Here is a 47,233-nt window from a genome sequence, read left to right as displayed (position 1 = left end):
CCGTCGCCGACTACCTCTTCGAGGAGCTGACGAGCGGCCCGCCCGGTTTCGTCACGGGCGCGGCGGCCCGCGCGCTGCTCGACGGCTTCCACCGCTCCCCGGGCGGCCCCGCGCTGGCCGAGGATCTGAAGCAGGCGCGGGAGGACGGCCTCGCCGCCCGCCGGCAGCTCGTGGAGACCTGGCTCACCTCGTACAGCGCCACCGCCGACGGACCCACCGACCCCGGCGACCTGACCGAGGCGGTGGCCGTCGAACTCTGCCCGGAACTCGACCGGTACGGCTCCACGGCGCGCCTCACCACCGAGGTGGACGGCCTGCTCGGCAGCCATCCGCGCGTCACCGGCCGCCGGATGACGGTACGGATCGACGAACTCCTCCTCAGGACGCGGGACTTCCGTGAGCACACGGTGCCCGGCTTCCGCGCGTACCAGCGCCGACGCACCGCCTTGGTGGCCGCCGAGCGGGCCCGGCTGCGGCTGGACGAGTTCCGGCCCCGGGTGATGTCCTCCTTCGTACGGAACCGGCTCGTCGACGAGGTCTACCTGCCGCTCGTCGGCGACAACCTCGCCAAGCAGCTCGGCACGTCCGACGACAGCAGGCGCACCGACACCAACGGCCTGCTGCTGCTCGTCTCACCGCCCGGCTACGGCAAGACGACGCTCATGGAGTACGTCGCCGACCGGCTCGGCCTCCTCCTGGTGAAGATCGACGGCCCGGCGCTCGGCCGGACCGTCACCTCGCTCGACCCGGCCGAGGCGCCGAACGCCACCGCGCGCCGGGAGGTCGAGAAGATCAACTTCGCGCTGGCGGCGGGCAGCAACACGCTGCTCTACCTGGACGACATCCAGCACACGTCACCGGAGCTGCTCCAGAAGTTCATCGCGCTGTGCGACGCGCAACGCCGGATCGAGGGCGTGTGGGAGGGCGAGGCGCGCACGTACGACCTGCGGGGCAAGCGGTTCGCGGTCTGCATGGCCGGCAATCCGTACACCGGGGCCGGCGGGCGCTTCCGGGTCCCCGACATGCTCGCGAACCGCGCGGACGTCTGGAATCTCGGCGATGTGCTGACCGGCAAGGAGGACGTGTTCGCGCTGAGCTTCGTGGAGAACGCGCTCACGTCCAACCCGGTGCTCGCTCCACTCGCCGGCCGCGACCGGCGCGATCTCGACGTGCTGGTGCGCCTCGCGGCGGGCGATCCGACCGCCGTGTCGAACACCCTGATCCATCCGTACGCCCCCGCCGAGCTGGACCGTGTCGTCGCCGTCCTGCGGCATCTGCTGACGGCCCGGCGCACGGTCCTCGCCGTGAACGAGGCGTACATCGCGTCGGCGGCACGCACGGACGAGTCGCGTACCGCACCGCCGTTCCAGCTCCAGGGTTCGTACCGCGACATGAACAAGATCGCCGCGCGGATCGACCCGGTGATGAACGACGCGGAGCTGTCGGCCGTCGTCGACGACCACTACGCGGGCGAGGCCCAGACGCTCACCACGGGCGCCGAGGCGAATCTGCTGCGGCTGGCCGAGCTGCGATCGTCACTGACACCCGAACAGGCCGACCGCTGGACGGAGATCAAGGCGACCTACATACGGAGGCAGGCACTCGGCGGCCCGGAGGGCGACCCCATGACACGGGCGGTCGCGGCGCTGGGCCTGCTGGCCGACCGCGTCGCGGCGGTGGAGTCGGCGATCACCGCCGCCGCAATAGCCGGGGTCACTACACGCTGACGGGCCGCCGCCACGCCGGATCGCGGCCGGTCACCGCCAGCAGTGCCTCGAACGGCGTCGCGTCCTCCCCTACGGGGAAGGGCTCGCCGAAGACGTGCATCTTCCGGGCCGTGGGCGCCAGCGCCGCGAACTCGTCGTTCAGCATCCGTACGACGGCGGCGTCCGGCTCGTACGGCTGCCCGGTCGCGCGCGCCAGGTCCCAGGAGTGCACGGTCAGGTCGCCCAGGGCCATCGCGCCGACGGTCCGCGCGGGCATGTTCATGGCTCCGGTGAGGCCGTCCTCCGCGCCCGGCGCGGCCCACGCCTCGATCAGCCCGGCGATCTCGACGGCGAAGCGCTCGCGCCGGTCGTCCGACAGGCGCTCGGCCGCCGCGCCGAAGTCGGACTCGCCCTTGGCGGCGAGCACCTGGAAGTTGGTGATCACCTGGAACAGGTGGTCCAGCAGGCCGTGCACGTCGTACTCGGCACAGGGCGTGGGCAGGGTGAGCTGGTCGTCGCGCACCCCGCGCAGCACCGGGAGGGCGTCGGCGGCGGCCGCTTCGATGAGGGCGCTGATCTTGTCTGTCATGGTTCCGACGCTACGAGCGGCCGCACCTCGGCGTATTGAAAAAACGCGACATAGGATCCGGCCATGACAGGTCCCCGGCGCGACACACGAGGCATCGTCGACGCCTCCGCGCTTTTCGCGCGGGTCGATTTCCGCCGCCGCCTGCCGGCTCCTGAGCTGCGCCGGTACGTGGAGTCGTACTGGCTGATCGACTGGGACCTGTCGCGGCCGTACGCCTCCCATGTCGTCCCGCACCCCTCGGTGAACGTGGTCTTCCAGCGGTTCGGCACGGCCCCGCCCTGGGGCGAGGTCGCGGGCATCGGCCTCGAACTGTTCACGCAGAAGCTGGAGGCGCGCGGGCGGGTGTGCGGGGTGAAGTTCCGCCCCGGCGGCTTCCACCCCTTCGCCCCCGCGTGGCCGGTCTCCGAGTGGTCGGGGCGGCGGGTGCCGATCGCCGAGGTGCTGCCCGCGACGGACGCGGACGTCGACGCGATCCTCGACCCTCCTGAGGAGGACGCGCGGGTCGCCGCGCTCGACGCGTACCTGCTGGGTCTGGGCGCGCGGCCGGATCCCGGGGCCGACGAGGCGATGAGGGTGGTCGGCCTGGTCGGCGCGGACCGGACGATCCGGCGGGCGGCGCGGCTGGCGACGGCGGCCGGGCTCTCGGTGCGCTCGTTGCAGCGGCTGTTCGCCACGTACGTGGGAGTCGGGCCGAAGTGGGTCATCCTCCGGCACCGCATCCACGAGGCGCTGGAGCGCGCCGAGGCGGACGAGGAGCTCGACTGGGCCGCTCTGGCGGCCGAGCTGGGCTACAGCGACCAGGCGCATCTGGTGCGGGACTTCACAGCGACGGTGGGCGTGCCGCCGACGGCGTACGCGCACTCGATTCAGTAGGCCCCCGTCACGGCGACGACGCCCCGGCCGTGAGCGGCGGCGTACCGGAGCACGCGCAGCGGCCCGGCCAGCAGTCCTGCGCCGTCGAACTCCCCCTCCGGCGCGTCGGTCATCGCGTACGCCCAGGCGTCGACGCGGGCGAGCACCTCCGTCCGCCGGGGCCCCGTCACGGCCAGCACGGACTCGGCGTCCGGCAGCACGGCCCGCACCTCGTCGGCGGTGAGGAGGAAGTCCCCGAACCAGCCCGGCAGTTGGGCGGACGCCTCGGCGCCCAGCCCGTGGTGGAGCGCGGTCGCGGGCTCCCCCTTCCGTACGGCCACGGCGAACAGCCCCTCCGGGTCGGTCCCGTCGGCCTCGGCCCGGTGCAGGAGGTCGGTCGCCGCCTCCCGCATGGCCGCCACGGCGGGCGCGGTCGGGCCGCCGCCGCGCGCGAAAGCGGCGAAGCGACGCGCGGCGGCGGTCGGGCCCGGCGTGAAGTACGGCTCGCGGTCGCCGCCGCCCAGCCACCAGCGAAGATCGTCGGCGCAGCCGTCCGGGACCGTCCAGGTCTCGTCGAGATGGGCGAACCGCCGGGGCAGGGCGACGACCTCGGCGTCCGGTACGGCGCCGACGGACCAGACGCCGGTGTAGCTCATGTGACCGCACCTCCCGCTCGGCGGTTCCGTTGTCAGTGCCTCGCTCTACAGTCGGTCCCATGGAGATGAAAGCACCCCGGGTGCGGCTGGAGCCATGGTCGGAGGGGGATCTCGGGCTGCTGCGCGCCGGGAACGCGCCGGAGCTGATGACGCACCTCGGCGGTCCCGAGACGGAGGACCAGCTGCTGGCCAGGCACCACAGGTACGTCACGCTGAGCGCCGACCGGACGGGCAAGGGCAGGATGTTCCGGATCGTCCTGCTGCCGGACGGGGAGCCGGTGGGGAACACCGGCTTCTGGGAGACCACCTGGCAGGGGCAGGACGTGTACGAGACGGGCTGGGGCGTGCTCGGGGAGTTCCAGGGCCGCGGGCTCGCGGTGGCGGCGACGAAGGCGGTGGTGGAGCGGGCGCGGGCGGAGCGCAAGCACCGCTGTCTGATGGCGTACCCGTCGGTGGGCAACGGCGCGTCGAACGCGGTGTGCCGCAAGGCGGGCTTCGAGCTGCTCGGGGAGAGCGACTTCGAGTATCCGGTCGGCCACATGATGCGGTGCAACGAGTGGCGGCTGGACCTTGAGGCGGGCCTCCAGGCGGACCTCGCGGCGGGCGTCGAAGCGGAGCCCGAAGCGGGCGTCGAAGCGGAATGAAGCACGGCCGGGGCCCCGGTCACGCCGGGACCCGGGGCCACGGTCCCACCCGCGCGGAAAGCCCTGGCCCACCTCGCGGCCCGATGTCATGCTGGCGAGGTGAACGGACCGGAGATCCACCTCACCTTCGCCCCTGAGCTGCACGTCTTCGTCCCGGCCGGGCGGCGCGACGGGCCCACGGCCGTGGTCACGGACGGCTCGTCCACGCTCGGCCATGTCGTCGAATCCCTCGGCGTCCCGCTCACCGAGGCCGGCCAACTCCTCGTCGGCGGACGCCCGGTGGCCACGTCGCACATCCCGTCGGCGGGCGAGTCGGTGGAGGTCCGGGCGGTGGCCCGGCCGCAGCGCGTACCGGGCGCGCCGCTGCGCTTCCTGCTCGACGTCCACCTCGGCACCCTCGCGCGCCGGATGCGGCTGCTGGGCATCGACGCGGCGTACGAGAGCGAGGACATCGGCGACGCGGCGCTGGCCACGCTCTCGGCCGAGGAGCGGCGGGTGATGCTCTCCCGCGACCGGGGTCTGCTGCGGCGCCGGGAGATCTGGGCGGGGGCGTACATCTACAGCGACCGCACGGACGACCAGCTGCGGGACGTGCTGGAACGGTTCGCGCCCGCGCTCGCCCCGTGGACGCGCTGCACGGCGTGCAACGGGCGGCTCGGGGCGGCGGACAAGGACTCGGTCGAGGACCGGCTGGAGCAGGGCACGCAGCGTACGTACGACGTGTTCGCGCAGTGCACGGCCTGCGGCCGGGTCTACTGGCGCGGTGCGCACCACGCGCGTCTGGCGGCGATCGTCGACGAGGCCGTACGCGAATTCGGCGGCGCGGCGGCGTAGTTGGCGGGCCCGGCTCGCCGAAGCCCTCAGTAGACGTACAGATCGCCGGTCGCGGGGACGAGCACATGGTGCTTGTCGTTGTCCGGGTTGCGGTCGTCGGCGCCGCCGTTCCAGACGGTGGCGATGTCCACGGATACCTCGGCGGGATCGCCGATCGTCCGCAGGTCGAGCAGGAACTCGCTGCCCCGCCCGTCCGCCCGCAACGCGCCCGCCTGGCAGTACACGATCTGGTTCCCGCCCCACACACAGGCGTCCGGCAGCTTCTGCCCGACGGCCAGCGGTACGGAGAAGCCCAGCCTGGCCGTCGCGCCGGCCAGGTCCGACGGGCCGTGGTTGCCGGTCGAGAGCCGTACGGCGAGGCGTCCGCCCCACAGGGAGACGTGCCCGTGGTGCGCCACGTCGGCCTCCACCGGGCCCCGTTCGGTCTCCACGCCCACCTCCACGCGCACGCCGGATCCCGCGCCCGATCCCGGGCCCACGCCGGAACCCGTACCCGAGCCGATACCCGAGCCCGTACCCGAGCCCGCGCCCGATCCGGCGCTCAGGACCACGGCCGTGGCCGCGGTGGACACCACCAACATCACTCTACGCATTCCGCCCATAATATGAAGATACCCCTAAAGCCCCTCATACTTGACCACCCGTCAGCGTGGCGAGTCGCCCCTTCCACCCTCATGGCAGGCTGACCTCATGCTTGTGGCCCGTTCCATCACCCTCTTCGCCGTCGCCGCCCTCTTCGAGATCGGCGGTGCCTGGCTCGTCTGGCAGGGCGTACGCGAACACAAGGGCTGGATCTGGATCGGCGCCGGGGTGATCGCGCTCGGCCTGTACGGCTTCGTCGCCACGCTCCAGCCGGACGGCGAGTTCGGCCGCATCCTCGCGGCGTACGGCGGCGTCTTCGTCGCCGGATCGATCGCCTGGGGCGTGGTCGCCGACGGCTACCGCCCCGACCGCTACGACATCATCGGCGCGCTGATCTGCCTCGTCGGCATGGCCGTACTGATGTACGCCCCGCGCGACCACTGAGCCGCACCGGGTGCCTATCCTGGCCGGAAGTCGATCAGCCGCCCCACCCGGATCAGCCGCCCACACGCGCGAGGAGTACGCCATGACCGCCGCCGGTACACCCACCGCCGTCGTCACCGGAGCGAGCAGCGGCATCGGAGCCGCCACCGCTCGCCAACTCGCGGCCGCGGGCCTGCACGTCGTCGTGACCGCCCGCCGCAAGGACCGTATCGAGGCGCTGGCCGCCGAGATCAACGCGGCCGGGCACTCCGCCACGGCGTACGTCCTCGACGTCACCGACCGCGCGGCCGTCGACGCCTTCGCCGCCGAACTCGGGCGCCTCCCGTCCGTCGACGTGCTGGTCGCCAACGCGGGCGGCGCGCTCGGCGCGGACCCGGTCGCCAGCGGCGACCCGGACGACTGGCGCCGGATGTTCGAGACGAACGTCATCGGCACCCTCCACACCACCCAGGCCCTGCTCCCCGCCCTCACCGCGAGCGGCAACGGCACGGTGGTGATCCTCACCTCGACCGCCGGCTTCGCCACGTACGAGGGCGGCGGCGGCTACGTAGCGGCCAAGCACGGCGAGCACGTCCTCGCCGAGACGCTGCGGCTGGAGATCGTGGGCACGCCGGTCCGCGTCATCGAGGTGGCGCCCGGCATGGTCAAGACCGAGGAGTTCGCGTCCACGCGCTTCCGCGGGGACACGGCGCGGGCGGAGAAGGTGTACGAGGGGGTCGCCGAGCCGCTCAGCGCGGAGGACGTGGCCGACACCATCACCTGGGCGGTCACCCGCCCCCACCACGTGAACATCGACCTCCTGGTGGTCCGCCCCCGGGCACAGGCGTCCAACACCAAGGTGCACAGGGAGCTCTGACGGCCACCGGCGCCGCCGTCACCAGTGCGAGGGGCACGCCAGCGCGGCCGGCGGTACGGTCGCGGCGTCGCCCCTCGCGGCGTTGAGCTGGGACTGCGTGAGGAACAGGGCGCCGGTGAGATCGGCGCCCCGCAGGTCGGCGTCCCGCAGGTCCGCTCCGATGAGATCGGCCATCCGCAGATCGGCGCCGCGCAGGTCGGCGGCGATCAGATACGCGCCCCGCAGATTCGCGCCCCGCAGGTCGGCGCCTCTGAGCTTGGCGCCCATCAGATCGGCGCCCCTGCGGTCCATCCGCTTGCGGCGGACCCCCGAGCGGACGAGCTCGCTGGTGCGCAGCAGCAGTTCGTTCACGCCCGCCCGGTGGCCGGCCACGTCCAGCTCCAGCAGGGTCTCGGCGTCGCTCGCGGCCAGCCGCCCGGTGGCGTCGAGCGCGGCCCGCAGATCGGCGTCCAGGCTGCGGGCGCCCTCCATCGTCAGGGCATCGGTCAGATACCGGAGCAGTTCGTGCAGCTGCCGCATCACGGCGAACGCGGCGTACATCGACGGCGCGCTCCCCGGGTCGTCCCGCCAGCTCGTGCCCCCGAAGGTGACCTGCGAGACCTGCTGGCCCGCGCCGAAGCAGTCGTACACCGTGCAGCCCTGGAAGCCCTCGTCCCGCAGGCGCGTATGGATGCCGCAGCGGAAGTCCGTCCGCAGGTTCGAGCACGGCTGCCCGGCCTTCTTGTCGACGGCGAAGTCCGTCGACGCCGCGAAGGGCAGCGCGACACAGCACAGCCCGAAGCAGCTTCCGCAGTCGGCGAGCAGATTGGGGCGGTCGGGCACGGCGGCGGATCTCCCGGCTCAGGTGGCAGGACTCCCGCCAGTAGACACCACACCGGGCACCGGCCGCGCGGTGCGGGCCGCCCGACAAAATCGTTTGCCGCCGGCCGCCCCCGGTGGAACGCTCGCTGTCATGACGACGCCAGTCCCCCGCGTTGACCTGCTGGTCCGCCAACTCGACATGGCCTGGGCGCTGTTCGAGTACTACCAGAAGGATCTGGACGACCGGGCCTGCCTCTGGGAACCGTCCCCCGACTGCTGGACGGTCCGCCCGGACGCCGAGGGCCACTGGGTGGCCGACTGGCAGGTCCCGGAGCCCGACCCGGTCCCCAGCACCTCGATCGGCTGGCTCACCTGGCACATCGGCTTCTGGTGGACCACCACCCTCACCCACTGTTTCGGCGAGGGAGCCCCACCCCGCGAGTCCATCCACTGGCCGGGCACCACGGAGTCCACGATCACCTGGCTGCGTTCCCTGAAGGACTCCTGGCGCACGGAACTGCTCCAACTCACGGACCCCGACCTGGACTCGAAGCACCGGACATCGGGCCTGCCCTGGGGCGAGAACGTGGAACTGGTCCATGTGGCGAGCTGGCTCAACTTCGAACTGACGAAGAACGTCGCTGAGATCGGCCTGGTCCAGCGGGCGTACGAGGCGTCCGTACGCGCCACCTGACGGCCGGCTCAGCCGGCCGCCTCGCCAAGGTGGAGTGAGGCGAGCCGCGGCAGCCGGCGCCGCATTCCCTCGGCGTCGTCGAAGTCGAAGTCCTCGCCCATGTCGTCGGGTATCTCCTCGACGCCGTGCGAGGCCCGGTACTGCTCCCACGCCTCATGGAAGGCGTCGCCGTCACCACCGGTCAGCCTCTCGAAGGCGCGGGCGGCGGCATAGAGGACCAACTCGTCGAACACCACCTGGTCGCCGTGCGATCCGACACCCCGGATCACGGCGGGATGGCCGGCCAGGCTGTCCGGCGCGAGAGCCGCCCGCTCGTACCAGTCCCGCCCGAGGCCGATCAGCCCGGCGCGGAAGTCCATGAAGCTGTCGTCCGAACAGCCACCGCCGATGAGATAGGCGGCGGCCCAGACGTCCCAGCGGTACACGGCGCCGCACAGCTCCTCGAACCGCTGCTGGAACTCCAGGATCTCGCTCTTGGAGCCCGCGGCCAGCCGGTCGACCAACGCGCCGGCGAACGGCCCGCCGTCCCCGCGCGCCGACTCGACCAGGCGCCAGAAGTCCTCCGTGTTCATGCGCGTCACTCTGCCACCGGGGTCTGACAACCGGGGATCCCGAGCGCGAGCAGGGTGGCCACGATCGGTGCGTCGGGGTCACGCGAAGGGCCCGGCCGGCCGCGGCCCGGCGATGCGCCGTGCCACGGCCGAGCGGGGGACGCGCTGGTGCGGCGTCCGCTCCCGCGGGACTTCCTCAAGCGTTCCCCCCACCCGGGCTCACCCCTTCACGCACACCAGCTGCTTGAGCTTCGCCACCACCTCGACCAGGTCCTTCTGCTGGTCGATGACCTTCTCGATCGGCTTGTACGCGCCCGGGATCTCGTCCACGACTCCGGAGTCCTTACGGCACTCCACGCCCCGCGTCTGGTCCTCCAGGTCCCGCACCGAGAACTTCTTCCGCGCGGCGTTCCGGCTCATCTTGCGGCCGGCGCCGTGCGACGCGGAGTTGAAGGACGCCTCGTTGCCGAGACCCTTCACGATGTACGACCCCGTGCCCATGGAGCCCGGGATGATCCCGTAGTCACCGCTGCCGGCGCGGATCGCGCCCTTCCGGGTGACCAGCAGGTCCATGCCGTCGTACCGCTCCTCGGAGACGTAGTTGTGGTGGCAGGAGATGACGGGCTCGAAGGTGACCCCCGCCTTCTTGAACTCCTTGTGGACGACGCTCTTGAAGAGGCCCATCATCACCGCGCGGTTGTAACTCGCGTACTCCTGCGCCCAGAACAGGTCGTTGCGGTACGCCCGCATCTCCGGGGTGTCGGAGACGAAGACCGCGAGGTCCCGGTCGATCAGGTCCTGGTTGTGCGGAAGGGCCCGCGCCACGCCGATATGGAAGTCCGCCAGTTCGTTCCCAATGTTCCGGGAACCGGAGTGCAGCATCAACCAAACAGATCCGGTCGAATCTAGGCAAAACTCGACAAAATGATTCCCGCCGCCGAGCGTTCCCATCTGCCTCACCGCCCGCTGCTGACGGAATTTGACCGCTTCCGCGATCCCGTCGAACCGCGCCCAGAAGTCGTCCCACTCGCCGCCGATCCCGTCCGGCTCGACCAGGTCGTCGTGCATCCCGCGCCCCACCGGAATGGCCTGCTCGATCCTGGAGCGCAGGCGCGACAGGTCGCCCGGGAGGTCGTTCGCCGTCAGGGACGTCTTGACCGCCGACATGCCGCAGCCGATGTCCACGCCCACCGCCGCCGGGCAGACCGCGCCCTGCATCGCGATCACCGAGCCGACCGTCGCGCCCTTGCCGAAGTGGACGTCCGGCATCACGGCGAGGCCCTTGATCCAGGGCAGCGTCGCCACGTTCCGCAGCTGCTGCATCGCGACGTCCTCGACCGACGCGGGGTCCGTCCACATGCGGATGGGGACCTTCTCGCCCGGCACTTCCACGTACGACATAGTTCCTCGATTCCCCCGAAAGTCTGATAGAGCAAAAACCGGAACCAGGACCGCCAAAACAGACAGCGAACCGGCATCCACGGCAATGCTTGAGGTACACATTGTGTCCACCGCACGCCATGCGGCGGCAAACCCTTTTCGCGTGAACTCGCCGGCTGTGCCGAACTTGGAACCAGCACGGCACCTGCGTAGTTCTCACCAGTGCGACCATTTAGAACTCATGTCCACACCGCGTAGATGAGGAGCCCAGGGACCGTGCAGCGAAAGGCGTACGTACCCGGCCTGGCGGCGCTGCTCGTGACACTCGTCGCGGGTTGTACCTCAGGCACCGGCGGCGACGGCTCCGACATCGACGCCAAGGCCGGGGTCGCCACCACGTCCACCGCGCCTCCGGGCAAGTACCAGACACTGCCCGAGCCGTGCGGATCCGTGGACCGCGCCACGCTGCGCGATCTGCTGCCGGGCGTCACCCAGCTCCCCGGGGAGCAGCGGGAGAAGGCGTTCAAGGGCACGGCGGCCGTGACGTACGACACCGATCGCCGCGTCGGGTGCTCCTGGTCGGCCGACGCCCCGAACGCCTCGCACCACCTGGTGATCGACGTCGAGCGCGTCGTGTCCTACGACCCGGCGGTGAGCGACGCCGACAAGGCGCAGGAGGTGTACGCGAAGAAGGAGGACGGCGCGGCCCTGCCGCCTCCCGTCGACGACGAAGCGGGCGACGACGGGAGCGACGACGCGGGCGACGACGCGAATCCGTCCGGATCGCCCTCAGGATCCCCCTCCGGAACGCCCTCCGACGGCAGCACCCCCAACGGCGGCACGACCACCAGCCCCTCCCCCTCCGGCAGCACGACGCCCCCGGGTCTCCAGCCCCGTCTGCTGGACAATCTCGGCGACGCGGCCTTCGTGGACGACGTCTTCGCCTCGTCCGGTTCGGCCGCCAAGCGCCGTACGGTCAGCGTGGTCTTTCGCACATCGAATGTGGTCGTGACCGTGCGGTACGCGGAGCAGCCGGCCCACCCGACGACGGTCCCCGACAGCAAGGAACTGCAGGAAAAGGCCAGGGGACTGGCCCGGAAGCTGGCCGATCAGCTCAACGAGTAGAAGGGCCGGGGCCGGGCGTCCGCCCCGGGGCGAGTCCGCGGCTCGGGCCCTGAGTCGCGCTCCGGGCGGTTACCGTGGCCGATCGGACCGTACGACTGCCGACTGAAGGAACACTGAAGGAACCATGCAGCGATCAGCCCCGCGACCCAGCCGCTCCCGCACCCGCGTTCGCATACTCGCCTTCGCAGCCGTCCCGGTGATGATGCTCGCCGCGGGCTGCTCCTCCGACTCGGACTCCGACAGCGCCAAGGACAAGCCGGCCGCCACGACCTCGAAGGCCCCGGCGCAGGTCGCCGCCGCGAAGTTCACGTCCCTGCCGGCCGACCCGTGCAAGTCGATCGCCAGGAAGACGATCGAGGGCCTGGTGCCCAAGGCGAAGGACAAGTCGGGCTCGTCGGGCAAGTCCTCGGACATCACGACGCGCGGCAGCTGCTCGTGGAACGGGCTGGACGACAACGGCGTCAAGGGCTCGCAGTACCGCTGGCTGGACGTCTCCTTCATGCGCTACGACTCGGACGCGGGCCTCGGCTCTGGCCAGGATCGCGCCGCGGAGTATTACAAGAAGGAAGTCACCAAGGCGCGTGCCACGGAAGGCGCGAAGGGCACGAAGGCCACCCCGACGCCCGGAGTCGGTACGGAGGCGACGGCGATCACATACAGCCTGACGAAGACGGACGAGTCGTTCGGCTACGCGACGGTCGTGGCGCGCTCGGAGAACGTGGTCATCACGCTCACGTACAACGGCGCGGGCTACGCGGGCGCGAAGTCCCCGGCGGCGTCGGACCTGGTGAAGGACGCGACGAAGGCGGCGAAGGAAGCGGTGGCGGCCGTTCCGGCGGCGGCGAAGTAGCTCTCCGCGAGTTCCGGTCCGGGCTCGTACACGCCCGGACGCGCCCGCCCCAGTCCGTTCCAGTCCGCTCCTGCCCGTCCGACGATTGAGGACAAACACCCCACCACGCAGCCCCCGCACCCCAACTCCCCGGCCGCGCACGGCTCCCCGGGCCACAGCACCCGTACACATGTGCCAGGCTGTGCCCCGCCAGATGTCCAGGACGGGAGGGGCCACGGGTGGCCGCGATGCAGCTCACTCGCACGCACCGAATACTTATCGGCGTCGTCGTCGCCGGCGCGGTTCTCATCGCCGCGATCGGTTTCGCGGGGTCGTACGCCGCCGTGCGCGAACTCGCCGAGCAGAAGGGCTTCGGCCAGTTCTCGATCGTCTTCCCGATCGGTATCGACGCGGGCATCTGCGTCCTGCTGGCGCTCGATCTCCTGCTGACCTGGATGCGGATCCCGTTCCCGCTCCTGCGCCAGACCGCGTGGCTGCTCACCATCGCCACCATCGCCTTCAACGGCGCCGCCGCCTGGCCCGACCCGCTCGGCGTCGGCATGCACGCGGTGATCCCGATCCTCTTCGTCGTCTCCGTCGAGGCGGCCCGCCACGCGGTGGGCCGCATCGCGGACATCACCGCCGACAAGCACATGGAGGGCGTCCGCCTCACCCGCTGGCTGCTCTCGCCCATCCCGACGTTCAAGCTCTGGCGCCGGATGAAGCTGTGGGAGATCCGCAGCTACGAGGACATCATCCAGCTCGAACAGGACCGGCTCATCTACCAGGCCCGCCTCCAGGCGCGCTACGGCCGCAACTGGCGCCGCAAGGCGCCCATCGAGGCGATGATGCCGCTGCGCCTCGCCAAGTACGGCGTCCCCCTCGCCGACACCGGCCCGGCCGGCCTCGCCGCGGCGGGCATCGAACCGGCCCTGCTCCCGCCGGCCCCGGTGACAGCGGCCGCGGCCGTACCCGAACTCCCCCAGGCGCAGCCTCAACAACAGCAGCGACAGCAGCAACTCCCGCAGCCCGAGCTCACCGAAGAGGAGTGGATCCAGCTCCAGAAGGAAGAGCAGTGGGCGCGGGAGCACGAGGAGCAGCACCAGGACACCGGCGCCTCCTCCCAGGGAAGCCCCTGGTTCGCCGCCCCGCGCGCGCCCGAGGGTCCGTACGAGGGCTCGTACGATCCGGCGTACGACCCGCAGCAGTACGAGCAACAGCAGTACGACCCGCGGCAGTACGAGCAGTACGAGCAGGCCCACCGGCAGTTCGACCGGTACGAGCGGTACGAGGACCAGCAGCCCCGAGCCCAGGAGCAGCAGGAGCCGGAGCCGGAGCGGCCTGAGCCGGAGGAACAGCAGGCGGCCCAGCAGACGCCGTCGCGCCGCCCCCTCGGCCCCCAGCAGCCCCAGGTGGACATCGAGCCGGACTTCGAGCCCGAGCCGGAGCCGGAAGATCTCCCGGCCGCGTCCCTCCCCAACGGCATGCCCCGCGAGGAGGCGTACTTCAACGCCTACCTGCGGTACGTCAGTGAGCGCCAGGACCTGCCCAACGCCCGCCAGTTCGCGATCTACTTGCAGGATCTGTACGGCGTGACCGGTCGCACGGGCGGCCCGTTGAGCGAGAGTTCCCTGCGCGCGTATCTGAAGGACTTCAAGCGCCGCTACCAGCAGCAGTTGGACGCGCAGGACGACGCCGAGCAGATCGCCTGAGAGACGAACCGGCCACCGGGGCAACCCCGGTGGCCGTTCCTGTCCCGCGCCGGCCCCAGGACGGGACAGCCCTTAGGCCCTGTCCGGCGGATCTTCGGGGGCCCAGGACACCTGACAGGACCTAGCCGCCCAGCAGCGTCCGTACCCGGTCCGCCCCCACCGCCAGCAGCAGCGTCGGCAGCCGCGGTCCGGTGTCCCTGGTCACCAGCAGCCGGTAGAGCACCGCGAAGAACGACCGCTGCGCGGCCTTCAGCTCCGGCGTCGGCTTCGCGTCGGGCGCCAGCCCCGCCAGCACCTTCGGCACGCCGTAGACGAGCGTGGTGAGCCCGTCCAGCGACCAGTGCGCGTCCAGGTCCGCCAGCAGCAGCCGCAGCGCCTCGCGCGTCTGCTCGTCCAGCGAGTCCAGCAGCTCCCGGTCGGGCTCGCCCCGGATGACCGTCCGGGCCTCGGCGGGCACCTGGCTGGTGATCCAGTTCTCTGCCCTGTCCAGCCGGGGCCGTGCCTCGTCCAGCGAAGTCAGCGGGTCGGCCGGGTCCAGCTCGCCGAGGATCCGCAGCGTCTGTTCCTCGGCGCCCGCCGTGATGTCCACGACGGAGGCCAGCGTGCGGTACGGCAGCGGTCGCGGCGTGCGCGGGAGCTCACGGGCCGCCGTACGCGTGGCCCGTGAGTACGCGGCGGCGTCGGCCGCCTGCACCGAACCGTCCGCGATCTTGCGCTCCAGGGCGTCCCACTCGTCGTACAGCCGCTGGATCTCCTGGTCGAAGGCGATCTTGAAGGACTGGTTCGGCCTGCGCCGCGCGTACAGCCAGCGCAGCAGCGGCGCCTCCATGATCCGCAGCGCGTCGGCCGGGATCGGTACGCCTCCCTTGGAGGACGACATCTTCGCCATCCCGGAGATCCCCACGAACGCGTACATCGGCCCGATCGGCTGCACGCCGTCGAAGATCTCGCGCACGATCTGCCCGCCGACGACGAACGACGATCCGGGCGAGGAGTGGTCGACACCGGACGGCTCGAAGATCACGCCCTCGTACGCCCAGCGCATCGGCCAGTCGACCTTCCAGACCAGCTTGCCGCGGTTGAACTCGCTGAGCAGGACCGTCTCGCCGAACCCGCAGGCCTGGCAGACGTAGGTCAGTTCGGTCGTCCCGTCGTCGTAGGCGGTGACGGTGGTCAGGTCCTTGCCGCAGTCCTCGTTGCCGCAGTAGGGCTTGTACGGGTAGTACCCGGCCGACCCCGCGCCGTCGTCCTCATCGGCGGCGCCCGATCCCTCGGCGGCCTCCAGCTCGGCCTCGTCGACCTTCTTCTGCTGCGGCTTCTTTCCGGCGCCCGGCCCGCCCGCCGACGCGTCCTTCGTGCGGTAGCGGCCGAGGATCGCGTCGATCTCGCCCCGGTGCCGCATCGCGTGCAGGATCTGCTCGCGGTACGTCCCCGCCAGATACTTCTCGGTCTGGCTGATCCCGTCGTACTCCACGCCCAGCTCGACCAGTGAATCGATCAGCTGCGCTTTGAAGTGCTCGGCCCAGTTCGGGTACGCGGATCCGGCCGGGGCGGGCACGGACGTCAGGGGCTTGCCGATGTGCTCTCCCCAGGAGGCGTCCACCCCGGGGACCCCGGCCGGCACCTTGCGGTAGCGGTCGTAGTCGTCCCAGGAGATGAGGTGCCTGACCTCGTGACCCCGCCTGCGGATCTCGTCGGCGACGAGGTGCGGCGTCATGACCTCGCGGAGATTGCCCAGGTGGATCGGGCCGGAGGGGGAGATTCCGGAGGCGACGACGACCGGTTTGCCAGGCGCACGTCGCTCCGACTCGGCGATGACATCGTCCGCGAAACGGGAGACCCAGTCGGTCTCGGTGCTCTGAGCCACGGTCGGTACGTCCTTCTCTCTGCTGCGCCCCGCGGAATGCGCCTGTACGCCCGCGATACCGGCGACGGCCATTGTCCCAGGCCACTACGACAATGCGAAAACGACTTGTTGCCCCATGGGAGAATGGGGTGCACGAACACACCCTCTACAGGAACGGCTCCCAGCCCATGGCTCCGGTCACTTCCCTCGCCTCGACCGTCGATCAGCGCATCGCGGACGCCCTCTCGGCAGCCCTGCCGGAGGCCGGCCCCGCGGACCCCTTGCTGCGACGTAGCGACCGGGCGGACTTCCAGGCCAACGGGATGCTGGCCCTCGCCAAGAAGCTGAAGGGCAATCCGCGCGAGCTGGCGACCAAGGTCGTGGACGCGCTGGGCACCGGCGACCTCATCAAGGAGGTCGAGGTCTCGGGCCCCGGCTTCCTCAACATCACCGTCACGGACCGGGCGATCATCGAGACGCTGGCCGCCCGCGCCGCCGACGACCGCCTCGGCGTCCCGCGCGCCGCGGACCCCGGCACGACGGTCATCGACTACGCGCAGCCCAACGTCGCCAAGGAGATGCACGTCGGCCATCTGCGCTCCGCCGTGATCGGCGCCGCGATGGTCGAGATCCTGGAGTTCACCGGCGAGAACGTGATCCGGCGCCACCACATCGGCGACTGGGGCACGCAGTTCGGGATGCTCATCCAGTATCTGATCGAGCACCCGCACGAGTTGGACCACGGGCGCGGTGAGGACGTCTCCGGCGAGGAGGCGATGTCGAATCTCAACCGGCTGTACAAGGCCGCCCGCACGGTCTTCGACTCCGACGAGGAGTTCAAGGCCCGCGCGCGTGACCGCGTCGTCGCGCTCCAGGCCGGGGAGACCGGGACGCTCGCCCAGTGGCAGCGGTTCGTGGACGAGTCGAAGATCTACTTCCACTCGGTCTTCGACAAGCTCGACATGGAGATCCGCGACGAGGACGTCGTCGGCGAGTCCGGCTACAACGACATGCTCGAAGAGACCTGCCGCATCCTTGAGGAGACGGGCGTCGCCGTCCGCTCCGACGGCGCGCTCTGCGTCTTCTTCGACGATGTGAAGGGCCCGGACGGCAATCCGACGCCGCTCATCGTCAAGAAGAGCAACGGCGGTTACGGATACGCGGCCACCGACCTCTCCGCGATCCGCGACCGGGTGGGGAATCTGAAGGCGAACACCCTGCTGTACGTGGTGGACGCCCGCCAGTCGCTGCACTTCAAGATGGTCTTCGAGACCGCCCGCCGGGCCGGCTGGCTGAACGAGGACATCGAGGCCGTCCAGCTCGCCTTCGGCACCGTCCTCGGTAAGGACGGCAAGCCGTTCAAGACCCGTGAGGGCGAGACGGTGCGGCTGGTGGACCTGCTGGACGAGGCGGTCGAGCGCGCGTCGGCGGTCGTCCGCGAGAAGAGCGTGGGCCTCGGTCTCACCGAGGACGAGATCGTCGAGCGCGCCACGGAGGTGGGCATCGGCGCGGTGAAGTACGCCGACCTGTCGACGTCCGCCGCGCGGGACTACAAGTTCGACCTGGACCAGATGGTGTCGCTGCACGGCGACACGAGCGTGTACATCCAGTACGCCTACGCCCGGACCCGGTCGATCTTCGGCAAGGCGGGCGACCGCTCGCCGGTGGCCCGCCCGGAGCTCGAACTGGCCCCGGCGGAGCGGGCGCTGGGCCTGCACCTGGACCAGTTCGGCGAGGTTCTGGCGGAGGCCGCGTCGGGCTACGAGCCGCACAAGCTCACGGCGTATCTGTACCAACTGGCGTCGCTGTTCTCGACGTTCTACACCGAGTGCCCGGTCGTGAAGCCGGCCCCGCCGCGGGAGGTCGCGGAGAACCGCCTCTTCCTCTGCGACCTCACGGCCCGCACGCTGCACCAGGGCATGGCACTGCTCGGCATCCACACACCCGAGCGGCTGTAGGACCTGCCAACCGCCACTCGAAAGTGTCCTTCCGGCGACCGTCACGCTCCGCTAGCATACGCCTACAGCAAGTTGGCGAGTGCTGAGGGAGGAGCGGATATGAGCGGTGGTCACAGCGGTAAGCCCGATCCGGCCGAGAGCGACGGACACAAGCCCAACAAGCCGATTCCTCAGCGCGACCCGAAGCGTCCGGAGACGCCGAAGAGGTGAGCGGCGAAAGCTCTCCGGCCGCCCTCGCCCAGCAGTTGACCGAAGCGGGCTACCTCACCCGGCCGTGGCGCGACGCGTTCACCCAGGTCGACCGCAAGCGGTTCGTCCCCGATCGCATCTGGATCGGTGGCGAGGGTGGCTACCACCCGATCAACCGGACCACCGATCCCGACCGTTGGAACACTCTCGTCTACGACGACCAGGCGCTGGTCACCCAGGTCGAGGACGACGACGGCGGGGCGGCGACGGCGTTCGTCCCTTCCAGCTCCGCGAGCATGCCGCGCGTTGTGGCCACCATGCTCGACACCCTCGCCGTGGCCGACGGCATGACCGCTCTGGAAGTGGGCACCGGCACCGGCTACAACGCCGCTCTCCTCGCCGCCCGGCTCGGCGACCAGCACGTCGTTTCCGTCGAGATGGATCCCGGCCTCGCCGACACGGCCCGCGCGTGCCTGAGAGATGCCGGCTACACCCCCACCGTCATCACCGGCGACGGCGCGCAAGGCTGCCCGGCCCGCGCACCGTACGACCGCGTCATCGCCACCTACGCGCTCCATACGGTGCCGTACGCCCTGGTTCAACAGACCTCGCCCAGCGGGGTGATCGTGCTCCCGTGGGGGACCGGGCTCTACAACGGCGTCCTCCTGCGCCTCACCGTAGGTGAGGACGGCACGGCGAGCGGCCCCGTCGTCGGTGACTGCGCCTTCATGTGGAACAGACAGGAGGCCCCCGAGCGAGATGTGATGGCCACCGTCCGAGTTCAGGACCAGAACCGAGCCACAGCCGCACGCACCAGCCTCGACCCACATGACGTCTTCGGGGATGAGAACGCCGCGTTCACCGCAGGCATCCTCATCCCCGACTGCCGTTACACCGTCGGCCACGGCCCCGACGGCGAGTTCACCGTCTGGCTGGCCGACCACACCACCGGCTCGTGGGCGTCTGTCGACCACGTCCCAGGCGCCACGGAGTACGACACCCACCAACACGGCCCCCGTCGGCTCTGGAGCGAGATGGAGTCCGCGTACGCCTGGTGGCAGAACGCCGGTTCACCGGAACGCACCCGGTACGGACTCACCGTCACCCCCACCGGACAACGCCTCTGGCTCGATACCCCGGGCGCCCCGGTGCCGTAGCCACGACCGGAGCGGCTACGCGGCAGGCGCCTGCGTACGCGCCCCCGGGCGTATCTCCGGGTACGTCACCTCGTCCGGCAGCTGATAGCCCAGCTCCGTCAGCCGCGTCGCGACGTCCGACGGGCTGCGGCCCGTCAGGCTCGCGCCGCGCAGCACGTGCTCCAGGTGGACGTCGTCCAGGTACGAGCGGGTGACCGTCTCCAGCAGCCGGATGTCCGTCTCGTCGGCGGTCTCGGGCACGTTCGCGTTCTCGTGCAGCCGGTGGCCGAGGGCGGTCAGTCTCTCGGTGACCTGTGCGGGGCTCCGCCCCGTGACGAGGGACGCGCGCAGGATGTGCCGCAGTTGGAGGCCGACGACGTCGTTCTTCATCAGCCAGGGCAGCCGGCCGTCGAGGTTCTCGCTGAGGAGGACGAGGTCGTCCGGCTCCGGGGTGTCGGGGATGTTCCCGCCCGGCCGCTGGCAGCCCAGTTCGCTCAGCCGGGCGAGGATGTCCGCGTGCGAGCGGCCCGTCTCGCGGGCGACGGTGAGGATGTGCCCGACGGGCGCGGTCGTCCAGCGGCCGATCCAGCCGCCGCCGGGGACGTCCGCGTACTTCAGTAGCCTCTCGTCCCCTGGTTCGGGTGTGTACGGCAGCCGGAGGCCGAGCGCGATCAGGCGATCGGCGGCGTAGTGCGGGCTGCACAACAAGTCCCGTGCCGTCTCCAGCACTTGACCGGCGGACACCTCGTCGCCCCAGTCGAACCAGCTGCCCCGGTGGTCGGTGCGGATCAGCCCGACGTCACGGAGGTCGGCGGATTCGGACAGCGGCCGGGCGCCGGTCCCGACCCGGTAGCCGAGAGCGGTCATACGCCGGGCGGCCTCGGCCGGGGCGCGGTTCGTGAGGGCCGCCGATACGACTACCTGCCGCAGGGACACGGTCTTGTCGACGTCGACCGGGGTGAGGCCGAACCGTACGTCCACGCTCGTGATCAGCGCTGCGTCGTCGGGCTCGACGACGGCGGGGAGCGGGGCTTCGGAGCGCTGGACGTCGGCGTATCCCAGTTCACCCAGCCGTACCAGGACGGCGGCGGGGCTCCACTTCAGCTGGGCCGCGACGAGCAGCACGATCCCGTACGGCACCCGCTCGGCGGGATCCCGCCACGGGTACCTGCTGTTCAGATATTTGCTGGCGATCAGGATGTCGTCCGGGTCCTCGGACTCGGGGGCATGGGGTTTGGGTCCGCGGGGCATGGTGGTGTGGCCTTTCGACGGTGCGACGGGAGGGCAGGGGCGCGGGAAGTTATTCGGAGGCCGCGATGTACCGGCCGTCCTCGTCCCAGTCGTCCGGCTCGCGCTGGTGCTTCGTGGTCAGGTCCACCCGGACTCCCGCCGGCTCCAGGGCCGTCCAGATCCGCAGCATCATCTCGTGGCCGATGAAGTGGAACGAGAGATCGAGCTCCCGCAGGTGGGTCAGGGGCTGCCCCTGGAGCAGCGCTTCCACGCCTTCGTCGGAGAGCGTGCCCATCGACAGGCTCAGCGAGGTGAGTTGGGGCACGACCGGCGCGCAGGCGAGCGCGGAGGCCAACTCGTCCTGGATGAAGCTGTTCTGGAGGCCCAGGTGGCGCAGTGCGGGCTTGCCCTCCCCCGCGAACAGCGGCGCGAGCTGCTCGACCGTGACGCCGCCGCCGTAGTTCTCGTCGCCGAGCCACAGCTCCAGGCGCTCCAGCGACGGCAGCCGGGCGGCGGCTATCTGCTCCGCCGCGTTCGGCGGCAGCCCGCCCGACTCGACACGCAGGGCCCGTAGTCCCTCGTGGCCGGAGACGGGGAACTCCAGGCCCTCACCGCCGCGTACGACCAGCTCTCTGAGCCCGGGGAAGGCCGCCAGGAGGGGAGCGAGATCGCCGAGGTAGATCGTGGAGATCATCGCCTGCTCATCCTCCAGATCGCCGAGGAAGACCGCTTCGAGCCCGGTCAGCCGGGGAGCCAGGCCGATCAGGTCGTCGAGCGGCAGCCCTCCGTCGCCGTCGTACCAGGGCTGGCCGAAGATGATCGCCCGCACCTTCTCCAGATCCACCGACCCGGTGAACCGCTTCCAGCAGTCCTCCGAGCTCTCCTCGTTGTCGAACGGCTCCCGGTGCAGCCGCCAGGCGACCTCGTCGGCGGCCGGCAGGCCGGCCGGGTCGGCGTACGGCGGGAAGCTGTAGGTGGGCAGTCCGTAGAACTGCTCGACATGGTGCACATAAGACAAGATCGGGCTCCTGAGGCTCCTGGTACGCCAGTTGGAGTTCAACATCCTTCCGTCTCCGACCCGCCTCTCGCACACATTTCCGTATCTCCCTTGCTTACTTCCCGGTGCGTATCGCACTAAATAGTCGGTACTTGTGAGCAGAAGCCCTCCCCCCGAAGATCGAAAGCAACCACTGTTCACCCCGCCCGGAGGAGCCCCCGCATGTCCCCCAACCCCGCGCCCAAGCCCGCCGTCTCCGTCATCGGCCTCGGCATGATGGGCACCGCCCTGGCCGCCGCCCTCCTCAGGGCAGGGCACCCCGTCACCGTGTGGAACAGATCCCACGCCAAGACCGGACCACTTGTCGCCCAGGGCGCGACCCCCGCCGACACGGCCGCCGGGGCGGTGGCCGCGAGCCCGCTGGTGGTCGTCTGCCTCACCACGTACGACACGGTCCGTACGGTCCTGGAGCCGCTCTCCGGACAGCTCACCGGCAAGACCGTCGCCAACCTCACCAACGGCACCCCCGAGCAGGCGCGCGACCTCGCCTCCTGGGCCGCGAAGGAGGGCGCCGGATATCTCGACGGCGGGATCATGGCCGTCCCCCAGATGATCGCGGGACCCCACGCGTACGTCTTCTACAGCGGCGAGCGGGAACTCTTCGACACCCACCGGGAGACGTTCGCGACGCTCGGCGGCACGAAGTACGTCGGCTCCGACCCCGGCCTCGCCGCGCTGTACGACCTGGCGCTGCTCACCGGCATGTACGGGATGATCATGGGCGTGATGCAGGCGTACGCCCTGATCGGTACGGAGTCCGTCCCGGCCACCGAATTCTCGGAGCTGCTGGTGCCCTGGGTGGGCGCGATGCTCGGCTCGGCGCCGGGGTGGGCGGAGGCGATCGACTCGGGTCGGCATCTGACGGACGTGTCGAGCCTGGCCGTCAACCAGGAGGCGTTCCCCAACCTGCTGGAGACGTTCGCCGCGCAGGGCGTCAGCACGGAGCTGTTCGCCCCGGTCCAGCCGCTGCTCGACCGCGCGGTGGCCGAAGGCCACGCGGCGGACGGCCTCTCCCGCCTCGCCGACCTGCTGCGCACGGGGTCACGGGGTGCGTAGTCGAGGTACTGGACCCGTTCGCACCGCTGATGCTCGCGCGGGTGCCACGCCGACGCGCCGCGGTCCGGCGTTCGCGCGGTTGTCGCGCCGACGCGCCGGCGGGTCACCCGCACGAGTGATTGTGACGCTATGCGCATCAACGGACACTCTACGTATCCAGAGAGCCCACGGGGGCTCTCCCGACGCGAGAGGAGACCGTCATGACCGCAGCCGAATCTTCCGCCACCGAGGTGCCGAGGATCGAGAGCAGCTCACCGGCCGCCGACAGGGACAGGGCCGTCGAGGCGATCGGCGGCAACGTCGGCGCCGTGTGGCGGGCGTGGTGGACGTGGACCCCGGGGAACGGAACGTTCAACCTCCAACTCCCCTGGAACGTCATCGGGGTCGACTCGACGGTCGTCGTCACGGCCTCCGAGATCGACAGCAACGGGAGGCGGCTCGTCGGGGCGGCGCCCTTCCAGGTGTCGAGCATCGCCCCCAGCAGTGGACTGGTGACGTTCAAGATCAACATCGGCTGGAGCAGCGCGCTGCCGATGCGCACCGACGTCCTGGTCTTCAACTGAGCACTCTCTCCGGCCGCCCCGGTCACCCGGGCCGTGTTCGAGAAGTCCCGCCCGCCCGCAGCGTCCGGCGGACGGCGCCGCTTCTCGAAGACGGTCAGGCCGGGGCCGCGCCGATCCGGTGACCAACAGGCACTTCCACAAGCTGAACCCCTTTGTCAGTGGCGGCCTTTAGGGTCTCCTGCATGGCGACGCTCCCCAACCCCCTGCCCGCCCTGGCCACCGACCCCTCGGGACGGTCGGTCGGGCTCCGACTGCCGCCCGGCAAGCTGGTCGACGCGACCATCGACGGGACCTGGCACGAACCTCTCCTGTGGTACGCGGACGAGCCGGCGACCCACCGGGCGTGGGCCGATCTGCTGCCCGCCCGCAGAACGGCCGGGCTGCATCCGCTGCTCGTCCACGGCGGCCACCGCGAGGAGTGGCCGGAGGACTGGGAGCTGAGCCCGGACTCCGCGTCGTATCCGGGGGACCACGACGCGGAGGACGTGCTGACGGACTTCTGGGAGGACTTGACGGAGGACGACGAGTGGCCGGGCCTCGCCCCCGCGCTCACGTCGTCGGCCGACCCCGACAAGGAGGCGGCCGAGGTCGCCTCCATCCTTACCGACGAGGGCAGTTGGCTGCACGGCGCCCGGGTGGCCCTGGTCCCCGCCCGCCGCAGCGCGGACATACCGGCGGCCCTCGGCTGGCTGGGCCCGGTGAACCACGAAGGCGACGTGGCGCGGCTGTGCGCGGTGCTGCGGTCGTGGGAGGACCGGTTCGGGATACGGGTGGTGGCGCTCACCTTCGACCAGTTGGTGGTCTCGGTGGCCGCCCCGCCGGCCACGCAGGCGGAGGCGGAGGCCGTCGCGGCGGAACACTTCGCGTTCTGCCCGGACAACCTCCACCAGGGCCGGCACACGACCGTCCCCGCGTACGCCACGCACCAGGTGCTCGGCCAGCCGGCGTGGACGTTCTGGTGGGACTGACCGGGCCCCGGGGGTCTGCCCCCGGACCGAGTCAGCTGTACACGAGCAGGTGGTCACACGTGCTCGTACCGTCGTGGAGCGAAGAGTCGCTGTTGAGGACGTAGAAAGTCCCGGCGAATCCGGCGGCGTTCATCTTCGGCACCACGACCAGTGTCTGGTTCCTCATGTCCAGCCCGTTCGGCGCCACCACGTACCGGGACAGCAGCGTGAACAGATTCTGCGAGAGGTTGGGCAGCCTGAGGGCCCTGTACGTGCGGTCGCCCCCCGAGCCCGTGACGGCCACCTGGTACTGCGGAGCGGCCCATTGCGCGGGCTGTGTGGCGACGCGGCCCATCGTTTCGAGTTCTTGCAGCCGGCGCTGTGTGCTCGGCCGGACGCCGGCCATATGAATGTGCAACTGGTTCAGGCGCCGGGCGATCTGCGAATTGATCCCCAATCCGATATTGGGGTACCGCACGGGAACACTCCCCCCGCTCCTCGCGTTCTCCCATGCGTCGTTCCAGTAGTTCGCCGCCCCCGAGGTCGAGATGAAAGGGCATTCGATGCCCTTGATCCGACAACTGGGGAGCAGCAGATAATTGTGCTGGGTCTCGGGTCTGCCGTGCAGCACGACGTAATTCGCGGTGACGTTCAAACAGTTGGGACCGGGGGTCCCTTGCGTACAGGACTGAACGTCTCTCCACAGCGGATCGTTGTCGGTGGGGCTGCCGCAGAGGGACTGAAGGGTGGCAGGGGGGCAGGGGTTCGCGCCCCCAGGAGGTGGCGGGGTGGGGCATGAGCCGGGCGAGGGGTCACCGGGCACCGGCCCGGCCGCCGCGGCCGGGCTCCCGGCCGCTCCCCCGCCGGCCAGGAGCGCCGCCGTACCGATGGCGGAGAGCGAGACGAATTGACGCCGAGGCATCTCATTCGAATTCTTGGGGCCATTCATGCGTGATCTCCAGGGGGTGACGACCGCTGCTTGGATTTACTGGCCATGAGCGAGAGTCAGGGTAGGCGGTGGCGGTCGAATTTCCATCAACCGAACGGGTGAGCGCCACCCGTTTCGCCCTTGAGGGCCGCATCCTGGAAAAACCTCCATTGCAGGAATGTCGCCCGGTCAGACCACGAACTCGCACCACACGACCTTGCCGGGGTCCCGCTCCCCCACCCCCCACTTGTCCGCGAGCGCGGCGACGAGCATGAGCCCGCGCCCCGACTCCCCGTACGGCTCACGGACACCCGGCCGCCCGTCACCGCTGTCGTGCACCTCGATACGGAACACCCCGTCCGCGAGCAGCGACAGCTGTAGTTGGTAACCACGCCCCGGCGGAACTCCGTGCACCAGGGCGTTGGTCGCCAGCTCGCTCACGCACAGCAAGACATCGTCGAGCCGGTCGCCGAGGGCCCAGTCGATCACCGCCTCCCGTACGAACTGCCGGGCGGCGGGCACGGATCGGCGTTCGCGGCGGTAGAAGCGCTCGCGTTGGGCGGGGGGTGGATTCGTCTCATTCACCAGGCAATTGTCACTGCCTGTGATTACGCTGACGCAGTACGCGCACCCGTACAGAGATTTCGTACGGGCCGTGGAGGCGTGACGTACGGATGGGAACGGGGAGTTGGGCGGGTATGCACAGCAGAAAGCGACAGCGGAAGAACGCGTCGGCGATGAAGCTCGTGGGCGCGCTGGTCGCCCTCTTCCGGGAGGCGGCGGGCCTGACCCAACGCCAACTCGCGGAGCGCGCCTGCGTACACACGGAGACGATCGCGTCGGTGGAGCAGGGGCGGCGACTGCTCAAGCCTGATCTGGCGGCGCTGCTGGATCAAGTGCTTTTGACAAAAGGGGCGTTGGCGACGGCGGTGGACAACATGCCGGAGATCGACCGGTATCCGGTGTGGGCGGCGGCGTTCATCGATCAGGAGCAGGAGGCGATCGCCATCTCCTCGTACGAGAACCAGGTGGCGCCTGGCCTGCTCCAGACCGAGGACTACGCCCGGACGGTCTTCCGCAACCGGGTGCCCGCCTTCAGCGAGGACGAGATCAACACCCGTGTCGCCGGGCGCATAGAGCGTCAGCACATCCTGCACCGCAAGGTCCCGCCGACCTGTAGCTTCCTGATCGGCGAAGCGGTACTCAGAGACCGGCTCGGGTCCCCGGCTGTCTTCACGGAGCAGCTTCACCATCTCCGGGAGGGCGCTGACCTTCCGGGCCTGACCCTCCAGATCATGCCGTTCGGCCGGACCACTCACGCGGGACTCGACGGACCGTTCGTCCTGCTGGAAACACCCGATCATCAGCACCTCGCCTATGCCGAGACCCAGCGGGGCAGCCTCTTTGTCGAGGACCCGGATGAGGTCAGCATCCTGGCTCGCAAATATGCGATGCTGCGGACGCAGGCCCTCAACCCCGAGGAAACAAAGGGCCTGTTGGACCGGCTGCTAGGAGAGTAATGAGCACCCCACGTGAGTGGTTCAAGTCCAGCTACAGCGGCGACGAAGGCGGCAACTGCATCGAAGTCGCCTACCACTGGCACAAGTCCAGCTACAGCGGAAGTGAAGGCGGCAACTGCGTCGAGGTCGCCGCGCACCCCGCCGCCGTGCACGTCCGGGACTCCAAGGTCACGGGCGGCCCGGTGCTGACCCTCACCCCCGCCGCCTGGGCGGCCTTCACCGAGGACGTCGTCCGCTGACCGTCGCGCCAACTGCGCCGGTCAAGTGAATACCTCCCTGACATATGCCGTCAGCCGTGACCTTTGCGCCGGATCTGAGGAATAGACAGACCGGAGCAAGGATGATCACAACGAGCAGACGGGCCACCACCAGATGAAAGCCACACACACCCTGACCGTCTTGGGCGCGGCGGTACTGGCCGCCGTACTCCCGGCCACCGACGCCGCCGCGGACGAGACGCACACGAATTCGCACAACGGCGGTTTCACGCTGCTCTCGGTCGGCCAGATCGACGACCCGGCCGAGGATGTGCTCGAACACGCCACGATCTTCGGCGAGACGCACATGACCGAGGGAGCGGAGGCGCCCGAAGGCCCGGAAGCCCCCGAGGCGGCCGAGGCACCTGAGGCGCCGGACACCCCCGAGGCCCCCGACACCGCCTAGGGATACTGGGTCGGGTCGTTCTCGGGTTCCGTCAACCACTCCTGGGTGCCGCCGAGCGGATAGTGGAACGACGGCCGCCCCTCCGCGCCGCTCGTACGGAACGGCTTCCCGCGGTCGTCGATGCGGAGCGTGCCCTCCCGGCCGCCGCTGGACCACTCCAGCTCCAGGTACCAACTGATGTAGCGGGCCGAGGCGTGCGCGGTGATGTGGAAGACCTCCGGGTCGGACTCGCTCACCTGGTAGGGGAAGTCCCGCTGCCCGCCCTGCGGTTCGACGCTGGGGCGGCCCGCGTCCAGGTTCACGGCGAACGCCCTGGTCGTGACACCGCCGCCGCAGCCGACACCCGTACCGAAGTCGTTCCAGGCGAGTGGCGACTCGCTCCCCACCACGCGCACGTTCAGGTCGTTGAGCACGACGGTCTCGCTCCCGGTGCCCTGGAGAGCCAGTTCGATGTACTGGCTTCCGCTGGAGACCGCGCCGAGCACGGCGACCCAGCCGGGCGCGTCCGGCTCGTTGGGGGGCGGGGGGACCTCAGTCGGGGGACGGTCCACGAGATAGCGCTGAGTGCACGGGTCCTCGAAGGCGTACGGCCTGGTGTTCACCGTCACCGGCACCGCGCCGACCGTCCCCTTCCCGTTCCCCTTCCCACCTCCGGCGGCGCCGCCGCTCTCCTTGTCCTTCGGGGTCTCCCGGGCCGAGGGACTGGCGTCGGGCGAGGCCGACTTGTCGGGGGAAGGCGATCCGGAGGGCGATGCCGACTGCGGGGCCGACTGCGGGGCACCGCCGTCCCAGATCCCGGCCGCGACGGGTGAGCGGTCGGTCGACGAATCGTTCAACGGGCCGAAGACGACGGCCGGTACGGCGACGGCCACGACGACCGCGGCGGCGGCGAGAGTGACGTACAGACGCTTCCTGCGCCGCGAGGCGGAGATCTCGCCGACGGGCCGGTCGAGGTCCGGCGCCGGGGTGTCGGCCGGCTCGGCGGCCGGGGCATCAGGAACAGCCTCGTCACTCGCCGCCGGGACCGCCGGGGCGTCCACGGCATCCGGGGCCTCAGGAGTCTCGGTGGCCGGGGCCGCGACGGGTGCGGCCGGCGACGCCGACCGTGACCGCCGCCGCGCCTCGTCCGCGAGGATCCACCGCCGGTGCAGCTCGACGAACTCCTCCCCCTTCGCCCCGCACAGCCGCCCGAAGCGCTCCGCCGCCGAGAAATCGGCCGGCACGGCGTCGCCGTTGCAGTAGCGGTGCAGTGTGGACGTACTGACATGGAGCTTCGCGGCCAGCACGCCGTAGCTCTGTCCCGAGCGGTCCTTCAGCCCGGTGAGTAGTTCAGCGAAAGCCTTGGCCTCGGTCGTCGCCACTCGCGGTTCCCCTCCACGTACGTATGCCGCAGCGCGCGGCCGTTCCAGGAACGCGTTCCAGGGAAGCATCATTCCCGCAGGTCACAGCCGTCTCAGCATTCCAGCTTCCCTCATTGTCCCCTGCCGATTGCGGCCGGTTCCAGCCGCCCCGCAAGGTGAGTGCAGCAGCCGCCGAACGAGGAGCAGCGATCCGAACTCGATTCCGCGACAGCCTCGTTGATGTCGTGGCCGTCTGCGTACTCATCGCCTGTACGAGCGTCCTGCTCGTGCTCATCAACCGCCACTGAACGCACCACCAAAACGGGAGACAGCACCTCATGCGCAACCTTCGATTCCGCTCCGCCACCGCCTCCACCGCCACGGCCGCCACCGTCACCGCTCTCGTGACCGCTCTCGCCCTGACGGCCTGCGGGCAGTCGGACGCGGTCGGCTCCAGCCCGAAGCCCGACGCCTCGGCCACGTCCGCCTCCACGGACAAGCCGGCGTCCAAGACGAACGACACGTCGCAGGACTCCACCGACCCGAGCGCGGACAACGGCAACGCCGACAAGAGCGACAGCGGCAGTGGCAAGAACAGCGGCACCGGCGACAACGGCGGCGACAGCAAGGCGGGCGCCGACAAGAGCGGCGCCAAGAGCAAGACCTCCACCGCCTGCACCGGCTCGAACACCAAGGTCACCGTCACCAAGGCCGTCCGGCCCATCAACCACCTGCTGGTGACCGCGACCAACGCGAGCGGCCGGAACTGCGACGCCTACTACGCGCCCCTCCTCGGCTTCGACGACGCCCAGTCCGTCACCCAGATCAACGAGGACAGCCAGCCGCAGGCCGTGGTCACCCTGGCGCCCGGCGAGTCCGCCTACGCCTCGATCGCCCTGGGGGGCGCCGACGGCGCCCCGACCACCGCGGCGTACAAGCTCAGCGTCCACTTCTCGGGCCGCGACAACCAGGGCTCGGTGGGCTCGGCCGCGAACATCACCCTCCCGAAGGGGACGATGATCTCCGACGCCGCGTCGGTCTCCTACTGGCAGTCGACCATGGCCGACGCCCTGACCTGGTAGCCGGTCCGGTCCGGTCACGCGCGGGCGCCTCAGAGCGCCCGCGCGACCTCCGTCGCCCAGTACGTGAGGATCATCTGCGCCCCGGCCCGCTTGATCCCGGTCAGGCTCTCCAGGATCGCCCTGTCCCGGTCGATCCAGCCCTTCTCGGCCGCCGCCTCGATCATCGCGTACTCACCACTGATCTGGTACGCGGCGACGGGCACGTCCACCTCGGCGGCCACCTTCGCCAGCACGTCCAGATACGGCCCGGCCGGTTTCACCATCACCATGTCGGCGCCCTCTTCGAGATCGAGCGCCAACTCGCGCAGGGACTCCCGGGAGTTGGCCGGGTCCTGCTGGTACGTCTTGCGGTCGCCCGTCAGCGAGGAGCCGACCGCCTCCCGGAACGGGCCGTAGAACGCGGACGAGTACTTCACCGTGTACGCCAGGACGGCCACGTCCTCCTTGCCGATCGTGTCCAACGCGTCGCGGACCACGCCGACCTGACCGTCCATCATCCCGCTGGGGCCCACCACATGAACGCCCGCGTCGGCCTGTACCTGGGCCATCTCCGCGTACCGCTCCAGCGTCGCGTCGTTGTCGACCCGCCCGGCGGCGTCGAGGACCCCGCAGTGGCCGTGGTCGGTGTACTCGTCCAGACACAGGTCGGACATGATCACCAGGTCGTCGCCGACCTCCTCGCGGACCGCCCGGATCGCCACCTGGAGGATTCCCTCCGGATCGGTCCCGGCCGTCCCGAGCGCGTCCTTCTTCGCGTCCTCCGGCACGCCGAACAGCATGATCCCGGAGACGCCCGCGCTCACAGCCTCGACGGCCGCCTTACGCAGCGTGTCCAGGCTGTGCTGGACGATCCCGGGCATGGCCGAGATGGCCACCGGCTCGCCGACCCCCTCGCGCACGAACGCGGGCAGGATCAGATCGGCCGGGTGGAGCCGCGTCTCGGCGACCATGCGCCGCATCGCGGGGCTCGTCCGCAGTCGACGGGGCCGGGCACCGGGGAAGGAACCGTACACAGTCATGGTGAGTCGCCTCATGGTCCGAAAGGGCTGTCGCTGACGTACCCGTCCACGCTACGCCGCATCCCACTCGCGCGGACGGCCCCCTTCGCACCGGCGTCCTACGTCGTACGACGCCGCCTCGACCCCGGTCGCCGTTCGCTCGGCCGGGTGACCGTCTCCCCGGCCTCCCGCGCCGCCTCCCGGCGCTCCGCGCCGAACGCCGCCAGCGCCTCGGCGAGCTTGTGCACCGAAGGCTCCGGCGACAGCACGTCCACCCGCAGCCCGTGCTCCTCCGCCGTCTTGGCGGTCGCCGGGCCGATGCACGCGATGACGGTCACGTTGTGCGGCTTGCCCGCGATGCCGACCAGATTCCGCACGGTGGACGACGAGGTGAACATCACCGCGTCGAAACCACCGCTCTTGATGGCCTCGCGCGTCTCGGCGGGCGGCGGCGACGCGCGCACGGTCCGGTAGGCCGTGACGTCGTCGACCTCCCAACCGAGCTCGATCAGCCCGGCGACCAGCGTCTCCGTGGCGATGTCGGCGCGCGGCAGGAACACCCGGTCGATCGGGTCGAAGACCGGGTCGTACGGCGGCCAGTCCTCAAGGAGACCGGCGGCGGACTGCTCACCGCTGGGCACCAGGTCCGGCTTGACGCCGAAGTCGACCAGCGCGGCGGCGGTCTGCTCGCCGACCGCGGCGACCTTGATCCCCGCGAAGGCACGGGCGTCGAGCCCGTACTCCTCGAACTTCTCCCTCACGGCCTTCACGGCGTTGACCGACGTGAAGGCGATCCACTCGTAGCGCCCGGTGACGAGACCCTTGACCGCGCGCTCCATCTGCTGGGGCGTACGCGGCGGTTCGACCGCGATGGTCGGGACCTCGTGCGGTACGGCGCCGTACGACCGAAGCTGGTCGGAGAGCGAGGCGGCCTGCTCCTTCGTACGCGGGACGAGAACCTTCCAGCCGAACAGCTGCTTCGACTCGAACCACGCGAGCTGGTCGCGTTGCGCGGGCGCGCTGCGCTCACCGACCACGGCTATGACCGGCTGGTGCCCGGCCGCCGACGGCAGGACCTTCGCCTGCTTCAGCGTCAGCGCGATCGTGCCGAGCGTCGCGGCCCAGGTGCGCTGCCGTGTCGTCGTACCGGCGACGGTGACCGTCATCGGCGTGTCGGGCTTGCGCCCCGCGGCGACGAACTCGCCGGCGGTCGCGGCGACCGTGTCGAGGGTCGCCGAGACGACCACCGTGCCGTCGCTGGCGCCGAGTTCGGTCCAGCAGCGGTCGTCGGCCGTACGGCTGTCGACGAAGCGGACGTCCGTGCCCTGCGCGTCCCGCAGCGGCACACCCGCGTAGGCGGGCACCCCCACGGCGGCGGCGATACCGGGCACGACCTCGAAGGGAATGCCCGCGGCGGCGCACGCCAGCATCTCGGCGCCGGTGTCGCCGTCGAGACCGGGGTCCCCGGTCACCGCACGGACGACCCGCTTGCCGCCGCGCGCGGCCTCCATGACAAGATTGACGGCATCCCTGATCGCGGGGATACCGGCGGCTGTTGACGCATCGTCAACAATCGTCAGCTCCGGCGTGCTCACACCCGCACGCGCATGGCCGCGTACGAGAGCGAGCACATCAGGCTCGGCGATCAGTACCTCCGCCCCCGCGAGCGCCTCGACGGCGCGGAGTGTCAGCAGACCCGGATCCCCGGGTCCGGCACCGAGGAAGGTGACGTGCCCGGAGGCGTAGAAGGCCGGATGATGGTCGGCGATGGGGCTCAAAATACTCGCTCCCCCATAAGACCGGCCGCACCCTTGGCGAGCATCTCGGACGCGAGTTCGCGACCGAGCGCGACGGCGTCGCCGAGCGACGTGGGTACGGGACCGGTGATGGACAACTGCACGAGCGTCGAGCCGTCGGTCGTGCCGACGACGCCACGCAGGCGCAGTTCGTTGACAAATCGCGCGTCCTGTCCGTCGCCCAGCAGGTCGGCCAGCGCACCCACAGGTGCGCTGCAACCGGCCTCCAGGGCGGCGAGCAGGGAACGTTCCGCGGTGACGGCGATCCGCGTGTGCGGATCGTCGAGGCCGGCGAGTGCGGCGGCGAGTTCCGGGTCGGAAGCCACGCATTCGACGGCGAGTGCCCCCTGGCCGGGGGCCGGCAGGACGGAGTCGACCGACAGGAAGTCGGTCACCTCCGCTGTCCTGCCGAGGCGGTTGATGCCCGCGGCGGCCAGCACGACCGCGTCGAGCTCACCGCTGTGCACGTAGCCGATCCGGGTGTCGATGTTCCCGCGTATCGGCACGGTCTCTATGAGCAGGCCGTGGCTCCGGGCGTGCGCGTTGAGCTGCGCCGTACGCCTCGGGGAGCCCGTACCGATCCTGGCGCCGTGCGGCAGCCGGTCGAGGGTCAGCCCGTCGCGTGCGATGAGCACGTCCCTGGGGTCCTCGCGGCGCGGTACGGCGGCCAGCGTCAGGTTCTCGGGCTGCGCCGTGGGCAGGTCCTTCAGCGAGTGGACGGCGAAGTCGACCTCGCCGCGCAGCAGCGCGTCGCGCAGGGCGGTGACGAAGACGCCGGTGCCGCCGATCCGGGACAGCTGCTCACGGGAGGTGTCGCCGTACGTCGTGATCTCGACCAGCTCCACCGTCCGCCCGGTCAACTCGGCTACGGCGTCGGCCACTTGCCCGGACTGGGCCATGGCGAGCTTGCTGCGCCTGGTCCCGAGTCTCAGTGTCTTGTCGGTCATACTCGCCCTCGGTTCTTGACGTCGACCGCGTTCCGGTCGGCGACCTCGTTCCGGTCGGCCCGGCTGACGGAGGCGACCGTCTGCGGGTCGAGGTCGAAAAGTTCGCGCAGCGCGTCCGCGTAACCGGCTCCGCCCGGCTCACCGGCGAGTTGCTTCACCCGCACGGTCGGGGCGTGCAGCAGCTTGTCGACCACGCGGCGCACGGCCTGCGTGATCTCGGCGCGCTGCCGCTCGTCGAGGCCGGGGAGCCGGCCTTCGAGACGGGTGATCTCGTTGGTGACGACGTCGGCGGCCATGGCGCGCAGCGCGACCACGGTCGGGGTGATGTGGGCGGCGCGCTGGGCGGCGCCGAAGGCCTCGACCTCGTCGGTGACGATCCGCTTGACCTGCTCGACGTCGGCGGCCATCGGGGCGTCGGCGGAGGCGTCGGCCAGGGACTCGATGTCGATCAGCCGGGCGCCGCCGACACGGTGGACGGCCGCGTCGATGTCACGGGGCATGGCGAGGTCGAGGAGCGCCAGCTCCCGGCCGCCGGCCTGGCCTACGGCCGTCTCGACGGCGTCGGCCGTCAGGACGAGACCGGTGGCGCCGGTACAGGAGACGACGACGTCTGCACGTGTCAACTCGCCGTCCACGGCGCCCATGTCGACGGCGCGGGCCCTGACTCCCGTACCGCCGGGCTCGTTCAGGATCGCCACCAGCCGGTCCGCCCGCGCGGCGGTGCGGTTGGCGACGACGATCTCGGCGACGCCGGCGCGGGCGAGTGTCGCGGCGGCGAGCGAGGACATCGATCCCGCGCCGATCACCAGCGCCCGGCGGCCCGCGGCCCAGCCGGGGACGTCCGCCCCGGCGGCGAGCTGTTCGAGACCGAAGGTGACGAGCGACTGCCCGGCCCGGTCGATCCCGGTCTCGCTGTGGGCGCGCTTGCCGACGCGCAGCGCCTGCTGGAAGAGGTCGTTGAGGAGGCGTCCGGCGGTGTGCAGCTCCTGGCCGCCCGCGAGCGCGTCCTTGATCTGTCCGAGGATCTGGCCCTCGCCGACGACCATCGAGTCCAGTCCGCAGGCCACCGAGAAGAGGTGGTGGACGGCACGGTCCTCGTAGTGCACATAGAGATAAGGGGTCAGCTCGTCCAGGCCGACGCCGCTGTGCCGGGCGAGGAGCGTGGACAGCTCGGCGACGCCCGCGTGGAACTTGTCCACGTCCGCGTACAGCTCGATCCGGTTGCACGTCGCGAGGACGGCCGCCTCGGTCGCCGGTTCGGCGGCGAGCACGTCCTGAAGGAGCTTGGTCCGGCCGTCCGGGGACAGCGACGCCCGGTCCAGCACGCTCACGGGCGCGCTGCGGTGGCTCAGACCGATGACCAGAAGGCTCATGCCGGCATCACGGCGGGGACTTCCCCGTCGGGTCCCTTCCGGCCGGCGGCGGTGGAGCGGATCGGCGGTGGCGTGCCGGCCTCGGCGGCGGCGGCTTCCTCACCGGCCTTGCGCTGCTCGTGGAAGGCGAGGATCTGGAGCTCGATCGAGAGGTCGACCTTCCGCACGTCCACGCCGTCGGGCACGGTCAGTACGGTCGGCGCGAAGTTGAGGATCGAGGTGACACCGGCGGCGACGAGGCGCTCGCAGACCTGCTGGGCACCGCCCGCCGGGGTCGCGATGACCCCGATGGAGACGCCGTTGTCGCTGATGATCCGCTCCAGCTCGTCCGTGTGCTGGACCGGCATCCCGGCGACCGGCTTGCCGGCCATCTCGGGGTCGGCGTCGATCAGCGCGGCGACGCGGAAGCCGCGGGAGGCGAATCCGCCGTAGTTGGCGAGCGCGGCGCCGAGGTTACCGATACCGACGATGACGACGGGCCAGTCCTGGGTGAGGCCGAGTTCACGGGAGATCTGGTAGACGAGGTACTCCACGTCGTACCCGACACCGCGCGTTCCGTAGGAGCCGAGATACGAGAAGTCCTTGCGCAGCTTCGCGGAGTTGACCCCGGCGGCCACGGCGAGTTCCTCGGACGACACAGTGGGTACGGAGCGCTCGGAGAGTGCGGTGAGCGCCCGCAGATACAGCGGAAGCCGGGCGACCGTGGCCTCGGGGATTCCTCGGCTACGGGTCGCCGGTCGGTGAGTTCGGCCAGTTGCCACGGTGCTCCTGCGGGATGAGCGGGGCTGCAGGCGGCCGTATGTCCAAGGACCGCCCCGTCGTGTGCAGGTTATGCCTTTGTGAACGCGTGCACAAAGATTGTGTCCGCTTTGTCCGTGCAAAGTGACCGGGGTCACGCGACCCGTACGAGGGATCTTGGAACCCTCGACCGCACCGGCCCGTTGAACCCATGATGGGGGCAAAACCGTACAACTCCTCATGACCACGCCCCCGAGACCGCTTCGCCGCGCCCGCCGGAGCCGGTCGTCCCGGCCCTTCGGAAAAAGCTCGGCAAAGCGCCCACGATCGTAACCGTCTTTCTGTCAGGTCCCCAGTTCCTTGCGGAGCCGATCGGCGTCAACACGCCAGAAGGTGTGCTGTTCGCCGTCCACGAGCACGACCGGGATTTGCTCCCAGTAGGCGCGGTGCAGCTCTTCGTCCACGGTGATGTCCTTCTCCTCCCAGGACGCCCCTGTTTCGGCGCACACCGCGGCGACGACGGCGCGCGCGTCGTCACAGAGATGACAGCCCGGTTTGGAGACGAGCGTCACCACGCGCTCGGCGGGTTTCTTCTTCGTACGACGCAGGAGAGGGCTCATGGCATCCATTCTCCGTCGTTCCGCGACCACCCCGCCGGCCTCCTTCTCCGCCGCCTCGCCCGCCACCTTCTCGGAGAGTTCACACCGACGGCACCCCGGCGCGTCCGGAAGTACCGAACAGACTGACTATGCTCACGCTATGGCCGCACTGGGATGGCTCACCCCCCGTAAGCGCTCCGCGACAGCACGGAGCGTGCTGGCGGGTGAGGCCGCAGCAGAGGCAGGACTGAAGTCGTCGCAGGAGATCGACGGCGTCGGCGCGGCACCGACCGGTATCGCCGACCCCGCCGTGCCCGACTTCCCCGTCTTCGGGGACGCGCGAGCCGCGGCCTTCTTCGACCTGGACAACACCGTCATGCAGGGCGCCGCGATCTTCCACTTCGGACGCGGGCTGTACAAGCGGAAGTTCTTCCAGCGCCGCGAACTGGCCAGATTCGCCTGGCAGCAGGCCTGGTTCCGGCTCGCCGGTGTCGAGGACCCCCAGCACATGCAGGACGCGCGGGACAGCGCGCTGTCCATCGTCAAGGGCCACCGGGTCGCCGAGCTGATGTCCATCGGCGAGGAGATCTACGACGAGTACATGGCCGACCGCATCTGGCCGGGCACCCGCACCCTCGCCCAGGCCCACCTCGACGCCGGGCAGCAGGTCTGGCTGGTGACCGCCGCGCCCGTCGAGACCGCCACGATCATCGCCCGGCGCCTCGGACTGACCGGCGCGCTCGGCACGGTCGCCGAGTCGGTCGACGGCGTCTACACCGGCAAGCTCGTCGGCGAGCCCCTGCACGGCCCCGCGAAGGCCGAGGCGGTACGGGCGCTGGCGACGGCCGAGGGCTTCGACCTGGACCGCTGCGCGGCGTACAGCGACTCGCACAACGACATCCCGATGCTGTCCCTGGTCGGACACCCGTACGCGATCAACCCGGACAGCAAGCTCCGCAAGCACGCCAAGGACCGCGAGTGGCGGCTGCGTGACTACCGGACGGGCCGCAAGGCGGCCAAGGTCGGCATCCCGGCGGCAGCCGGGGTCGGCGCGCTGGCGGGCGGCACGGCCGCGGCGGTGGCACTGCACCGCCGTCGCCGCTGACCGCTCACCGCTGCCCGCCCCTGCCCATCACTGACCGTGGCCGACCGTCGCCGATCCCCGCGGCTGACGCACTCAGGCACAACAGATCACGTCGACTGACACATCGTGACGCCAAACGATCAATATCCGCTCACGATGTGCTACTTGATTCGCCGTATAGGCGTAACAGAAGCGACGTAATCGATGATTTGAGCAACTGGGTGTAGTGCTGCCTGTACGAAGCGTTATTCTCCTCAGACGCATACCGGACCCCACACGTCGCCACGACGAGTGAAAGGTCCCGCACTGAACGTGATGGAAGCTCTGCCTCTGGGAGTCCCGTGTACCCACACGTCGGGGTTGACGCCTCGGGCCTGGCTACGCTGCGCGCATCGGTCATCGACCGCTTGCGCGGCTTCGTCCCCACCGCGTACGCCGTCCCCGCATTCGCCGCCGCGGCCCCTGCCGTGAGCGGCCCGATTGGTCCTTGCTATGCCCTGGCGAACGGCGGTGCGGCGGTCGGCAGACGGGGAAGCCGAAACAGCAGCACCACCGCCGCCTCCACCCCCGTCCGCCGGCCCACGGCGGACAGCGACAGCGCCCGCATGATGGAGCTCGTCGAGCGCGCCCAGGCCGGCGAGGCCGAAGCGTTCGGCAGGCTGTACGACCAGTACAGCGACACCGTCTACCGCTACATCTACTACCGCGTGGGCGGCAAGGCGACCGCGGAGGACCTCACCAGTGAGACCTTCCTGCGCGCCCTGCGGCGTATCTCCACGTTCACCTGGCAGGGCCGTGACTTCGGCGCCTGGCTGGTCACGATCGCCCGCAATCTGGTCGCCGACCACTTCAAGTCGAGCCGGTTCCGGCTCGAAGTGACCACCGGCGAAATGCTCGACGCCAACGAGGTGGAGCGCAGCCCGGAGGACTCCGTCCTTGAGTCCCTCTCGAACGCCGCGCTGCTCGAAGCCGTACGGAAACTCAACCCCCAGCAGCAGGAGTGCGTGACCCTGCGCTTCCTGCAAGGGCTCTCGGTCGCCGAGACGGCACGGGTCATGGGGAAGAACGAAGGAGCGATCAAAACCTTGCAGTACCGGGCCGTGCGCACACTGGCGCGGCTGCTCCCGGAGGACGCCCGCTGACGACCGGCCACCGGTCCGCCCACGGATCCGGTGCGCCGTTCAACTCACCGTCGGTGACGCCTCGATGACGCACTGGTCCGATCATCCTTCGCGCGTAACCCAAGTGCCGCGACGCTCGTTGTGCGGGATGCAGGCTCCCTGTGGATGCGCTCAAGGCGTGCAACCTTCCGAACCCCCAGGGGAGTCGATCGTCATGACGAGAGGAGGTGCCGCCAGTGATCGCGAATGTCTCGGCACACCGGCGGGCGAACGCCTTCGCCCAGGCCCTGGAAGACCGGACATCCCAGGGCGCGGCGGGGGATCAGCCCGCCGCGTCGGCCGAACCGACGCAGCAGGGGCGGCTGTTGGCTCTGGCGAGCGGTCTCGGTGAGCTACCGAGACCCGAGCTGGACCCCGAGGTCAAAGTGGTGCAACGAGCACAGCTCGTGGCGGCCATGCAGGCCATGCTGCTGGAGGGCACGGCGGGCGGAGCCGCGTCCACGGGCACTACGGTGCCCGAGCAACGGCGGACATCGGGGAGGGGGGCCCACCGGGCGTCCCCGCTCCGCAAGCTCCGCCCCAGATCCCGCTGGTCGAAAGGGCTGGCGGCCGGCGGACTCACCGTCGGTGTGGCCGCCGGCGCCTTCGGCGGAGTGGCCGCTGCCAGTTCCGACGCCCTGCCCGGTGATTCGCTGTACGGGCTGAAGCGCGGCATGGAGGACTTCAAGCTGGGCATGGCCGACGAGGACGCCGACCGCGGCGGTCTCTACCTGGACCATGCCTCGACCCGGCTGAGCGAAGCCCGCCGACTGCTGGAGCGTGGCCGCTCCGGCTCGCTGGACCATGAATCGCTCGGCGAGATCCGCCGGGCGCTCAACGGCATGAAGCACGACGCCACCGAGGGCCACCGGCTGCTGCACCAGGCGTACGAGAAGGACGGCAAGATCAACTCGATCGCGACGCTCTCCTCGTTCTCCGAATCGCACCGCGCCATCTGGAACGGCCTGCGGGACCGGCTGCCACCGCAGCTGAGCGACGTGGGAAGCCAGGTCAACCTGGTGTTCGACGCCATAGACGAAGACGTCGCCCCGTTGCAGTCGCTGCTGCCGCGCACTCCCGACAAGGACCGGCGCACGCAGAATCCCGGCGGCGCCACCAAGGACTCCAACGGTCCCGGCGGAGGCACGGACAACAGCCCGACGCCGTCGAAGCCGGCGCCCGACAAGGGCCGTACGGACGGCGGGGAGAAGCCCAGCCCGTCCGGGTCCGGAGCCTCGGAGCACGACGGGCTGCTGCCCGGCGCGCCCGGCGATCTGCTCAACCCGCCGTCGGGCACCGACCCTCCGTCGGCGCCCGGCCAGGGCGGCATCCCGCCGGCCCCGGACGTCACACTCCCGCCGTTGCTGCCCGGTCTGCTGCCGGGTCTGGGCATCGACACGGAGAACGCGGACTGACGAGAGGGTCGCGAGAGAGAGGCGAGGGCCGTCGGCCCTCGCCTCTTTCGCGCTGTCGGGTCCCGCCTGCGGTCAGAAGAAGACCGAGCGGCGCTGCACGAGCAGCTTGTAGAGCGTGTGCTGGATCTGCTCCCGTACCTGATCGGTCAGGTTGAACATCAGCATCGGATCCTCGGCCGCCTCGGGCGGATAGCCGTCCGTGGGGATCGGCTCGCCGAACTGGATCGTCCACTTCGTGGGCAGCGGCAGCGCGCCCAGCGGCCCGAGCCACGGGAACGTCGGTGTGATCGGGAAGTACGGGAATCCCAGCAGCCGCGCCAGCGTCTTGGAGTTGCCGATCATCGGGTAGATCTCCTCCGCCCCGACGATCGAGCACGGCACGATCGGCACACCGTGCCGCAGCGCCGTCGAGACGAACCCGCCCCGGCCGAAGCGCTGCAACTTGTAGCGCTCACCGAAGGGCTTCCCGAGGCCCTTGAAGCCCTCCGGCATCACCCCGACGATCTCGCCGCGCCGGAGCAGCCGCTCCGCGTCCTCCGCGCAGGCCAGGGTGTGACCGGCCTTGCGCGCGAGTTCGTTGACGACCGGCAGCATGAACACCAGGTCGGCGGCGAGCAGCCGCAGATGGCGGCCGGCCGGGTGGTTGTCGTGGACGGCGACCTGCATCATCAGCCCGTCGAGCGGGAGGGTGCCGGAGTGGTTGGACACCACCAGCGCGCCGCCGTCCGAGGGGATGTTCTCGATGCCCTTGACCTCGACGCGGAAGTAGTTCTCGTAGAGCGGCCGGATCAACGACATCAGGACCTGGTCGGTGAGTTCCTTGTCGTAACCGAACTCGTCGACCTCGTAGTCACCGGTGACACGGCGCCGCAGAAAAGCGAACCCTTCGGCGAGCCGCCGGTCCCAGGCGCCGCCACCCGGCTGAGGCTCCTCGGCGTGAGGCGCGCCGGGCGCGCCCGGCCGGTCGGATCCGTCGGACCCGTCGGACCCGTCGGATCCGTCGGACCCGGGCTCCGCCGCGTCGGGCCGGGACTCGCCCGGCCGCGACGACGGATCGGGCTTCTTCCCGTCGCCGGGCATGCCGTCCTCGACCCCGTCCGGCTGATCGGGAACCGACGAGAGCGAGGGCGGGTGCGGGCCGGTTCCCGGCCCCGATCCGGATCCCGGCCCGGCCGGAGTCGATGACGACTTGCCGCGGCCCTGCGCGCGCTTCGCCGCGGCGTCCTTCGCCGCCCCGCCGCCGGTTCCTCCGGCGCCGGCCAACCGCGCCGCGCGCCGTGACCGGGGCTCTTCGCCGAAGGGGATGACCTTGGCATCGGCCATGTCAGATGCGCTCCTTGCTGACGAGGGTGGCGAACCGGTCGACCGCGTCGGCGACAGCCTCCGGCGGCAACAGCCCGGCACCCCGGCTACGTGCGAAGTCCGTGAAGGTCCCCGCCGTCGTGTACGTGGGGACGAACCCCAGTGTCTCGCGCATCTGATCCGTACTGACGACCCTGCCGTGGGTCAGCAGCCGGATCTGCTCCGGCGAGAAGTCCGTCACGCCGAGCGTGCGCAGCGCGGAGCCGACCCAGGTGACGGCCGGCAGCAGCACGGGCACCGTCGGCCTGCCGAGGCGCCGGGAGCACTGCGAGAGCAACAGCACGCCGTCACCGGCGATGTTGAAGGTCCCGCTGTTGAGCGTGCCGCGCCGGGGCTCGTGCAGCGCGATCCGCAGCACGTCGATGACGTCGTCCTCGTGGACGAACTGGAGCCGCGGGTCGTAGCCGAAGACCGTCGGCAGCACGGGCAGCGACAGATACTCGGCGAGCGGTGAATCCGCCGCGGGCCCCAGGATGTTCGCGAAGCGCAGCACGCACACGGCGACGTCCGGGCGGCGGCGCGCGAAACCGCGCACGTACCCCTCGACCTCCACCGCGTCCTTCGCGAAGCCGCCGCTGGGCAGCGACTTGGGCGGGGTGGTCTCCGTGAAGACGGCCGGGTCGCGGGGCGCGGAGCCGTACACGCTCGTACTGGACTTGACGACCAGGCGCTCGACGGTGGGCGACTTCTGGCAGGCACCGAGCAGTTGCATGGTGCCGATGACGTTGGTCTCCTTGACGGCCGTCCGGCCGCCGGCGCCGAGCGGTGTGCCCGTCACGTCCATGTGCACGACGGTGTCGACGGAATGCTCGGCCAGGACACGCGCTATGGCGGGCTGGCGGATGTCCGCCCGGACGAAATCGGCACCGCCGAGACTGTGCTCGGGAGTGACTGCGTCCACACCGATGACCCGGTCCACCTCGGAGTCGCGCAGGATCCTCCGTACGAGACGGCTGCCGAGCTGGCGGGCCACTCCGGTCACGAGCACGACCTTGCCCAAGATCAGCGCCTTCCCCTGAATTCGATGTCTGACCCAAGCACATTGCTTGTCCCAGGCGTCACCGTAGCGGGTCGCCGCAGTCACGGGACGGCCTCGCGAGGCTCTTCTCAGCACCTTCGCGAATCTTTGACCCGAACCGACCTGAGCGACGCGGAACGCACCGCGGCCCTCCCACCTGCATGGTGGGAGGGCCGCTGTGTCACGTACAGCTGTCGCTTACTTCTTGTTACGACGCTGAACGCGGGTGCGCTTGAGCAGCTTGCGGTGCTTCTTCTTGGCCATCCGCTTACGCCGCTTCTTGATAACAGAGCCCACGACTACCCTCGCTCACTTCTCTTCACTCGGTGCGGGGCGTCTGGGCCCACACGACCTACGTTGGCCCAGCCTACCCGCCGCCGAGTGAGGGACGTAATCCGAGGGAAATCTCAGGCGGATTCGACCCCCACGAAAGACTCGCGGAGATACTCGTGAACCGCTTGCTCCGGAACCCGGAAAGACCTGCCCACCCGGATCGCCGGCAGATGACCGCTGTGCACCAATCGGTACACGGTCATCTTCGACACTCGCATCACCGAGGCGACTTCCGCCACGGTAAGGAACTTGACCTCGTTGAGAGGCCTCTCGCTGCCAGCAGCCATGACCCACCTGTACCTTCCGCACCCGACGCACACCGGCTTCCCCTCCGGTGACTCATCGTCGCTGTGCGCTCACACCCCAGACTAGGGGCGGGTGGTACGAGTGGGGAAGAGGAGCAGCACATGGCCGCCTACTGTGACAGACACGCTCGATTGAGTACATAGCGAGTCAGCGGACGGTAGTAATCGGACCGCACACCGTCGTCAACCGGAACCACGACGGACACCCGTCCCTCCGCCTCACCCACGAAGAGCGCCGGATCGTCGGTGTCGGCGAGGCCGATGGCCTCAATGCCCAACTGACCTGCTCCGCAGACCCATCCGTGGTCTCCGACGACCAGCTCGGGGAGCGGCCCGCCGAACGCCGCGGCACTGTCCAGAGCAACCCGAACGGGGAGGGGGGAATGACTGTGTGCGCCGGTCTCACTCCCCGCGCGCGATGCTTCGGATTCCCGCACCAACGCGACTCCCCGTACGTAGTCGAGGTGGTACGTGCGTACGCCGAACCGGGTCGTTATGTCGATACATCGCCCCTTCGCCGGGGTGAGTACGGGGCACCCCGCCGCCGACAAAGCGTCTGCCAACCCCGCGTAGAACGCGATCAACCGGTGCGGATGTCCGGTCCCGAACAGCACGGGAGCCCGTCGGCCGGCGGCTGCGCCGAGCCGTTCGGCGAAGGCGTCGAGGCTGCTCAACGTCCGTTCGGGGTCGATGACATCGCCGCCCGAGACATGCGCCGGATCCCCGGAGACCCCGCATCTGTCGGCCATGAGCCGCAGCAACTCGCGTTCGCACCAGGCCCGTTCGGGGGTGAGCCCCAGTGTCGCGCGCGGATCCCGGACGGCGAACAGCCGGTAGCTGCGCAGGCTCTGCTCCCGCGTGGTGGCCACCGGGCCGGCCAGTCTGGCGGCCAGCAGGTGGGCCCGTAGAGTTCCCGTACTCAGCACAGCCCGATGCTTCCGTACGGAGGCGTGCTCGGGGCCAAAACGGTTACGGCACCGCACAGTTGGCGTAACCCGAACAAGCCCGACCGCCACCACCGGCCCGTCCGGCGATCGACGCCGGGCCGCCCACCGGGCGGCCACGGTCACGACGCCCCCACGCCCCCCCACGCCAAGACCTAGGCCAGCAACCCCCGCAGCGGGAACACCGCCTTGCGCGTCGCGATGATCGCCTGGTCCAGCCGGTCCGCCGGGTCGTAACCCGCCTCCCACGGCTGCCAGTTCGGCGTACGCCCGTCCGTCATCCGCCGTGGCGCGGACTCCCGCGTACGGGCGAAGACCTCGTCCCGCCACTCCTCCGGCACCGCCGACGCCGGGTCGATGGGCGCGTGCGCCGCGATCGACACCAGATGGGTCCAGGAGCGCGGCACGACGTCCACGACCGAGTAGCCGCCACCGCCGAGCGCGATCCAGCGGCCCTCGTCGACGTACTCGTGCGCCAGGTCGTGGCAGGACGCCTGCACGGCGCGCTGCGCGTCCAGCGACACCGCGAGATGCGCCAGCGGGTCCTCGAAGTGCGTATCGGCGCCGTGCTGCGTCACGAGCGCCTGCGGCCGGAAGTCCGCGAGCAGTTCGGGCACGACGGCGTGGAAGGCCCGCAGCCACCCCTCGTCGCCCGTCCCGGCGGGCAGCGGCAGATTGACCGCGCTGCCCTCTCCCGCGCCCTCGCCCGTCTCCTCGGGCCAGCCGGTCTGCGGGAAGAGCGTGCGGGGATGCTCGTGGAGCGAGATCGTCAGCACGCGCGGGTCGTCCCAGAACGCCGCCTGGACGCCGTCCCCGTGATGCACGTCCACGTCCACGTACGCGACGCGCTCCGCGCCCAGCTCCAGGAGCCGCGCGACGGCGAGCGACGCGTCGTTGTAGATGCAGAAGCCCGAGGCCGAGCCGGGCATCGCGTGGTGCAGGCCGCCGGAGAAGTTCACGGCGTGCCTCGTCTCGCCGCGCCACACGGCCTCGGCGGCGCCGACCGACTGCCCGGCGATGAGCGCGGACGCCTCGTGCATCCCGGCGAAGGCCGGATCGTCGGGAGTGCCGATGCCGTACGAACCGTCGGCGGAGCTCGGATCGGCCGAGTAGCGCCGTACCGCGTCGACGTAGTCCTCGTGGTGAACGAGTCTCAGGGTCGAATCCCCGGCGGACGGCGCGGACACCACGTCCACCTCGCTGTCGAGCCCGTACGCGCGCACCAGCCGCCTCGTCAGTGCCAGGCGTACCGGGTCCATCGGGTGACTCGACCCGAAGTCGTAGTCCGTTACGGCGTCATCCCACATCAGCTGCGCGCGACCGGTCATGCCCGCCACCGTATCGGGAGGTCCCGTCGGCGAACGAGCGGGCGTACACCAGCGTCACAAGGATCATGACCATCGGTACGAGCATCGCGCCCCGGTAACTCCACACGTCGCCGAGGGCGCCGACGAGGGGCGAGCCGATCAGGAATCCCACGTAGTTGAAGATGTTCAGCCGGGCGACGGCGGCGTCGCTGGCGTCGGGGAACATCCGCCCGGCGGCGGCGAAGCACTGCGGTACGAGGACACAGAGACCGAACCCGAGAATCGTGAACCCCAGGATCCCCACCCACGCGCCGGGCGCCAGCGCGACCACCGCGAACCCGGCGGCGGCGAACAGCGATCCGAAGCGCACGACGGCGACGGGCCCGAAGCGGCGCACACCGAGGTCTCCGGCGGCGCGGCCGAGGAGTGTGGTGACCATGTACGCGTTGTACGGGACGGTGGCGACCTCGTCGGAGCTGCCGAGGACGTCCTGGAGGTACTTGGCGCTCCAGTTGGAGACGGTGGAGTCGCCGATGTAGGCGAAGGTCATGACCAGGCAGAGCGGCAGGAGGGCCTTGAAGGCGACGCTGCCGCCGCCCGTGGTCGCGGCGCCTGGGGCGGTGGCGGCGCCGGAGGCGGTGGCGGCGCCTGAGGCGGTGGCGGCCGGTATTCGCGTGTCCGCGTCCGTGTACCAGTGGCTGCCGATGAGCGCGGCCGGCAGCAGCACGAGGACGACCGGCAGATACGACACCAGCAGGGACAGGTCCCAGTGGGCGCCGGCCCAGGCGAGCGAGGCCCCGGCGATGCCTCCGAGGCTGTACGTGGCGTGGAAGCCGAGCATGATGCTGCGGCCGTACGCCCGCTGAAGGCGCACACCCAGCATGTTCATCGACGCGTCGAGCGCACCGACCGACAGCCCGAACGCGCCGAGGGAACCGGCGAGTTGCCACACCTGGTCACCGGCCGCCACGCCGAGGAGGGCGAGCAGCACGAGCGGCTGCGCCCACCGCAGTACGACGCGGGGCCGCACGCGCACGACGATCTTCTCGGTGAGGACGCTGCCCACACCGGCGAGAATCGGCACGGCCGCGAGGAACGCCGGCAGCAGGGCGTCGGATATCCCGTACCGGTCCTGGATGGCGGGAATGCGCGTGACGAGGAGGGCGAAGGCCACCCCCTGCACGAGGAAGCTCAGCGCCAGGGACACCCGTCCGTGTCTCAACCGCGTGTCTGCGTTGACCGGCTTGGCTGTCGAGGCCCTCATGGCCGGACAGCGTATGGCTCCGCGCTACCGAGGGGTAGATGGATCAGGCAAGCAGTTCCGGAAGCTCGGCGAGCTCGGCCATCGAGGAGAAGTACGCGGTGGCGCCCGGCAGCTTCTCGGCGGGGGTCATCGCGGTGAACGCGTACACATCCATCCCGGCCGCCCGTGCGGCGGCCACCCCGAGCGGGCTGTCCTCGATGACGAGGCACCGGGCGGGAGGGACACCCATCCGCTCGGCCGCGTGCAGGAAGAGATCCGGCGCCGGCTTTCCGCGCCCGACGTCCTGCGCGCTGAAGACGATCCCGGGCTCGAACCACCGGTCCAGCCCGGTCTTTCGGTGCCCCACCCGGATCCGTTCATGGCTCCCGGAGGACGCGACGCAGTACGGCCGCCCGTCGGCGGCCAGCTTGCGCAGCACCTCGATGACGCCCTCCACGGGCTTCAACTCCCGCTCGAACGCGGCGAACACCCGGCTGTGCAGGGTGTCGTCGAAGTCCTCGGGCAGCTGCTGCCCGGTTCTCTCCCGTACGAGATCGTGCACCCGGTGCACCGCGGCGCCCATGTAGTCGCGGAGGGAATCCTCGTAGGTGGTGGGGTGACCGAGTTCGGTGAGATAGCCGGCCAGGATGGTGTTGGAAAGAGGCTCGCTGTCGACGAGGACGCCGTCGTTGTCGAAGATGACCAGTTCGTATTCGTAGCTCATATGCCGACTGTAAATGGCTCCTGAACGCAGAAATGCCTCAACCCCCGGACAAGGTCCGGGGGTTGAGGCACAAAATTTGTTCGGCGGCGTCCTACTCTCCCACAGGGTCCCCCCTGC

General features: G+C 70.3%; 48 protein-coding genes. 22 read left to right on the top strand and 26 right to left on the bottom strand.

Features of this window, described 5'->3' with window-relative positions; genetic code table 11:
* Nucleotides 1-1,727, top strand: a 1,727-nt coding sequence (locus P3L51_RS12645) for an ATP-binding protein (RefSeq protein ID WP_354605248.1), incomplete at its 5' end; no start/stop codon positions are given.
* Here the strand turns inward: P3L51_RS12645 and P3L51_RS12640 are convergent.
* Nucleotides 1,717-2,295: a TIGR03086 family metal-binding protein gene (locus P3L51_RS12640; protein WP_354605247.1), complete on the bottom strand. Its 579-nt coding sequence runs from the start codon at nucleotides 2,293-2,295 to the stop codon at nucleotides 1,717-1,719. The genes P3L51_RS12645 and P3L51_RS12640 overlap by 11 nt on opposite strands.
* A 63-nt stretch (nucleotides 2,296-2,358) precedes the next feature.
* On the opposite strand from P3L51_RS12640, the gene P3L51_RS12635 reads away from it, so the two are divergent.
* Nucleotides 2,359-3,168, top strand: a complete 810-nt coding sequence (locus P3L51_RS12635) for an AraC family transcriptional regulator (RefSeq protein ID WP_354605246.1) — start codon at nucleotides 2,359-2,361, stop codon at nucleotides 3,166-3,168.
* Here P3L51_RS12635 and P3L51_RS12630 read toward each other — a convergent pair.
* Nucleotides 3,162-3,803: a hypothetical protein gene (locus P3L51_RS12630; RefSeq protein ID WP_354605245.1), complete on the bottom strand. Its 642-nt coding sequence runs from the start codon at nucleotides 3,801-3,803 to the stop codon at nucleotides 3,162-3,164. The two genes, P3L51_RS12635 and P3L51_RS12630, sit on opposite strands and share 7 nt — an antisense overlap.
* 59 nt (nucleotides 3,804-3,862) lie before the next feature.
* On the opposite strand from P3L51_RS12630, the gene P3L51_RS12625 reads away from it, so the two are divergent.
* On the top strand, nucleotides 3,863-4,447 hold the full coding sequence (locus P3L51_RS12625; protein ID WP_354605244.1) for a GNAT family N-acetyltransferase: 585 nt from the start codon (nucleotides 3,863-3,865) through the stop codon (nucleotides 4,445-4,447).
* A 99-nt stretch (nucleotides 4,448-4,546) separates the two neighbouring features.
* Nucleotides 4,547-5,281 carry a Mut7-C RNAse domain-containing protein gene (locus P3L51_RS12620; protein ID WP_354605243.1) on the top strand — a complete coding sequence of 245 codons (735 nt, stop codon included), beginning with the start codon at nucleotides 4,547-4,549 and terminating at the stop codon, nucleotides 5,279-5,281.
* Between the two features lie 26 nt (nucleotides 5,282-5,307).
* Here the strand turns inward: P3L51_RS12620 and P3L51_RS12615 are convergent, their stop codons facing one another.
* Nucleotides 5,308-5,856, bottom strand: coding sequence for a hypothetical protein (locus P3L51_RS12615; protein WP_354605242.1), 549 nt, complete (start codon nucleotides 5,854-5,856; stop codon nucleotides 5,308-5,310).
* A 115-nt stretch (nucleotides 5,857-5,971) separates the two neighbouring features.
* On the opposite strand from P3L51_RS12615, the gene P3L51_RS12610 reads away from it, so the two are divergent.
* Both P3L51_RS12610 and P3L51_RS12605 read left to right on the top strand, forming a co-directional pair.
* On the top strand, nucleotides 5,972-6,307 hold the full coding sequence (locus P3L51_RS12610) for a YnfA family protein (protein WP_354605241.1): 336 nt from the start codon (nucleotides 5,972-5,974) through the stop codon (nucleotides 6,305-6,307).
* An 82-nt stretch (nucleotides 6,308-6,389) separates the two neighbouring features.
* On the top strand, nucleotides 6,390-7,163 hold the full coding sequence (locus P3L51_RS12605; protein WP_354605240.1) for an SDR family NAD(P)-dependent oxidoreductase: 774 nt from the start codon (nucleotides 6,390-6,392) through the stop codon (nucleotides 7,161-7,163).
* 18 nt (nucleotides 7,164-7,181) lie between these two features.
* On the opposite strand, the gene P3L51_RS12600 is transcribed toward P3L51_RS12605, so the two are convergent.
* Entirely contained in the window at nucleotides 7,182-7,985 is an 804-nt protein-coding gene (locus tag P3L51_RS12600) for a pentapeptide repeat-containing protein (RefSeq protein ID WP_354605239.1), read from the bottom strand.
* 130 nt (nucleotides 7,986-8,115) lie between these two features.
* Here P3L51_RS12600 and P3L51_RS12595 point away from each other — a divergent pair, with 130 nt between their 5' ends.
* Nucleotides 8,116-8,658, top strand: a complete 543-nt coding sequence (locus P3L51_RS12595; RefSeq protein ID WP_354605238.1) for a DinB family protein — start codon at nucleotides 8,116-8,118, stop codon at nucleotides 8,656-8,658.
* Nucleotides 8,659-8,666: 8 nt separating this feature from the next.
* On the opposite strand, the gene P3L51_RS12590 is transcribed toward P3L51_RS12595, so the two are convergent.
* Both P3L51_RS12590 and P3L51_RS12585 read right to left on the bottom strand, forming a co-directional pair.
* Entirely contained in the window at nucleotides 8,667-9,230 is a 564-nt protein-coding gene (locus P3L51_RS12590) for a DUF4240 domain-containing protein (protein ID WP_354605237.1), read from the bottom strand.
* A 198-nt stretch (nucleotides 9,231-9,428) separates the two neighbouring features.
* The gene (locus P3L51_RS12585) at nucleotides 9,429-10,610 is read right to left on the bottom strand and encodes an RtcB family protein (RefSeq protein WP_354605236.1); all 1,182 of its coding nucleotides are present in this window, start codon (nucleotides 10,608-10,610) and stop codon (nucleotides 9,429-9,431) included.
* A gap of 255 nt (nucleotides 10,611-10,865) precedes the next feature.
* Here P3L51_RS12585 and P3L51_RS12580 point away from each other — a divergent pair, with 255 nt between their 5' ends.
* From P3L51_RS12580 to P3L51_RS12570, 3 genes are all read left to right on the top strand, one after another.
* Nucleotides 10,866-11,714 carry a DUF3558 domain-containing protein gene (locus P3L51_RS12580; RefSeq protein ID WP_354605235.1) on the top strand — a complete coding sequence of 283 codons (849 nt, stop codon included), beginning with the start codon at nucleotides 10,866-10,868 and terminating at the stop codon, nucleotides 11,712-11,714.
* A 124-nt stretch (nucleotides 11,715-11,838) separates the two neighbouring features.
* Nucleotides 11,839-12,564: a DUF3558 domain-containing protein gene (locus tag P3L51_RS12575; RefSeq protein ID WP_354605234.1), complete on the top strand. Its 726-nt coding sequence runs from the start codon at nucleotides 11,839-11,841 to the stop codon at nucleotides 12,562-12,564.
* Between the two features lie 218 nt (nucleotides 12,565-12,782).
* On the top strand, nucleotides 12,783-14,255 hold the full coding sequence (locus P3L51_RS12570; protein WP_354605233.1) for a DUF2637 domain-containing protein: 1,473 nt from the start codon (nucleotides 12,783-12,785) through the stop codon (nucleotides 14,253-14,255).
* Nucleotides 14,256-14,376: 121 nt separating this feature from the next.
* Here P3L51_RS12570 and lysS read toward each other — a convergent pair whose 3' ends face one another.
* Nucleotides 14,377-16,194 (bottom strand): lysine--tRNA ligase, encoded by a 1,818-nt coding sequence (gene lysS / locus P3L51_RS12565; RefSeq protein WP_435594438.1) that lies wholly within the window; start codon nucleotides 16,192-16,194, stop codon nucleotides 14,377-14,379.
* Between the two features lie 95 nt (nucleotides 16,195-16,289).
* On the opposite strand from lysS, the gene argS reads away from it, so the two are divergent.
* Together argS and P3L51_RS12555 are read left to right on the top strand one after the other, a co-directional pair.
* Nucleotides 16,290-18,059: an arginine--tRNA ligase gene (gene argS, locus P3L51_RS12560; RefSeq protein WP_354605231.1), complete on the top strand. Its 1,770-nt coding sequence runs from the start codon at nucleotides 16,290-16,292 to the stop codon at nucleotides 18,057-18,059.
* Nucleotides 18,060-18,265: 206 nt separating this feature from the next.
* On the top strand, nucleotides 18,266-19,405 hold the full coding sequence (locus tag P3L51_RS12555; protein ID WP_354605230.1) for a methyltransferase domain-containing protein: 1,140 nt from the start codon (nucleotides 18,266-18,268) through the stop codon (nucleotides 19,403-19,405).
* Between the two features lie 15 nt (nucleotides 19,406-19,420).
* On the opposite strand, the gene P3L51_RS12550 is transcribed toward P3L51_RS12555, so the two are convergent.
* Complete coding sequence (locus P3L51_RS12550) at nucleotides 19,421-20,635, bottom strand: wHTH domain-containing protein (protein ID WP_354605229.1); 1,215 nt, start codon at nucleotides 20,633-20,635, stop codon at nucleotides 19,421-19,423.
* Nucleotides 20,636-20,684: 49 nt separating this feature from the next.
* Complete coding sequence (locus P3L51_RS12545) at nucleotides 20,685-21,623, bottom strand: STM4015 family protein (protein ID WP_354605249.1); 939 nt, start codon at nucleotides 21,621-21,623, stop codon at nucleotides 20,685-20,687.
* Between the two features lie 210 nt (nucleotides 21,624-21,833).
* On the opposite strand from P3L51_RS12545, the gene P3L51_RS12540 reads away from it, so the two are divergent.
* From P3L51_RS12540 to P3L51_RS12530, 3 genes are all read left to right on the top strand, one after another.
* On the top strand, nucleotides 21,834-22,727 hold the full coding sequence (locus tag P3L51_RS12540) for an NAD(P)-dependent oxidoreductase (protein WP_354605228.1): 894 nt from the start codon (nucleotides 21,834-21,836) through the stop codon (nucleotides 22,725-22,727).
* A gap of 200 nt (nucleotides 22,728-22,927) precedes the next feature.
* Nucleotides 22,928-23,290: a hypothetical protein gene (locus tag P3L51_RS12535; protein ID WP_354605227.1), complete on the top strand. Its 363-nt coding sequence runs from the start codon at nucleotides 22,928-22,930 to the stop codon at nucleotides 23,288-23,290.
* A 182-nt stretch (nucleotides 23,291-23,472) separates the two neighbouring features.
* Nucleotides 23,473-24,258 (top strand): DUF4253 domain-containing protein, encoded by a 786-nt coding sequence (locus tag P3L51_RS12530; RefSeq protein ID WP_354605226.1) that lies wholly within the window; start codon nucleotides 23,473-23,475, stop codon nucleotides 24,256-24,258.
* A 31-nt stretch (nucleotides 24,259-24,289) separates the two neighbouring features.
* On the opposite strand, the gene P3L51_RS12525 is transcribed toward P3L51_RS12530, so the two are convergent.
* Nucleotides 24,290-24,943 (bottom strand): CDP-diacylglycerol diphosphatase, encoded by a 654-nt coding sequence (locus P3L51_RS12525; RefSeq protein WP_494338541.1) that lies wholly within the window; start codon nucleotides 24,941-24,943, stop codon nucleotides 24,290-24,292.
* A gap of 411 nt (nucleotides 24,944-25,354) precedes the next feature.
* Nucleotides 25,355-25,750 (bottom strand): ATP-binding protein, encoded by a 396-nt coding sequence (locus tag P3L51_RS12520; RefSeq protein WP_354605224.1) that lies wholly within the window; start codon nucleotides 25,748-25,750, stop codon nucleotides 25,355-25,357.
* A 113-nt stretch (nucleotides 25,751-25,863) separates the two neighbouring features.
* On the opposite strand from P3L51_RS12520, the gene P3L51_RS12515 reads away from it, so the two are divergent.
* From P3L51_RS12515 to P3L51_RS12505, 3 genes are all read left to right on the top strand, one after another.
* On the top strand, nucleotides 25,864-26,685 hold the full coding sequence (locus P3L51_RS12515; protein ID WP_354605223.1) for a helix-turn-helix domain-containing protein: 822 nt from the start codon (nucleotides 25,864-25,866) through the stop codon (nucleotides 26,683-26,685).
* Nucleotides 26,685-26,924 (top strand): DUF397 domain-containing protein, encoded by a 240-nt coding sequence (locus P3L51_RS12510; protein ID WP_354605222.1) that lies wholly within the window; start codon nucleotides 26,685-26,687, stop codon nucleotides 26,922-26,924. The genes P3L51_RS12515 and P3L51_RS12510 overlap by 1 nt, the downstream gene beginning before the upstream one ends.
* 160 nt (nucleotides 26,925-27,084) lie before the next feature.
* Nucleotides 27,085-27,348 carry a hypothetical protein gene (locus tag P3L51_RS12505; protein ID WP_354605250.1) on the top strand — a complete coding sequence of 88 codons (264 nt, stop codon included), beginning with the start codon at nucleotides 27,085-27,087 and terminating at the stop codon, nucleotides 27,346-27,348.
* On the opposite strand, the gene P3L51_RS12500 is transcribed toward P3L51_RS12505, so the two are convergent.
* A complete protein-coding gene (locus P3L51_RS12500; RefSeq protein ID WP_354605221.1) occupies nucleotides 27,345-28,709 on the bottom strand; it encodes a helix-turn-helix domain-containing protein in 1,365 nt (454 codons plus the stop codon). The genes P3L51_RS12505 and P3L51_RS12500 overlap by 4 nt on opposite strands.
* 317 nt (nucleotides 28,710-29,026) lie before the next feature.
* On the opposite strand from P3L51_RS12500, the gene P3L51_RS12495 reads away from it, so the two are divergent.
* Complete coding sequence (locus tag P3L51_RS12495) at nucleotides 29,027-29,770, top strand: DUF4232 domain-containing protein (RefSeq protein WP_354605220.1); 744 nt, start codon at nucleotides 29,027-29,029, stop codon at nucleotides 29,768-29,770.
* A 29-nt stretch (nucleotides 29,771-29,799) separates the two neighbouring features.
* Here the strand turns inward: P3L51_RS12495 and hemB are convergent, their stop codons facing one another.
* The 6 genes from hemB to P3L51_RS12465 all read right to left on the bottom strand — a co-directional run bounded on the left by hemB (nucleotide 29,800) and on the right by P3L51_RS12465 (nucleotide 36,242).
* Complete coding sequence (hemB, locus tag P3L51_RS12490; protein ID WP_354605219.1) at nucleotides 29,800-30,789, bottom strand: porphobilinogen synthase; 990 nt, start codon at nucleotides 30,787-30,789, stop codon at nucleotides 29,800-29,802.
* A 98-nt stretch (nucleotides 30,790-30,887) separates the two neighbouring features.
* Nucleotides 30,888-32,546: a bifunctional uroporphyrinogen-III C-methyltransferase/uroporphyrinogen-III synthase gene (locus tag P3L51_RS12485; protein WP_354605218.1), complete on the bottom strand. Its 1,659-nt coding sequence runs from the start codon at nucleotides 32,544-32,546 to the stop codon at nucleotides 30,888-30,890.
* Nucleotides 32,543-33,511 carry a hydroxymethylbilane synthase gene (hemC, locus tag P3L51_RS12480; RefSeq protein WP_354605217.1) on the bottom strand — a complete coding sequence of 323 codons (969 nt, stop codon included), beginning with the start codon at nucleotides 33,509-33,511 and terminating at the stop codon, nucleotides 32,543-32,545. The genes P3L51_RS12485 and hemC overlap by 4 nt, the downstream gene beginning before the upstream one ends.
* The gene (locus P3L51_RS12475) at nucleotides 33,508-34,884 is read right to left on the bottom strand and encodes a glutamyl-tRNA reductase (protein ID WP_354605216.1); all 1,377 of its coding nucleotides are present in this window, start codon (nucleotides 34,882-34,884) and stop codon (nucleotides 33,508-33,510) included. The genes hemC and P3L51_RS12475 overlap by 4 nt, the downstream gene beginning before the upstream one ends.
* Nucleotides 34,881-35,645 (bottom strand): redox-sensing transcriptional repressor Rex, encoded by a 765-nt coding sequence (locus P3L51_RS12470; RefSeq protein ID WP_354605215.1) that lies wholly within the window; start codon nucleotides 35,643-35,645, stop codon nucleotides 34,881-34,883. The genes P3L51_RS12475 and P3L51_RS12470 overlap by 4 nt, the downstream gene beginning before the upstream one ends.
* 321 nt (nucleotides 35,646-35,966) lie before the next feature.
* A complete protein-coding gene (locus tag P3L51_RS12465; RefSeq protein ID WP_078079553.1) occupies nucleotides 35,967-36,242 on the bottom strand; it encodes a glutaredoxin family protein in 276 nt (91 codons plus the stop codon).
* 139 nt (nucleotides 36,243-36,381) lie between these two features.
* On the opposite strand from P3L51_RS12465, the gene P3L51_RS12460 reads away from it, so the two are divergent.
* From P3L51_RS12460 to P3L51_RS12450, 3 genes are all read left to right on the top strand, one after another.
* A complete protein-coding gene (locus P3L51_RS12460) occupies nucleotides 36,382-37,326 on the top strand; it encodes an HAD family hydrolase (RefSeq protein WP_354605214.1) in 945 nt (314 codons plus the stop codon).
* 320 nt (nucleotides 37,327-37,646) lie between these two features.
* Nucleotides 37,647-38,447 carry an ECF subfamily RNA polymerase sigma factor, BldN family gene (locus tag P3L51_RS12455; protein WP_354605213.1) on the top strand — a complete coding sequence of 267 codons (801 nt, stop codon included), beginning with the start codon at nucleotides 37,647-37,649 and terminating at the stop codon, nucleotides 38,445-38,447.
* 215 nt (nucleotides 38,448-38,662) lie between these two features.
* Entirely contained in the window at nucleotides 38,663-39,880 is a 1,218-nt protein-coding gene (locus P3L51_RS12450) for a DUF5667 domain-containing protein (RefSeq protein ID WP_354605212.1), read from the top strand.
* Between the two features lie 72 nt (nucleotides 39,881-39,952).
* On the opposite strand, the gene P3L51_RS12445 is transcribed toward P3L51_RS12450, so the two are convergent.
* From P3L51_RS12445 to P3L51_RS12410, 8 genes are all read right to left on the bottom strand, one after another.
* Nucleotides 39,953-41,203 (bottom strand): lysophospholipid acyltransferase family protein, encoded by a 1,251-nt coding sequence (locus P3L51_RS12445; RefSeq protein ID WP_354605211.1) that lies wholly within the window; start codon nucleotides 41,201-41,203, stop codon nucleotides 39,953-39,955.
* Between the two features lies 1 nt (nucleotide 41,204).
* A complete protein-coding gene (locus tag P3L51_RS12440; protein ID WP_354605210.1) occupies nucleotides 41,205-42,242 on the bottom strand; it encodes an NAD-dependent epimerase/dehydratase family protein in 1,038 nt (345 codons plus the stop codon).
* 216 nt (nucleotides 42,243-42,458) lie between these two features.
* Entirely contained in the window at nucleotides 42,459-42,557 is a 99-nt protein-coding gene (locus P3L51_RS12435) for a 30S ribosomal protein bS22 (RefSeq protein WP_003948845.1), read from the bottom strand.
* Between the two features lie 110 nt (nucleotides 42,558-42,667).
* Nucleotides 42,668-42,880 (bottom strand): helix-turn-helix domain-containing protein, encoded by a 213-nt coding sequence (locus P3L51_RS12430; RefSeq protein ID WP_014046653.1) that lies wholly within the window; start codon nucleotides 42,878-42,880, stop codon nucleotides 42,668-42,670.
* 128 nt (nucleotides 42,881-43,008) lie between these two features.
* Nucleotides 43,009-43,824, bottom strand: a complete 816-nt coding sequence (locus P3L51_RS12425; protein WP_354605209.1) for a phosphatase — start codon at nucleotides 43,822-43,824, stop codon at nucleotides 43,009-43,011.
* 173 nt (nucleotides 43,825-43,997) lie between these two features.
* Complete coding sequence (locus P3L51_RS12420; RefSeq protein ID WP_354605208.1) at nucleotides 43,998-45,170, bottom strand: acetoin utilization protein AcuC; 1,173 nt, start codon at nucleotides 45,168-45,170, stop codon at nucleotides 43,998-44,000.
* Nucleotides 45,139-46,413 (bottom strand): MFS transporter, encoded by a 1,275-nt coding sequence (locus P3L51_RS12415; protein ID WP_354605207.1) that lies wholly within the window; start codon nucleotides 46,411-46,413, stop codon nucleotides 45,139-45,141. Before P3L51_RS12415 ends, P3L51_RS12420 begins: the two co-directional genes overlap by 32 nt.
* A 43-nt stretch (nucleotides 46,414-46,456) precedes the next feature.
* On the bottom strand, nucleotides 46,457-47,116 hold the full coding sequence (locus P3L51_RS12410) for an HAD family hydrolase (RefSeq protein WP_354605206.1): 660 nt from the start codon (nucleotides 47,114-47,116) through the stop codon (nucleotides 46,457-46,459).
* Nucleotides 47,117-47,233 lie beyond the last annotated feature (117 nt).

It is taken from the genome of Streptomyces panacea (genome assembly GCF_040560175.1).
GTDB classification, from domain to species: domain Bacteria; phylum Actinomycetota; class Actinomycetes; order Streptomycetales; family Streptomycetaceae; genus Streptomyces; species Streptomyces panacea.
The sequence above is the reverse complement of the archived record's forward strand: the minus strand, read 5'-3'. Positions and strand labels throughout refer to the sequence as shown.

What these genes read in the sequence shown, in the direction of transcription:
- P3L51_RS12640 (WP_354605247.1), bottom strand. Translation starts at nt 2,295, where the DNA reads ATGACAGACAAGATCAGCGCCCTCATCGAAGCGGCCGCCGCCGACGCC.
- P3L51_RS12635 (WP_354605246.1), top strand. Translation starts at nt 2,359, where the DNA reads ATGACAGGTCCCCGGCGCGACACACGAGGCATCGTCGACGCCTCCGCG.
- P3L51_RS12630 (WP_354605245.1), bottom strand. Translation starts at nt 3,803, where the DNA reads ATGAGCTACACCGGCGTCTGGTCCGTCGGCGCCGTACCGGACGCCGAG.
- P3L51_RS12625 (WP_354605244.1), top strand. Translation starts at nt 3,863, where the DNA reads ATGGAGATGAAAGCACCCCGGGTGCGGCTGGAGCCATGGTCGGAGGGG.
- P3L51_RS12610 (WP_354605241.1), top strand. Translation starts at nt 5,972, where the DNA reads ATGCTTGTGGCCCGTTCCATCACCCTCTTCGCCGTCGCCGCCCTCTTC.
- P3L51_RS12605 (WP_354605240.1), top strand. Translation starts at nt 6,390, where the DNA reads ATGACCGCCGCCGGTACACCCACCGCCGTCGTCACCGGAGCGAGCAGC.
- P3L51_RS12595 (WP_354605238.1), top strand. Translation starts at nt 8,116, where the DNA reads ATGACGACGCCAGTCCCCCGCGTTGACCTGCTGGTCCGCCAACTCGAC.
- P3L51_RS12590 (WP_354605237.1), bottom strand. Translation starts at nt 9,230, where the DNA reads ATGAACACGGAGGACTTCTGGCGCCTGGTCGAGTCGGCGCGCGGGGAC.
- P3L51_RS12585 (WP_354605236.1), bottom strand. Translation starts at nt 10,610, where the DNA reads ATGTCGTACGTGGAAGTGCCGGGCGAGAAGGTCCCCATCCGCATGTGG.
- P3L51_RS12575 (WP_354605234.1), top strand. Translation starts at nt 11,839, where the DNA reads ATGCAGCGATCAGCCCCGCGACCCAGCCGCTCCCGCACCCGCGTTCGC.
- lysS (WP_435594438.1), bottom strand. Translation starts at nt 16,194, where the DNA reads ATGGCCGTCGCCGGTATCGCGGGCGTACAGGCGCATTCCGCGGGGCGC.
- argS (WP_354605231.1), top strand. Translation starts at nt 16,290, where the DNA reads ATGGCTCCGGTCACTTCCCTCGCCTCGACCGTCGATCAGCGCATCGCG.
- P3L51_RS12550 (WP_354605229.1), bottom strand. Translation starts at nt 20,635, where the DNA reads ATGCCCCGCGGACCCAAACCCCATGCCCCCGAGTCCGAGGACCCGGAC.
- P3L51_RS12540 (WP_354605228.1), top strand. Translation starts at nt 21,834, where the DNA reads ATGTCCCCCAACCCCGCGCCCAAGCCCGCCGTCTCCGTCATCGGCCTC.
- P3L51_RS12535 (WP_354605227.1), top strand. Translation starts at nt 22,928, where the DNA reads ATGACCGCAGCCGAATCTTCCGCCACCGAGGTGCCGAGGATCGAGAGC.
- P3L51_RS12530 (WP_354605226.1), top strand. Translation starts at nt 23,473, where the DNA reads ATGGCGACGCTCCCCAACCCCCTGCCCGCCCTGGCCACCGACCCCTCG.
- P3L51_RS12515 (WP_354605223.1), top strand. Translation starts at nt 25,864, where the DNA reads ATGCACAGCAGAAAGCGACAGCGGAAGAACGCGTCGGCGATGAAGCTC.
- P3L51_RS12510 (WP_354605222.1), top strand. Translation starts at nt 26,685, where the DNA reads ATGAGCACCCCACGTGAGTGGTTCAAGTCCAGCTACAGCGGCGACGAA.
- P3L51_RS12495 (WP_354605220.1), top strand. Translation starts at nt 29,027, where the DNA reads ATGCGCAACCTTCGATTCCGCTCCGCCACCGCCTCCACCGCCACGGCC.
- hemB (WP_354605219.1), bottom strand. Translation starts at nt 30,789, where the DNA reads ATGACTGTGTACGGTTCCTTCCCCGGTGCCCGGCCCCGTCGACTGCGG.
- hemC (WP_354605217.1), bottom strand. Translation starts at nt 33,511, where the DNA reads ATGACCGACAAGACACTGAGACTCGGGACCAGGCGCAGCAAGCTCGCC.
- P3L51_RS12475 (WP_354605216.1), bottom strand. Translation starts at nt 34,884, where the DNA reads ATGAGCCTTCTGGTCATCGGTCTGAGCCACCGCAGCGCGCCCGTGAGC.
- P3L51_RS12465 (WP_078079553.1), bottom strand. Translation starts at nt 36,242, where the DNA reads ATGAGCCCTCTCCTGCGTCGTACGAAGAAGAAACCCGCCGAGCGCGTG.
- P3L51_RS12460 (WP_354605214.1), top strand. Translation starts at nt 36,382, where the DNA reads ATGGCCGCACTGGGATGGCTCACCCCCCGTAAGCGCTCCGCGACAGCA.
- P3L51_RS12445 (WP_354605211.1), bottom strand. Translation starts at nt 41,203, where the DNA reads ATGGCCGATGCCAAGGTCATCCCCTTCGGCGAAGAGCCCCGGTCACGG.
- P3L51_RS12430 (WP_014046653.1), bottom strand. Translation starts at nt 42,880, where the DNA reads ATGGCTGCTGGCAGCGAGAGGCCTCTCAACGAGGTCAAGTTCCTTACC.
- P3L51_RS12420 (WP_354605208.1), bottom strand. Translation starts at nt 45,170, where the DNA reads ATGACCGGTCGCGCGCAGCTGATGTGGGATGACGCCGTAACGGACTAC.
- P3L51_RS12415 (WP_354605207.1), bottom strand. Translation starts at nt 46,413, where the DNA reads ATGAGGGCCTCGACAGCCAAGCCGGTCAACGCAGACACGCGGTTGAGA.
- P3L51_RS12410 (WP_354605206.1), bottom strand. Translation starts at nt 47,116, where the DNA reads ATGAGCTACGAATACGAACTGGTCATCTTCGACAACGACGGCGTCCTC.